General features: G+C 40.2%; 36 protein-coding genes and 2 tRNA genes. 11 read left to right on the plus strand and 27 right to left on the minus strand.

What is annotated here, in order from left to right; translation table 11 throughout:
• Positions 1-195 (plus strand): hypothetical protein (locus VB654_RS20785; protein WP_323215704.1); only part of this gene is annotated, 195 nt, incomplete at its 5' end.
• A gap of 156 nt (positions 196-351) precedes the next feature.
• Here VB654_RS20785 and VB654_RS20790 read toward each other — a convergent pair.
• Positions 352-1,503 carry an MbnH family di-heme enzyme gene (locus tag VB654_RS20790; protein ID WP_323215705.1) on the minus strand — a complete coding sequence of 384 codons (1,152 nt, stop codon included), beginning with the start codon at positions 1,501-1,503 and terminating at the stop codon, positions 352-354.
• Positions 1,500-2,480: an MbnP family copper-binding protein gene (locus tag VB654_RS20795; RefSeq protein WP_323215706.1), complete on the minus strand. Its 981-nt coding sequence runs from the start codon at positions 2,478-2,480 to the stop codon at positions 1,500-1,502. The genes VB654_RS20790 and VB654_RS20795 overlap by 4 nt, the downstream gene beginning before the upstream one ends.
• Before the next feature lie 193 nt (positions 2,481-2,673).
• Between VB654_RS20795 and VB654_RS20800 the strand changes: the two genes are divergently transcribed.
• Positions 2,674-5,265 carry a TonB-dependent receptor domain-containing protein gene (locus tag VB654_RS20800; protein ID WP_323215707.1) on the plus strand — a complete coding sequence of 864 codons (2,592 nt, stop codon included), beginning with the start codon at positions 2,674-2,676 and terminating at the stop codon, positions 5,263-5,265.
• A 122-nt stretch (positions 5,266-5,387) separates the two neighbouring features.
• On the plus strand, positions 5,388-5,693 hold the full coding sequence (locus tag VB654_RS20805) for a hypothetical protein (protein ID WP_323215708.1): 306 nt from the start codon (positions 5,388-5,390) through the stop codon (positions 5,691-5,693).
• A gap of 54 nt (positions 5,694-5,747) precedes the next feature.
• Here VB654_RS20805 and VB654_RS20810 read toward each other — a convergent pair whose 3' ends face one another.
• The 7 genes from VB654_RS20810 to VB654_RS20840 form a co-directional block, all read right to left on the minus strand.
• Entirely contained in the window at positions 5,748-6,197 is a 450-nt protein-coding gene (locus VB654_RS20810; protein ID WP_323215709.1) for an SRPBCC family protein, read from the minus strand.
• A 20-nt stretch (positions 6,198-6,217) separates the two neighbouring features.
• The gene (locus tag VB654_RS20815; protein WP_074163337.1) at positions 6,218-6,406 is read right to left on the minus strand and encodes a CPXCG motif-containing cysteine-rich protein; all 189 of its coding nucleotides are present in this window, start codon (positions 6,404-6,406) and stop codon (positions 6,218-6,220) included.
• Positions 6,390-8,045, minus strand: coding sequence for a radical SAM protein (locus VB654_RS20820; protein ID WP_323215710.1), 1,656 nt, complete (start codon positions 8,043-8,045; stop codon positions 6,390-6,392). Before VB654_RS20820 ends, VB654_RS20815 begins: the two co-directional genes overlap by 17 nt.
• A gap of 21 nt (positions 8,046-8,066) precedes the next feature.
• Positions 8,067-8,321, minus strand: a complete 255-nt coding sequence (locus VB654_RS20825) for a SemiSWEET transporter (RefSeq protein WP_323215711.1) — start codon at positions 8,319-8,321, stop codon at positions 8,067-8,069.
• A gap of 213 nt (positions 8,322-8,534) precedes the next feature.
• Complete coding sequence (locus VB654_RS20830) at positions 8,535-10,322, minus strand: hypothetical protein (protein ID WP_323215712.1); 1,788 nt, start codon at positions 10,320-10,322, stop codon at positions 8,535-8,537.
• Positions 10,323-10,534: 212 nt separating this feature from the next.
• Positions 10,535-11,623 (minus strand): chorismate synthase, encoded by a 1,089-nt coding sequence (aroC, locus tag VB654_RS20835; protein WP_323215713.1) that lies wholly within the window; start codon positions 11,621-11,623, stop codon positions 10,535-10,537.
• A gap of 346 nt (positions 11,624-11,969) precedes the next feature.
• Entirely contained in the window at positions 11,970-13,277 is a 1,308-nt protein-coding gene (locus VB654_RS20840; protein WP_323215714.1) for a glutamate-5-semialdehyde dehydrogenase, read from the minus strand.
• Positions 13,278-13,485: 208 nt separating this feature from the next.
• Between VB654_RS20840 and VB654_RS20845 the strand changes: the two genes are divergently transcribed.
• The 3 genes from VB654_RS20845 (at position 13,486) to VB654_RS20855 (ending at position 16,377) form a co-directional block, all read left to right on the plus strand.
• A complete protein-coding gene (locus VB654_RS20845) occupies positions 13,486-15,468 on the plus strand; it encodes a zinc metalloprotease HtpX (RefSeq protein WP_323215715.1) in 1,983 nt (660 codons plus the stop codon).
• A gap of 206 nt (positions 15,469-15,674) precedes the next feature.
• Complete coding sequence (locus VB654_RS20850) at positions 15,675-16,244, plus strand: Uma2 family endonuclease (protein WP_323215737.1); 570 nt, start codon at positions 15,675-15,677, stop codon at positions 16,242-16,244.
• Between the two features lie 25 nt (positions 16,245-16,269).
• Entirely contained in the window at positions 16,270-16,377 is a 108-nt protein-coding gene (locus tag VB654_RS20855) for an aldehyde dehydrogenase family protein (protein WP_323215738.1), read from the plus strand.
• A 1-nt stretch (position 16,378) separates the two neighbouring features.
• On the opposite strand, the gene mazG is transcribed toward VB654_RS20855, so the two are convergent.
• Together mazG and VB654_RS20865 are read right to left on the minus strand one after the other, a co-directional pair.
• Entirely contained in the window at positions 16,379-17,173 is a 795-nt protein-coding gene (gene mazG / locus VB654_RS20860) for a nucleoside triphosphate pyrophosphohydrolase (RefSeq protein WP_323215716.1), read from the minus strand.
• Positions 17,174-17,198: 25 nt separating this feature from the next.
• The gene (locus VB654_RS20865; RefSeq protein WP_323215717.1) at positions 17,199-17,777 is read right to left on the minus strand and encodes a metal-binding protein; all 579 of its coding nucleotides are present in this window, start codon (positions 17,775-17,777) and stop codon (positions 17,199-17,201) included.
• A 125-nt stretch (positions 17,778-17,902) separates the two neighbouring features.
• On the opposite strand from VB654_RS20865, the gene VB654_RS20870 reads away from it, so the two are divergent.
• The 3 genes from VB654_RS20870 (at position 17,903) to VB654_RS20880 (ending at position 19,681) form a co-directional block, all read left to right on the plus strand.
• Positions 17,903-17,975 (plus strand) — tRNA-Val (locus VB654_RS20870).
• Positions 17,976-18,068: 93 nt separating this feature from the next.
• Positions 18,069-18,530 (plus strand): DUF29 domain-containing protein, encoded by a 462-nt coding sequence (locus VB654_RS20875; RefSeq protein ID WP_323215718.1) that lies wholly within the window; start codon positions 18,069-18,071, stop codon positions 18,528-18,530.
• A 242-nt stretch (positions 18,531-18,772) separates the two neighbouring features.
• Complete coding sequence (locus VB654_RS20880; protein WP_323215719.1) at positions 18,773-19,681, plus strand: AbiJ-NTD4 domain-containing protein; 909 nt, start codon at positions 18,773-18,775, stop codon at positions 19,679-19,681.
• A 241-nt stretch (positions 19,682-19,922) separates the two neighbouring features.
• Here VB654_RS20880 and VB654_RS20885 read toward each other — a convergent pair whose 3' ends face one another.
• A complete protein-coding gene (locus VB654_RS20885) occupies positions 19,923-20,261 on the minus strand; it encodes a type II toxin-antitoxin system PemK/MazF family toxin (protein ID WP_323215720.1) in 339 nt (112 codons plus the stop codon).
• Complete coding sequence (locus VB654_RS20890; RefSeq protein ID WP_323215721.1) at positions 20,248-20,472, minus strand: CopG family transcriptional regulator; 225 nt, start codon at positions 20,470-20,472, stop codon at positions 20,248-20,250. The genes VB654_RS20885 and VB654_RS20890 overlap by 14 nt, the downstream gene beginning before the upstream one ends.
• A gap of 142 nt (positions 20,473-20,614) precedes the next feature.
• Between VB654_RS20890 and leuC the strand changes: the two genes are divergently transcribed.
• Together leuC and leuD are read left to right on the plus strand one after the other, a co-directional pair.
• The gene (leuC, locus tag VB654_RS20895; RefSeq protein ID WP_323215722.1) at positions 20,615-22,018 is read left to right on the plus strand and encodes a 3-isopropylmalate dehydratase large subunit; all 1,404 of its coding nucleotides are present in this window, start codon (positions 20,615-20,617) and stop codon (positions 22,016-22,018) included.
• Between the two features lie 163 nt (positions 22,019-22,181).
• Positions 22,182-22,790, plus strand: coding sequence for a 3-isopropylmalate dehydratase small subunit (gene leuD / locus VB654_RS20900; protein ID WP_323215723.1), 609 nt, complete (start codon positions 22,182-22,184; stop codon positions 22,788-22,790).
• Between the two features lie 130 nt (positions 22,791-22,920).
• Here leuD and VB654_RS20905 read toward each other — a convergent pair whose 3' ends face one another.
• The 14 genes from VB654_RS20905 to VB654_RS20970 form a co-directional block, all read right to left on the minus strand.
• The gene (locus VB654_RS20905) at positions 22,921-24,252 is read right to left on the minus strand and encodes a CHAT domain-containing protein (protein WP_323215724.1); all 1,332 of its coding nucleotides are present in this window, start codon (positions 24,250-24,252) and stop codon (positions 22,921-22,923) included.
• 90 nt (positions 24,253-24,342) lie between these two features.
• Entirely contained in the window at positions 24,343-25,527 is a 1,185-nt protein-coding gene (locus VB654_RS20910; RefSeq protein ID WP_323215725.1) for a CapA family protein, read from the minus strand.
• A gap of 241 nt (positions 25,528-25,768) precedes the next feature.
• A tRNA-Ser gene (locus VB654_RS20915) sits at positions 25,769-25,853 on the minus strand.
• Positions 25,854-25,987: 134 nt separating this feature from the next.
• Positions 25,988-27,097: a glutamate 5-kinase gene (proB, locus tag VB654_RS20920; RefSeq protein WP_323215726.1), complete on the minus strand. Its 1,110-nt coding sequence runs from the start codon at positions 27,095-27,097 to the stop codon at positions 25,988-25,990.
• Positions 27,098-27,411: 314 nt separating this feature from the next.
• Positions 27,412-27,951 (minus strand): YqeG family HAD IIIA-type phosphatase, encoded by a 540-nt coding sequence (locus VB654_RS20925; RefSeq protein WP_323215727.1) that lies wholly within the window; start codon positions 27,949-27,951, stop codon positions 27,412-27,414.
• A 13-nt stretch (positions 27,952-27,964) separates the two neighbouring features.
• The gene (locus tag VB654_RS20930; RefSeq protein WP_323215728.1) at positions 27,965-28,537 is read right to left on the minus strand and encodes a DUF3727 domain-containing protein; all 573 of its coding nucleotides are present in this window, start codon (positions 28,535-28,537) and stop codon (positions 27,965-27,967) included.
• A 149-nt stretch (positions 28,538-28,686) separates the two neighbouring features.
• Complete coding sequence (gene ruvX, locus VB654_RS20935; RefSeq protein ID WP_323215729.1) at positions 28,687-29,163, minus strand: Holliday junction resolvase RuvX; 477 nt, start codon at positions 29,161-29,163, stop codon at positions 28,687-28,689.
• A 72-nt stretch (positions 29,164-29,235) separates the two neighbouring features.
• The gene (locus tag VB654_RS20940) at positions 29,236-30,474 is read right to left on the minus strand and encodes a GNAT family N-acetyltransferase (protein WP_323215730.1); all 1,239 of its coding nucleotides are present in this window, start codon (positions 30,472-30,474) and stop codon (positions 29,236-29,238) included.
• Between the two features lie 239 nt (positions 30,475-30,713).
• Positions 30,714-30,920 (minus strand): hypothetical protein, encoded by a 207-nt coding sequence (locus VB654_RS20945; protein ID WP_323215731.1) that lies wholly within the window; start codon positions 30,918-30,920, stop codon positions 30,714-30,716.
• A 158-nt stretch (positions 30,921-31,078) separates the two neighbouring features.
• Positions 31,079-33,853 carry an isopeptide-forming domain-containing fimbrial protein gene (locus VB654_RS20950; protein ID WP_323215732.1) on the minus strand — a complete coding sequence of 925 codons (2,775 nt, stop codon included), beginning with the start codon at positions 33,851-33,853 and terminating at the stop codon, positions 31,079-31,081.
• Positions 33,850-37,476: an invasin domain 3-containing protein gene (locus VB654_RS20955; RefSeq protein WP_323215733.1), complete on the minus strand. Its 3,627-nt coding sequence runs from the start codon at positions 37,474-37,476 to the stop codon at positions 33,850-33,852. Before VB654_RS20955 ends, VB654_RS20950 begins: the two co-directional genes overlap by 4 nt.
• A complete protein-coding gene (locus VB654_RS20960; RefSeq protein ID WP_323215734.1) occupies positions 37,473-39,005 on the minus strand; it encodes a hypothetical protein in 1,533 nt (510 codons plus the stop codon). Before VB654_RS20960 ends, VB654_RS20955 begins: the two co-directional genes overlap by 4 nt.
• 256 nt (positions 39,006-39,261) lie before the next feature.
• Positions 39,262-39,825: a hypothetical protein gene (locus VB654_RS20965; RefSeq protein WP_323215735.1), complete on the minus strand. Its 564-nt coding sequence runs from the start codon at positions 39,823-39,825 to the stop codon at positions 39,262-39,264.
• 215 nt (positions 39,826-40,040) lie between these two features.
• Positions 40,041-42,247 (minus strand): hypothetical protein (locus VB654_RS20970; RefSeq protein WP_323215736.1); only part of this gene is annotated, 2,207 nt, incomplete at its 5' end.

The following is a 42,247-nucleotide window of genomic DNA, read 5'->3' on the forward strand; positions in this document are numbered from 1 at the left end:
TTAAGGTTCCTCCTTGACCTAACTTTAGTGGAGCAAGAACTTTTATCTGGTGGACAAAAACCAGATGATGTGGATGGTGATTTCGAGAAAGACAAAGAGAAGGAGAAACAGAAGGATAAAAATATTACAAATTTCTTGATTGCTCAACAGGATATAAGTGGGTCGGTGGAAATAAACTTAACTATCAGTATGTAAGCAAAAGTAAGGACTTGTAAATTACCTTACCGTAGTTTTCTAAATACACTGAATTAGGCAAGTTTTTCATTAACGTTTTAATTGCTGTAGGAGTAACAGTAACACTTTTGGCAACTTTCCTCAGTAATTTTGGATAAAAAGTTAGAGGATGTCTAATTAGTTGGGATCACTTAATGCAGGGTTATGAATAAATGTTTCATCAGTCAAACTTTTCAGGAAAGCTATCAGGTCATTTTTTTCAGCTTCCGTTAATTCAAAACCGCTAATAAATTCACTCTTGAAAGGATTTTTGCTTCCTACTCCCGCAAACTCTCCGTCATCAATCTTTCTCCCACCGACTTTGTAGTGGTCGATAACCGCTTCTAGAGTAGCTATAGTACCATCGTGCATATAGGGAGCAGTCAGAGCAATATTTCGCAGGGTTGGAGCTTTGAAACGTCCCATATCAGAGGGTTGGGTAGTAATTTCAAAAACACCAGTATTATTTGGTGGGTAAGCTCCTTTGCCATCAATATTATAAAGCCCAGTGTTGTGAAAAGCGATTTCCACAAAAGCCAGGCGATCGTACATCACAGAATCGCTGAAATTAATTCCACCGTGACAATGAAAACATTCCAAACGTTCGCTGTTGAATAACTTTTCTCCCCGTTGAGCAGCTTTGGAAATAGCATGAGAGTCACCACAGAAGCGATAACGATCATAGGGAGAATTCACGGAAATCAAAGTACGTTCAAAAGCCGCTATAGCTTTAGTTAGATTACTCAAGCTAATTGCATCCTGACTTTCTCCAAAGGCTGTGGCAAACATCTGTCGATATTTGGTGTCATCTCGCAGCATGGTTAAAATTTGTTGTTCCCGTCCTACCATGCCCATTTCTACTGGATGTTCCCCAAAAATTGGCACTAAAGCTTGAGTTTCCAACTTCGTCATCAAAGGGTTCGCCCAAGTTAATACCGGGTTGTAACCAATATTGGCTAGACTCATGGAGTTACGGGGGTGTTTTTCGCCCGTTGCTCCCACCGCTACAGTTTTCCCATCAGTAAAAGCCAAGGACTGAATATGGCAAGATGCACAAGAGAATTCACTGGTGATTGATAAACGCTTTTCATAAAAAAGATGCCGTCCCAACTCCACTTTTTGCGAACTCATTGGGTTATCTGCTGGTACAATTGGCTTCGGCATCCAAGTTGGGATATTCCAGTCATATTCTGAAGTCGGTGATTTGCCAAGTGCTTTACTCAGTCCCATTGACAGACAAAGGGACAATAGACAAATCACAGCTAAGGTAAACAAGCGAGTTAATTTCATTCAACTCTAAAAAATTTCTGTTCAGAAGCGGGTTGATTACCGAAGGGTAAACCAAAATTAGTCATAATGCCGACACAATCGCTGTCATCGGGAGATGACATACAACCTGGAGGGGTATTTGCTTGGTTGATGGTTAAATTTGTGTTTGCTAACAATGCGGCTAAGTCTGCAACCACTATATTTTTGTTGGGATCAAATTTAGTGAAGACTACCTTCGCGGTATTAGGATTTTTACAAGATGAGGGTTTTTGACTACCTGTGGTGGCTTGACAACCGGTGCTACCCAAATGGATGGGGAAACCCTGCGAGTGATGATTTTGTTCACGATGTTTCGCGCCTGGGCTAGTGTGATTATGCTTCTCTAAATCAATGCGAGCAAATTTGTAACCAGCTAGCCAGTTCCACCAGAGGGAAGTTAAATTTAGGGGTGATGGGGCGGTGACGGAATCCTCATGATTGAGATTGAAAGGGATACCCAAGGTAAATTGCAGTCCTTGATAATTGCCTTTGGGGACTTTACCAATTATTTGATTACGTGTTTCTACTGTGCCGTTAACACAAGCACCAGATTTATTTTCAAAGTCTAGAAGGGCGACATTTTGGTATTGCCATTTACCATCCTGGGTTAAAGTTAGGGGTACAGCTTTACCATTGATATCAATTAAAGCTACATCAGAGACATAAAAACGAAAATCAGAGAGAGTAAATTTTTGGGCTGGTTTACCTAAAGTGTAGGTTTTTCCACATTCAAAAGGCTGTTGAGCAACTTTACTATTAAATCTAATTTTTACTTCTTGAGTTTCATTAGTAGAAGCTAAACTGATGGCGTAATTCCCCAGAATGGCGGTGCAGGGAATTGTGACTAATGTGAATACCGCTAATTTCGCAGACAACTGCATCACTTCACCTATGCTTTGATCAAGGTATCTTCCAATTCTCGGTAATTGATGAGCTGCTGTCAAATGACAAGCTGTCAAACTTAGGTAAGAGTATAAAATCAGCAAAGACAGATTAAAAGTTTCTATAAAAATCAGATATAGATATCAAGTTAAGTTTGACACTCTGTCTTTTGACATCAACAGTAGTTTGACTTACTGTCACAAATAATTATTGAAACATCTGGAAAACCAGCAAATTACCTAATTTTTGGCGTGAGTGAGAGGAACTAGGGTGAAAAAAGATAGTTTGTCAGCTTATTTGTGGTTAACTTCTGTTATATCAATTTTTACGGTTTTTCCTGCATATTCAGATGAAATAGTTATCACAGATATTCCTCGATTGAGCGAAATACAGCTGGCTAACACCAGTATTAAAGAATTATTGGTACAACAACCACAACCAAATCCAGTTATTCAAATACTAGGGGTGCGTTTAAAACAATCTACTAATGAGTTGGAAATTTTCTTAGAAACTCCTACATCTGATCAGTTGCAAGTTACTTACAAAAGTGAGGTAAATAAATTCATCGCAGATATTCCTAATGCTCAACTGCGTTTATCTAGTGATAATTCATTTCGTCAAGAGCAACCATTTACAGGTATTGCAGAAGTAGTAGTCATAAATCAGGATGCAAATACTATCCGAGTGATCGTTACAGGTGAAGTAGATATTCCCAAAGTTGAGTTAAATGACAGCAATGAAGGTTTAATTTTTGTCATCACGCCAGCAATATCTTCAACACCACAAACACCGGATACGTCTCAACCTAGTAGTGAAACACCAATCACACAACCATCATCTGAGGCGAATGAGCCGATTGAATTGGTAGTCACCGCGCAAAAACGCCCAGAAGCAGCACAGGATGTACCTCTGAGCCTGAAGGTAATTCCTCAGCAGGAACTCATAGATGGACAAATCAATTCTTTGCAGGCGATCGCCAACAATACACCCAATTTTACTTTTCTCCCCACCACAGCAGGAAGTGCTGATTTTAGTTACTACAGCTTACGGGGGCTGAATAACTTTAACTTTTTAGCCAGTCAAGACACTGTTGGCTTTTATATTGATGATGTTCCCTTTGATTACGGCGCTTTTCTAGACGTTGCGTTAATTGATTTAGAACGGGTGGAGGTGTTACGTGGTCCCCAAAGTACCCTCTATGGTAGAAGCAGTCCGGCTGGGGTAGTGAATATTATTTCTCGTCCCCCTAGCAATCAGCCAGAAATCGGCATTACAGCAGGTTATGGAAGTTATAACAGTCGGGAATTTCAACTATCGCTCAGTGATGCCATTATCCCCGATCAACTTTCGTTTCGACTGGCGGGAGCATACAATGCACGAGATGGTGTATTTGACAATATCTTTGTTGATCAGGCGGTGGGAGAGCGATCGCAAGTCACTGGACGCGCTCAAATTCTCTGGACACCTACCCCAGAATGGAATGTATCATTTAACGTCTACGCCAGTGATAACGACAATGGCAATCCTACCTTTTCACGCCAGAATGCAGAAAACCCTTTCCAAGTTTCCCAAGAAGTCGATGGTTTTAATCGCCTCAGCACTAACACCCAGGCTTTGAAAGTGAGCTATAACGGTAATGGCTTTCAAGCTACATCAATCACCACACGGAGATTTAGCAATCAAAGTACCTTAGTGGGTGATAACTTCCCCGGTGACTTATTGCAGCAAATTATTGGTATCAATTCTACCTTGTGGTCACAGGAGTTTCGCCTCCAATCTCCCGAAACTGCGGAAACCCTTCGTTGGCTGTTGGGTGGATATTACGAATCACGAGATTTTCAAGTTATTGATGATACCTTTAAATATACAGAAGCTGGTGCAGTTGCCTTTGGCGTACCAACACCGGGAAGCGATCGCGTGTCCGCAGAACAATATCGCAATACTTACGCCATCTTCGGACAAGTTGATTACAAGCCAGTTACACCTCTGACTTTGTTTGCTGGTTTGCGCTATGAAACGGCTGATGCTGACCTCGACCGCAGCCGTGTGTTTGAGAATACAAACGGTACTGTAAATCCCCCTACTGGTGAGGTACGCGGTGCGACCCTGAATAATGAGGAATTAATTCCCAGGTTTGGCTTACAGTATCGCTTCAACCAGAATCTCATGGCATACGCCACCATAGCCAAAGGCTATAGACCCAGTGGATTTAACTATCGTGCTGATACAGAAGATACACGGCGATTTCAAGAAGAAACCTCCTGGACTTACGAAGCCGGCTTAAAATCATCTTGGTTAGATGACCGTCTCACGGCTAATCTGTCGGTTTTCCAAACTGACGTAGATAATTATCAAGTGCTGCTTACCGATGATTTTGGCTTTTTTAGAAACGTCACTAATGCCAATGTGAAAGTCACAGGCTTAGAATTTGAACTCACCGCCAAGCCAGCACAAGGATTGAATTTTATCGCTGGTATTGGCTATGTAGACAGCAGATTTAAAAACTACAGAAATCCCTTTACAGACGGAGACTTTAGCGACAATCGCGTTCCTTTTGCACCAGAACTTACCTATAATCTAGCGGCGCAGTATCGCAGTAGAGGCGGATTTTTTGCCCGTGCGGAACTACGTGGTTATGGTGTAACTTATTTCGATGATGCCAACCAAGTCAAGCAAGACCCCTATGCCTTGGTCAATACCCGCATTGGTTACGAAGGCGAACAATACGGTATTTATTTATATGCCAATAACTTGTTTGATACTCGTTATATTACCTCTGGGTTTCTGTTCCCAGCACCCAACGTCACAGCCGGATTTGGCGACCCCGTAACTTATGGTATTCAGGTGCGGGCGAAACTTTAAAACTTTTGTACTTGGTATTGACCTTTTTTTTAATTCAAAATTCAAAATTCAAAATTCGCATTTTTTCAAATTCTTGTGGTTGAGTAGTAAGCTAAAGATTAAGCGATTTATTTGGAATGGTTATGAACAATCAACCAAAATCTCTTGTAAATGAGTTAGAACAAATTTATATTCAGGATATTCAGACAATAACCCGTTTGTTAGCTCAAATAACAAACCGTAATCCAGATGAGATTAAACCACACTTGGATACCATGCTTAAGATGTTAGTACAATTACAGGGTGAGCGTCCTTTCTATGAAACTGCAACCCCTCAAGAGTGGGTAACAGCATTTCAAGAGTGGGTAGAAAGCCATCGAGAACTTAACCTTCCAACACTTTCAGATACAGCCATTAGCCGAGAAAGTATTTATGGAGAGCGAGGTTAAGTGCCGTATCTTGTAGATACTAATGTCTTATTAAGGAGTGTAAACCTTAGACAATTATCGTGATTCACACTCGCGTTTAGTGACATGGTGACGATAGCGAAACATCGCTTCTAATTGCGCTTGTATGAGCCAACCACTGACAAATTCTACTGTACCACCACCGGGCATAGAGAAGGAAACCGCATCGGTTAACTTGGTTTTACCATTTTCTGCACTAAATTCATGTCGATGTATCCAAGACTCAAAAGGCCCAGATATCTGTTTGTCAATAAACAGACGATTTTTTTCACATTCAGTGTGTCGCGCTAACCAAGTTAAAGGTAATGGCCCTAAGAATAAACGAAATTCAGTGATAGCGCCCGCTTCTAGTCCGCCTTCACGACGAATTACTTGCACCGGTTGCCAAGGTGGGTTGAGTAGTTGTAAAATATCTTGTCTTTCGTGGAATTTCCACACTACTTCGACTGGCGCATTAATGACTGAGGAATGTTGAAATTGCAGCATGGAAAGAAAAAACGTAAAATTTAGCTTTCGCAGTCAGTTGAAATCTCTATATCTAGGGTATCTTCATCAACCGAGACATACAAAATATTCGGGTTACAGCAAACTTGACAGTCTTCTACATAAGATTGTTGTGAGCCTGCACTCAAATCGATAAAAGTTAAGTTTGGTTCGCCGCAATAAGCGCAGTAGTACTCAGCAGTATTTTGCATTTAATGGCTGTAGTTCTGGGGGGGTTGAGTTGAAATGACTGGTAGCTTCAGCCAAGTGCTTCAGTAGTGTAGACTGTGGTAGAGGCCCTTGCAAGTGATGCCAAGGTAAGATTTGCTCGGTTGACCAGTTGCTATGAACGTAAAACTCTAAATCGGGTATTTGTCCTTTGAGTTGTTTGAAAGCACGTTTGTAGCTACCTAAAGAATCGCCAAATTCACGGGTTAATTCTAGAAGTTGGGACAATCGGCGATCGCCTCTCGATATCAAAGCCTGTATAATTGACCAATTATAGCTTTCTGGACGAAATTCTATCCCCTGGGGTTTTAGCTGTTTTTGCAGCATCTGTAGCCGCTTTTCCGCCTGGCGATTTACCCCAAACCATTGAAATGGCGTGTGTGCTTTGGGAACAAATGTACTACATCCAAATGTTAACCGCAATCCTGGGGCGGCTTTTTTAATATTCCGCATCATGGCGACGGTTTGCTCTAAATCTTCTGGTTCTTCACCGGGGATACCTGCCATACCGTAAAGCTTCAAGCCTTTCAATCCTCCAGCCTTGGCATTGATAGCAGCTTGGATGATTTCATCATTATGCAGCTTTTTGTTGACGATTTGGCGGAGTTTTTCAGAACCACTTTCTACTGCAATTGTAAGCGATCGCGTGTCTCGTTTCGCCAAAGTTTCGGCAAGCTGCACTGTTACGGTATTGGTTCGCACCGAGGCAATACTCAAACGGACATCATCGTATTTGGGCTGACTAATATAATCTAGCAAAGCCTCAAACTCTGGGTGTTGAGTCACAGAAGCCCCCAATAACCCCAGCCGGTTTGTCACAGCTAACCCTTTTTCAATGGCGGGAATTAACGACTCTTCCAAACTGGCTGTTCTAAAAGGTAAAGTCAGATAACTCGCCATACAGAAGCGGCACATTTCGGGACAACTCCGCACCACTTCCACCATATATATATTTTCCCAGGCGGCTTTTTCTGTCACCACAGTGGATGTAGATAGGGTATTCCCTCGATAAGTTTGCTTCTGCACCACTGCGGGAACTTCTGGGAAAATTGGTTTAATTGACTTTAACTCACCATCTTTGGCGTGATATTCCACCGCATACAAACTAGGAACATAAATTCCTGGTACTTGCGCCAGTGCTTTGAGTTGAGTTTCTCTAGAAGCGTTTCTGACTTCTTTGTATGTCTCAATAAAATTAGGTAGCAGATTTTCTCCATCACCGAGTAAAATGACATCAAAAAAATCGGCAAAAGGTTCGGGGTTAGCAGTGAGAACAGGGCCACCACCAAAAATTATGGGATGGGAATCATGACGGGAAGTAGCCCTGATGGGAATGTCTAAAGATTCCAGTAAATTTAAAATATTTACATAATCGAGTTCCCAGGAGATAGAAAATCCCACAATTTCCGGGTTTCTGGGTAGTTGTTCCTGAATATCGGTAAATAAGCGACTCACCTGCACATCTTCACGCATGGCTAAAGTTGCCCACACTACCTGATAGCCGAGGCTGGTAATACCCACTGTGTACTCGTTGGGAAAGGCGAAAATTAGCGGGATAGCATCGTTGTGGGGGGTGGTGGGGGTAAATAGGAGGCGTTCAGAGGCAAATAGAGATGATGTCACAGGTATTTATTAGGAGCAAGTTTATCTATATTTAATTTTAAGCCATAGAATTATGAAGTTGAAAAATAAGGTGAAGCTGTTAGCCAGAATAATGGGTAAGGATTTTAAATAAATTCCATATATTAACCATAAAGAAAGACCACTCATAAATGTAATCAGCATCAGATAAGACACGTCTTTTGCTGATTTGCTTTGCCATGTTTTCCACATTTGTGGCAAGAAGGCGCTGGTTGTTAATGTGGCTGCACATAATCCTAAAATTGTGATAAATTCCATATATGTTAGGTTGTAATATATATGGAATTATATCTGAGTTTTAATAAGTAATTTTAAACGAACCGCCAAGTCGCCAAGAACGCCAAGGTAATGTTGCTGGACAAACAGTTTCTTTAAATTGCTAAATCATTACAAAATTTTGTGTTTAACCAGTTTAATTGTAAAGACATTCTACATAACATCTTTACAATTTAAAAATTGAAAATATTGGTTTTATTTCTGAGTATTCTGCTTTTTGAGATAATCTTTAGCCCAAGCATAGCGTTTTGCATCTTTTTTCAAAAGATACTGTGCTGCTTCATCTCGTTTGTCATCATTCTTGGCATTCTTGAGTATTCTTTTGATTTCAGCATCAATATCTTCAGTTTTAGCCCCACGCTGAATAGCTTCTTCAAACCAATTACTACCTTTATCATACTCACCTCTGTCATAACAGATAGCTCCCATTAAAGTATAAGGTTGATAAGTATCAGGTTGATAATCAATGGCTTGCATTGCACAGTTTTCTGCATCATCTAATTTATCAATATCTCTAAAGGCTGCACCTCTAGATACTGAAATGGCTGATTTTACCTTATTATCATTAATTTTATTTAAGTCTAAATTTGTAATTTTTAAAGCCTGTTCAGGTTCTTTTGCTTTACGCCAACAACTACTAGCATTTGGGATATTCCATTTATTTCCACTCCGTTTCATTTCACTCTCATAAAATTCTGCTTCCAATCTGTAATATGCACGAGCTATCATTCCATCATGAGATAACAAACCTTTTTCTATAAGCTGAACAACTAATACAGCATCTAAGCGTTCTTTTTTCTCAAGTTTTATCATAATTTCGTACAATGGCTCTATGGGTAATGCAGGAGCTATCAAGCCATATTTTTTCTTGAGAATTGCAAAGTGCTTTTCTTGGGCTAAAATAATGATATCTTCATATTTATGATTTCTTAGCCATTCAATTTCTGCGTCGCTCAGAACTCCTCCCGATTCTATCCTTGACTTCAAAATAGAAGCATATTTTTGATTGGCAAATTCAATTGTTTCAGTTAGATTAATTCCTTTTAAATATTTAATATCACTTTTATTTAGCTGAGGATGTGTTTCAACCTTTTTAAGCAGGTTATATAAATCACTATTCAATGATAAATCTGTGTATTTAGTTGCTTTATACTTAACCTTCAAAGCAGTGAATTCTCGTTTTTTTTCAAGTTCCTCTGCAATGGTAATTGTTCCTGTAAGTCTTTGTTTTTTCAACCAGTGAATTTCTGAAGCAATGAGTTTTGTATCTGTCTCAAGTTTTTGGAGTATTAGATATAGTTGACTGGTTAGTTCTTTATCTGGGTGTTGGCTTGCTTGGTACTTAGCCTTTAATTGGGTAAATTTAGCTTGTCTTGCAGATACTTGTTTTTCAAAAATTTCTATCGTTTCAGACAGTTTATGATTGAGTAGCCACTGGTGTTCAGAGTGAGTTAAACTTGTTTCTGTATCTAGTCTCGTTAGTATTTTATAGAGATGGCTGTTAGGGAATGAATCTGGAAATTTAGTGGCTTTATACTTTTGCTTCAAAGCAGCAAATCGTCTCATATCCTGAACAATTTCGACGGTTTGAGTAAGTCGATTATCTTGCAATAATTTAAATTCTGAATCAGTTAAATTATTTCCTGCTTCAAGTTTCCAAAGTATAGAATATAAAAAACTTGTTACTGATGTATCCCAGTTGTTGGAGACTTTATATTTAGTTTTAAGTTGCGAAAATTCAATTTCTAGCCTTTTGCGTTCTCCCAGCTTAAACTTCTCTAATTCAATAATTGCAATTGTTTCAAAAAGTTTCTGCTTTCGTAACCAATTCAATTCTAACTCACTGAGTTCAATTTCTAAGTCAACTTTTCGCAAAATTAAATACAGCAAATTAGAAGGTGATGAATCTTCATATTGAGTTGCTTGGTATTTACACTTGAGTTCAGCAAAATGTTTGAGCCGAGTTTTATAATCTTTATCCATGTTGACAGTAACTGCTATTACACGCTTTAGAATGTATTATAGACTACTATAACAATGGCAAGTAATAATAGCTAGTCAGAATGTAAATTTAGACATTGATGTTTACCATATTCTATCACGCAATTGCGCGACAGAATAATCTATAATCCTTACAGTATAAGAGTTATAGCCAAAAAATTGATTTCGTTTGTTTACTGATCGTGAATGACGAATTACAATACCTGACACTGGCCATGATTGCGTAATAAATGGTCACATAATACTAATGCTACCATTGCTTCAACCATTGGTACTGCACGAGGTAAGACGCAAGGATCATGTCTTCCTTTGGCTGCTAATACAGTTTCTTCACCTTCTTTAGTAACTGTTTTTTGCTCTTTTCTAATGGTGGCTGTGGGTTTAAATGCAACTCGTAAAACAATATTTTCGCCGTTGGAAATGCCTCCTTGAATGCCTCCAGAACGGTTGGTTACTGTGCGAATTTCTCCGTTTTCATCAATATAAAATTCGTCGTTATGTTCAATTCCTGTTAATAGTGTCCCGGCAAAACCTGAACCAATTTCAAAGCCTTTACTAGCTGGAAGAGACATCACACCTTTGGCAATATCTGCTTCTAATTTATCAAATACTGGTTCGCCTAAACCTTTGGGGACATTTCGGGCGACGCATTCCACTACACCGCCGATGGAATTACCTTGTTTACCTATTTCTTCTATTAATGAAATCATGCGATCGCAACATTCGGCATCGGGACAACGTACAATATTGCTTTCTACTTGTTCTAAGGTGACGGTGTTAGGATCAATGACCCCTTCTAAGTCTTTAATGCGCTTGACGTAACCGATAATTTCAATATTGGCAACTTGACGCAGAATTTTTTTAGCGATCGCACCAGCTGCAACTCTACCTATTGTCTCACGGGCTGACGATCTGCCGCCACCTTGCCAATTACGAATGCCATATTTTGCATCATAGGTAGCATCGGCGTGGGATGGGCGATATGTTTGCGCCATCTCGTCGTAGTCTTGGGGACGGGTGTCTTTATTCCGCACCATAATGGCTATGGGTGTTCCCAAGGTTTTCCCTGCAAATACTCCAGAGAGGATTTCGCAAGTGTCTGCTTCTTTGCGGGGTGTGGTAATTTTACTTTGTCCCGGTCGTCTTCTGTCTAGTTCTACTTGAATTTCTTCGGCTGTAATTTCTAATTGGGGAGGACAGCCATCAATTATTACCCCCACACCGCCGCCGTGGGACTCTCCAAATGTTGTGATGCGAAATAAATGTCCGAATGTGTTGCCCATGTTGTTGAGGAAAATGAGTGAGGCTTTTGTATTGTACCGAAAGTTATCACCTAATCAAATGATAAGTTTTTTGGTTTTGAGGTCGAACCGCCAAGTCGCCAAGTACGCCAAGGGGAGAGAGTTTGAGTAATTATTCCAGGTTTAAGTTTGCGGTCATTAAGTCTTTTAGGTTTGTGACTGTTTGGTGCAAATTTGATCTACTGGTAAGTCGTTAGGTTAGATTCCAAATTTCTCTGCGTCCTCTGTGCCTCTGTGGTTTGTTTTTCCAGAATTTTTCCCAGTAAATCCCTAAATTATAGATTAATCTGTGCTAACACCGTGTAATTATACGGTTTTTTGGATATTTTTATCCTAAGTCTTGATGGGTAAATGATTGGGCGTTTTCTCCGGTGTATGTGGCGACAATATGACCGTCACCAGTCATTTGATATTTGTAGGTAATTAATCCTTCTAAACCAACGGGACCACGGGGAGGCATTTGTTGGGTACTTATTCCTACTTCTGCACCAAAACCGTAGCGGAAACCGTCGGCGAATCGGGTAGAACAATTGTGAAATACTCCGGCTGCATTCACTAGTCCCCAGAAGGTTTCTACTGCTGCTAAGTCTTCTGTGATGATGGCTTCTGTATGACGGGAACCATATTCGTTAATGTGAGCGATCGCCTCTTCTATTGAATCTACTATTTTAATGGCTAAAATGAAATCACTGTATTCTGTCTCCCAGTCTGTATCTGTAGCAGGGGCAATATTTGGTAATATCTCTAAGCTGCGTTGATCACCTCTTAATTCCACATCAACTATTTGCAAAGATTCGGCAATTTTTGGTAAAAATTCTGCGGCTATTGATTGGTGAATTAATAAAGTTTCAATGGCATTACAAGCAGCAGCATATTGAATTTTAGCATCAACTGTCAGTTTAATTGCTTTGGCAATATCAGCCGCTTTGTCTATATATAAATGACAAATTCCTTCGGCGTGTCCTAATACGGGAATGCGGGTATTATCTTGGACAAACTGCACAAAGGAATTGGAACCTCTGGGAATAATTAAGTCTACATATTTATCTAAATTTAACAGTTCTACAGTTTCTTCTCTGGTTGTTAATAACTGCACTGTCTCTGAGTTCACCACAGTTTGAGATAATCCTTGTTTAATGGCTTTAACTATGGCTTCACAAGACCGAATTGCTTCTTTTCCACCTTTGAGAATTACACCATTCCCTGATTTAATCGCCAGGGAAACAATTTGAATCGCTGCTTCTGGACGGGCTTCAAAAATAATTCCTAAAACACCCAAAGGACAAGTTATCCGCTTGAGAACTAAACCTGTATCCAGTTCGCGGTGAATCTGCACTTGACCCACTGGATCTGCTAGTTTAGCCACATCTCGCACCCCAGCGATCGCATCTCTTAATTTATGTTCATCTAACTGCAACCGTTTATACAGTGGTTTGGCAATTCCTTCAGCAGATGCGGCTTGACAATCAGCGATATTTGCCTGTAAAATCTCATCCTTAGCTGATTCTAAAGCTTGCGCGATCGCTTCTAGGGCTTGATTTTTTGCTTCAGTCTCCAAAAGTGCCAGCTTACTTGCTGCTTGTCGGGTTTGTTGCGCGATCGCAATTAACGGAGAAATATCTTTAAGAATAGTCATATCAAAAAACGTGGCTTTTTTCTCATCCTACCAAGCTGAGAATCTGAATTAAATAACATCTTTATTTCCCCTCTTCTTGATAATCAGAGGGACTGGAGTGAGGTTCTCTATATTATACTTGTTAAGTTTCCGTAATTCTGATGACAAGGGCTGAATATATTGAGTATTGATGGATAAATTCCTACTCCTTTACTAAGCAAAAGATACTATGTCATTGCAATCTGGATTAGAAGCCTTTCAACAAGGACGTTATCAGGAAGCGGTGGAGTTACTCGAACAATTCAGCCGTAATTGCGTTGATCACGATTCCTCTGATTATCTTTCCGCCCAGATGTGGCTAATGAAAGCCTATCAAGGTACAGGCGAAATCGAAAAAGCGAAAGTCCTGTGTCAAAAGTTAATGGTAAGTGAAAACCCACAGGCTCGTAAATGGGCAGAAAAAGCCCGCCAATCTTTTACTCAACAGCCTAAAACTACGCCAAAAGCTGGACGTGCTGCTACAACTGGTGTCAAATTAGCAATGGGTGCTGTGGGCGGTAATTTAGTTTTAGCTTCTGCTGTCACCATGACCTTAATGTTTGGGATGGTGTTGGTATTAGGTTTGAGCTTAGTATTTATTTTAGGTAGTGACAATCCATTGCAAGGGTTAATGATTGCGATCGCCATTACCTTAATTTTCAATATCGCTGCCTTTTTCTTCTCTCCCTTCTTAATGGACTTAACCCAACGCTGGCTTTATCAGACTCGCTGGATAGAGTTAGCAGAAGTGGAAAGCCTCAGCCCAGAAACAGCGAAAATTATTCGTCAAATCTGCGATGATAAAAATCTCAAAACTCCCCGATTGGGAATTATTGACGACCAAAACCCCACGGCTTTTACCTACGGTTCCTTACCTAACAGCGCCCGGTTAGTTGTCAGTCAGGGACTTTTCACTTATCTAGATGATGATGAAATTGCTACCGTCTACGCCCATGAATTAGGACACATTGTCCATTGGGACTTTGCCGTGATGACAGTAGCTTCTACCTTAGTGCAGATTTGCTATCTGATTTACAGTACAGCCCGTAGATTGGGTCGTGGTGGTGGCGATAACAAAATCAAAGATGCTTTACAAACTGCTGGTTTTGCTGCCTACGTATTTTATATTATCGGCACTTATTTATTACTGTATCTCTCCCGTACCAGAGAATACTTTGCCGATCATTTTGCCGCCGAAACTACAGGCAACCCTAATGGATTATCCCGTGCTTTGGTGAAGATTGCTTACGGTATTGTAGAAGAAGGAGCGCGATCGCCTGAACCCAGTCGTTTAATTGAAGGCACTCGTGCATTAGGTATTTATGACCACAAAGCCGCAAGTTCCACAGGAAGCGCTTACCGAATTGCATCTGACCCCCAAAAAATTGGGCGTGTTTTTTTGTGGGATATGTTTAACCCTTGGGGCTGGTGGATGGAATTAAATTCTACTCACCCATTGACAGGTAAACGTGTCCGTGCTTTGAGTACCTATGCAGAACAGTTAGGTTTACCAATCGAGTTCGACATGGGAAAAGTCATCGGAGAAGGCAAAACTCTGAATAAGAATAAGCTTTACGGTAACTTTTTCTTAGATATACTGCTGTATGGCGCTGAAACCATTGGTTTGTTCACAGGCTTAGTAGTTAGCTTTATTTTATTCTCAACTTCCGCCAAGTCAGGTTTCATACTGGGTGCGCCATTCATGGGCTTAGGGTTAGGAATACTGGTCAAAGCCTTTATCATGTTTCCCGGCTACCAACAAGCACCAGCTACTGATATTCTCACTTTAATGTCAGACCCCTATGCTAGTCCTTTACGCGGACAACCAGCAAAAATAGCAGGTTCACTGATTGGTCGTGGCGACGCTGGTTATAAATTTGGTTCTGATCTGAAAATCCAAGACCCTAGCGGTATGCTATATCTGCACTACGCCTCCCGCTTTGGCCCCATCGGCAATTTCTTATTTGGGATGAAGCGAGTACAAAGCCTAATTGGGGAACAAGTCGGGGCTGTAGGTTGGTTTCGTCGAGGTATAATGCCTTGGATGGATTTAATCCAACTTCAGAGTGAAAATGGTACAGTTGTTAACAGTTACCATCGTTTTTGGTCATATATCCTTGGTGGTGGGTTGCTCAGTCTCGGAGTAGCTGCAATTATATTTTTGAACTCCTAGACTACCATAGCAAAGTGCTGAGTGCTGAGTATAATCGCCATAAATCCTGAGTTTTTATATTGAAACGCAAAGGAACGCTGAGGAAAGCGCAAAGTATCGCCAATAAATCTCCGCGTACCTCTGCGTTTTTACCTGTCTTTGAATAGCGATAGCGGTGCTAGAATTGGTAGGAGAATTTGAAAGCGTTGATTTCTGATCATGATGCAATGATTGCCACCCCTCAACCTCCAAAAATGAGTCTCGACCAATATCTTGCATGGGAACCATTACAAGATTGTCGCTATGAATATGTGAATGGCGAAATTTTCGCTATGACTGGCGGTACAATTCCCCATAATGATATTGCCTTAAATCTCTACAGAGCATTGTATCCCCATCTACGCACTAGAGCTTGTCGCATCAACGTTGCTGATGTCAAAGTGCAAGTTAATACACAAAGTCCGTACTTTTATCCTGATGTGGTGATTAGTTGTGATCCCAGAGATTTAAATGCACGCAAATTTATTCAGTATCCCAAAATAATTGTCGAAGTGCTTTCTCCTGGAACAGAAGCTAAAGATAGAGGAGGAAAGTTTGCTTTTTATCGCACCATGCCCAGTTTGCAAGAATATATCATAATTGAATCTGAGAAAATCGGAGTAGAGTTTTATCGTCGAGGAGAAGGCCGAATGTGGCTGTATTCCCCTTATACAATTGGTGATAATATCACTATAGAAAGTGTGGATTTTAGTTGTGCGATTGATTCGATTTATGAAGGCGTGAGTTGGGAGATATAAATTTCAATGAATTAAAGCACACGCGATCGCTAACAACGTCCGTGGATTCAAACAATCCGGTATGGGTCGAGAAATCGGTGAATATGCACTGAAACAATACACCGAAGTCAAGACTGTTACAATGAAATTATAAATTATAATTGCTCTTTCGCAATTTGGGCTTTTGCCTGTTGCCAAAGAGTCTCAAACTCATCCAAACTGTAATCAGTAAGGGGGCGATCAACAAGCGCCTCTATTTTTTGCAATCTCTGCACAAAGCGCTGATTTGTCCCCTGTAACGCTGCACTAGGATCAATATTGTGCCAACGCGCCAGTTGCATAATTGCAAATAATAAATCTCCTAATTCCGCTTGTTGACGTTCTGGTGTTTCCTCAGCCAAAGCCTGTTGAAACTCGCCTAATTCTTCATGAAACTTCGCCCAAACCCCATCAACATTATCCCATTCAAAGCCCACAGCCGCAGCCTTTTGGGAAATCTTCATCGCCGCCATCAGAGGGGGAAGAGTCCGATAATAACGAGCCAGTTTAGCACTAAATTGATGCTTCTCTGAAATTTCCCCCTTCTCCTGTGCCTTAATCGCCTCCCAATTTTGGCGAACCTCATCCACACCATCCACAGACACATCACCAAAAACATGAGGATGACGACGAATCAACTTTTGCGAAATCCCCCGTACAACATCCTCCAAATTAAAATCCCCCGATTCCCCAGCGATTTGGGCTTGCAAAACCACCTGTAAAAGTAAATCTCCCAACTCCTCCTTAATCCCCTCCCGATCCCCCTCCCGAATCGCATCAACCACCTCATAAGCCTCCTCAATCACATAAGGAATCAGACTTTGAGGAGTTTGTGCCAAATCCCAAGGACAACCCCCATCAGGCGATCGCAACTTAGCCACCACAGCAATTAACTCTTTTAAAGCATCCATAAAAAACCTCCGCGTACCTTTGCGCTTACCTTAGCGTACCTCTGCGTTTAACTCTTCCCTTCCTCCTCCCCTTCTTCCCAGCAAACAAACTCCGCACCCCCTGCTTTTGCAACCGCTTATAAGCCGAACCCCCCCAATCGCTAAGAGAATGACTCATCGCCCCCAGTTCCAACCCCAAAAACAAAGCCAAATATTCAGTAGTGTAAACCACAAGCGATCGCCCCAAAGCCACAGTCAAATCCTGCCAAGTCACAGCCAAGATTCCCAACATTTCCCCCACCACCAAAAACACCGTAGCCACCAGCGCCAGGAAACAGCCCAGATAAATTACCCGGATGATTGTGCCAATAATCGGCCCATGAGAAAAAACAGAACGATGGCGCAGCTTTTTTTGATAAGGTCGCCAAATACAGCGCAAAAAGCCCCAGCGTTGGAACTGACGCGAGTAAATATCCAAATCGGGGCCGAACATCAAACCGCTAAACATAAACCCACCAGCAACCAACAAAGTTAAATTGCTGCTGCGAGTTTGCCATAAAGTCACACCGGCGATTACAGGCAGAGTATATAAAGTGATGCGATCGTGAGTTCCACCAGAGGGCATAATTGAGTTGATCGCCTGTGGGCAAAGGATTACTGAGTTATTATTGTACGTGAAAAAAAACTTTTCCCAAAGGGGTTGCGCGATTAGAAATACTTTGCTATATTAGTTAACTGTGAGAGTAAAACGGGTGGTTAGCTCAGTTGGTAGAGCGCCTGCCTTACAAGCAGGATGTCATCAGTTCGAGTCTGGTACTACCCATTTTTAATACTAACTTGCCATCTGCATCCGAATAAAATTGGAAGCGGATGGCTTCTAATTTACGAGTTAAATCTTGGGAGGTTGAAAAATTAGATGACAGCACCTCAACCAAAAGTCTTGATAAACTCCCAGCTTTACGATGAAGATTTTTATCTGTGGCTAGAGACAACAGCTAAACAACTCAAAGCAGGTAAATTAGCTGAAGTTGATTTAGTCAATCTCATTGAAGAAATTGAATGCATGGGGAGAAGTGAAAAAAGAGCGTTAAAAAGTAATTTAATAGTTGTTTTAATGCACTTACTGAAATATAAGTATCAGCCAGAGAAACGTACTAATAGTTGGTTATCTACTATATTTGAACATCGCCGCAGACTTCAAGAAGGTTTGCTAGAGAGTCCTAGTTTAAAAAATTACTTTGACGAAAATTTTGGGGTATGTTATCAAGATGCAAGACAACAAGCAGCTTTAGAAACTGGTTTGTTACTTGATACTTTTCCTGTGGAGTCTCCTTTTACTGCGGATGAATGTTTGCGTCAAGATTTTTTACCTGAGTAGCTAAATAGAGTTTTTATATTAGCCTAAATAGTTCGCGTAGCGTGCCGTAGGCTCTAGCATTAAGTGTATTAGGCGCAAAAACGCAAAGAAATCAGAGTTTAAGAGAGATTTTACAGTGACGCGATCGCCTACATTATAATAGTAGTACAACTTGAGTCAGTGCTAAACTTTAGATTTAAGTAGCCTTTTTTTGGTTAATTAAGCTATAACGTATCTAATTGAGCTAATTTTAAAATTAAAGTATGGATACGTTTTCTCAGAGGCATGGCTTTAAACCTAAGAGAGAAATTATGCAGATTGAGTCAATGAATCAGGATCTGCGTAACAGCTTATGGAATGTCTTAGTTCTATTAGTGTGGGAAAAATTGGAAAAATATTATCAAGATTATGGTCCTATAGACTATTCTTCTCTTGGTCAAGATTTTGAAGTAAATGAAATAAAAAGTTTAATTTGGTTATTGTGGTTTTCTCATTTTAAGCAGACATTGGATACTTTGACAGGAGTTTGGACTCTAGACTTTAAGTTTATAAAAACATTATTTTTTAAATACCAATGGCATGAAGTTTATGATTTTTTGGAGTTTATTGCTACAAATTACAAGAGCAATGCTCAATTAGAAAAATTCATAGACTTATGCAATCATGTTTTAGAACGTGAAATGTCTGGCTATCGTTTTATCGGCTCAATAATTACACCAATAACATCAGAGACAGAAATCAAGGCAATAGAAGAAGCTTTAGCAAGTGAAGATAAATTAGCCCTAGTATCGCAACACATAAACACTGCAATAACTCATTTATCGAGAAAAGAAAACCCTGATTATAGAAATTCTATAAAAGAATCTATTAGTGCTGTAGAATCCATTTGTCGCCTAATTGCTAATGATAATAAGACTACATTGGGAAAAGCTTTAAATATCATAGAAAAACAACAAAAAGTTGCTTTAAATGGTTTATTAAAGGAGGCATATTCTAAATTGTATGGTTATACAAGTGGTGCTGAAGGGATACGCCATGCTTTACTAGATGAATCTAACCTTGACTTTGAAGATGCCAAGTTTATGCTTGTGTCTTGCTCTGCTTTCATTAACTATCTTAAAGGCAAAGCTATACAAACAGGAATTGAATTTAAAAATCAGCAGCCAGAATAATATCAGAGGTATCTGTGGCTAAAGACGACAGCTAAGAGGTTGTTTGAAAAGTCTAATTTATTACAGCCCTGGCGACTAGAAGTCGCGGCTATACAAACTAAACCCGCCTGCGCGGGTTAAAAATCCCACTTTTTCATTAGTCCACGGAGGTGGACTTCGCCTGTGTAGTAGCGAATTATATTCGCCCAAAACTTTTCAAACATCCTCTAAAAGCACAAACAAGTTAAAAATATTTCAAATCCTATTCCAAACCTAAATGCAGCTTGAGAGCAGCATCAACTAATTCTATGAAATCTTGACTCAAACACCCTACCATATCTCCCAAAATGCGCTGTTTAGAAATCGTGCGTACCTGTTGCGCTTGTACTTTAGAAGGCTTGGATAAACCAGAATCTTCTGGATTTAACAACACTTCAAAAGGATACACACGATTTAAATTAGATGTAATTGGTACAATTGTCACCGTATTTGAAGCATTATTATTAGCGTCATTGCTGACAATTAGTACAGGACGGCGTTTATCCATTTCGGAACCAACGGCCGGACTGAGATTTGCAAAGTAAATTTCACCACGTTTCATCTGTCAGCCCATCCCCTACGGTGACATCCCATTCTGGGTTAAATTCCGCCGCAGCTTCGCGGTAAGCTTGTTCTAACTCTTGATATCGTAGTAATTCTATTGCTAACTCAATCACTTGAGAACGAGATTTACACCCTTTAGTAACTTTGTAATTCTCCAAAAACTGCACTAAAGACGCTGGTAAGGAAATAGAAAGTTTTTCAGCTTGCATAGTATTACCAAAAGGTAATTTAATTTTTCCTACTTTATCTTAGCCTAAATAGTAGGAAGCAGTACATTTAACGTAAAACAGCTAAAGGATGACACTTTTTTGATACGATAGTAGCTCTAACTCGTGAAATAACGATTTTCGTATGAGCAAAGGCACCCTGTTTGATAAAGTTTGGAACTTACACACCGTTGGAACACTTCCTTCAGGGCTGACGCAACTATTTATCGGGCTTCACCTGATTCATGAAGTCACCAGTCCCCAAGCCTTTGCCATGTTGCGGGAAAGGGATCTAAAGGTGTTGTTTCCAGAACGAACTATAGCCACAGTGGATCACATCGTCCCGACTGAAAACCAAGCCAGGCCATTTGTAGATAGCTTGGCGGAAGATATGATCCAGGCTTTAGAACAAAACTGTCAAGAAAATAATATTACTTTTTATAACATCGGTTCTGGCAATCAAGGGATAGTCCATGTCATCGCCCCAGAACAAGGACTGACTCAACCAGGTATGACCATTGCTTGTGGTGATAGTCACACATCTAGCCATGGCGCATTCGGTGCGATCGCATTTGGGATTGGTACTAGCCAAGTGCGGGACGTTCTCGCCTCTCAAACCCTGGCTTTATCGAAACTCAAAGTTCGCAAAATAGAAGTTAACGGCACTTTAAACCCTGGTGTTTACGCCAAAGATGTGATTCTGCACGTCATTCGGACATTAGGTGTAAAAGGTGGTGTAGGTTATGCGTATGAATATGCAGGAACCACCTTTGAACAAATGAACATGGAAGAACGGATGACCGTTTGCAACATGGCCATTGAAGGTGGCGCGAGATGTGGTTATGTCAACCCCGATCAAGTAACTTATGATTACTTAAAAGGTAGAGACTTCGCCCCTAAAGGTGCAGAATGGGACAAAGCTGTGGCTTGGTGGGAATCCATCAAGAGTGATGCTGATGCTGAATATGATGATGTGGTAGTCTTCGATGCGGCGGATATTTCCCCTACAGTCACTTGGGGAATTACACCCGGTCAAGGTATCGGCGTAAATCAATTTATACCCAAGCCGGAAGAATTGCTAGAAGAAGACCGATTTATTGCCGAAGAAGCTTATCAATATATGGATTTGTTTCCCGGTCAACCGATAAAAGGCACTAAAATTGATGTCTGCTTTATTGGCAGTTGCACCAACGGCAGAATCAGCGATTTGCGCGAAGCGGCAAAAATTGCCCAAGGTCGTCACGTTGCCGAGGGTGTGAAAGCTTTTGTTGTCCCTGGTTCGGAACGGGTGAAGCAAGAAGCCGAAGCCGAAGGACTGCACAAAATCTTTGAAGCAGCTGGCTTTGAGTGGCGTGAACCTGGATGTTCTATGTGTTTAGCGATGAACCCCGATAAACTCCAAGGCAGACAAATCAGCGCTTCTTCTTCTAACCGCAATTTTAAAGGCCGACAAGGTTCCTCTTCTGGGCGCACATTATTAATGAGTCCAGCGATGGTGGCGACTGCGGCTATCCAAGGGGAAGTCTCAGACGTGCGCGAGTTGTTATAAAAATAAAATCAAAGATATATCTTCTTGTGGGGTGTCTTCTTGTGGGGTGGGCATCTTGCCCGCCCTTGTGTAAAGTATAACACCCCTACACCGTCTATATCTCTGTGGTTCAAAATCTTCTCAAATTAGATTGTTGTCAAAAATCGATTCAAAATTGAAAATTATGGTTAGTGAAGTTAAAAAAATCTCAGGGCGCGGTATAATCCTTATTGGGGATGATATAGATACAGATAGAATTATTCCCGCCCGTTATTTGAAAGCCATCACCTTTGATGGATTGGGCGAAGGGGTATTTATCGATGACCGCACAGCATTAAAAGGCGAACATCCCTTTGACCAACCCCAATATCAAGGGGCAAATGTTTTAATCGTTAACCGTAACTTTGGCTGTGGTTCATCACGAGAACACGCACCCCAAGCGATCGCTAAATGGGGAATACAGGCTTTAATTGGTGAAAGTTTTGCTGAAATCTTTTTTGGTAACTGTGTTGCAATGGGTATACCTTGCTTAATAGCTGATGCAGTCACAGTTAAAAAACTGCAAGAACTTGTAGCCGCTAATCCCCAAGGTGCTGTCACAGTCAACCTGGAAAACTTAGAAGTAAATATTGGTGATTACACTGCCAAAGTGACTATGAATGAAGGCACTCGCAGTACTTTTATTGCTGGTACATGGGATGCTTGCGGTCAGTTAGTCGCTAATGCTGAAGAAGTCCGGGCGACTGCTGCTAAATTGCCTTATGTCAGTTGGGGTAAATTAGCCGCAAGTTAATTCACATCTCGCACCATTTGAAATCAGTCGGCTTTAGACTAATTTTGCCATAACCTTTGTTTTGAATTTTGAATTTTGAATTTTGAATTGATATGACACGGGGGTTTCAACCTCCGGCATATTCTTGCGACTACCAAGGGCCACCAATCATGGTAAAAGCTGCCCAATAATATGGATGGGATAAATTGATATCTCCCATCTCCGCTATTTCTGGGGGTAAAGGCGTTTCTGTTTTTAATCTCAGTTGCTGTAGTTGTCCTTCCTGAATCCGAATTCGTCCATTCAGCATTTCTATTTGTGCGCTTCTTAAGGCATCTGCTTTAATAGGTGATGTTTTTAAATGGTTGTAAAATTCTATCATCAGTCCTAAAGTTCCGGCATCACTAACAAACCAGAGACTACCCATCGCTGATTTAACTCCAGCTTCCAAAGCTAAACCAGAAAAGCCTAATTCTGCGTTTTGATCCCCTAAAGCAGTTGTACAAGCACTCAGCACTAACAAATCTACAGGGGGAACATTCAATTTCAAATTTCGTAACTGGTTTAAACGCAACCTCGTATTCCAAAATTGAATATAGGAGTTACTAACTGTTCCTGATGTGAAAGACCCATGAGTTGCCAAGTGAATAATTTTTTTGTAGGGTTTTATCTGCCGTTGCAAGCGCAAGTTGCGTACAGTAAATTTCTCATTGATGATGTTACGACCTCCTTGATTTTTGACAATTGTAGATAACTCAATAGGTACAGCAGGTAAAGGTGCGAGATTTTGGAATTGGGATGCCCCCATCGCTAACACTGAAAAGTCTCGGATATCTGTATAATTAGTGTCTGTCAGACTGAAGGCAGGAATTAAACCTGTGCTATACTTTTCTATCAAAAATTTCTCTCCATCATGCAATGCGGCAAATGGTAGAGAACGTAAGCCTTCTCCTACACAAAACACTAATGTATCTATATTTTGAGCTTTCAAATCTTTTTCAATAGGAACAATCAACCACTGATAAAGCTGTTGTGCAGAAGCTAAATAACTAGTAGTGTCAATTTTTATAGTATCCGTGAGTTCATTTTTTAATTCCCTCGCTACTTTGAGCAAAGTATTTCGATTAGCAGCTGATATACTCTGACGAATTGGTTCACCTGTGGGCGTAACTAAAATAATTTCTAATTGTTTTTCTCTTGGTATCAGATAGATAACCGCAGATTTTTTGCCTGTTTCGCCTTCAATTCTTCGTAAAGTATCACTAATAGATTTAGCATTCATCACCTCCTGGGGAAAATTAGCTCCTAAATAATTTTCATAATCCTGTTTCCAAATTTTTTCTTGTTCGCCTACGACATCAACTGTTACTGGTAACTGAGTGATTGGATTTTGAGCAATATGAATAGTCTGAGATTGAACTGATACCGGAAAAATTATTCCAGTAATTAAAAGAGCTATAGCTAAAAAATTTACTTTTTTCATGAATGTTCACTTAGGTGTAATATTGGTTTACTAATAGCTGTGGTGAGAACAAGTTACAGATTTAATAAGTGATTAAAAAGTCTGAGAATGCTATTGGATATCGGGATTACTCTGATGCAAGATAAATTCCCCTTGCTGATTAAATCTTACTGGCTCGATCAAATGATTATTTTTATTTAAATACCGTAGCAGTCCCACAGAGCGAAAATACTGGTCAATTTCAGGTATTCCTTGTCTATTTAAATGTACAGGAATAATCTTACCTGCAACTAAATCACCTTGAGAATTTAGTTTTACTTCTAATATCATTGAATATGCAGTTTGAGCCTTTGTTGATAAAGTTCGATATCCGATAAAGTTACCTAAAGAATAAGCTATCAATTTACCTTTATACATTTCCATTGCTCTAGGAACATGAGGCCCATGTCCTAGCACTAAATCTGCTCCTGCATCTATAACTTTTCTGGCAAACTGGATAGAATTACCTCGGTTTTCTCCATAGAAAAACTCGGTTTTATTTTTGACATGGAGTGCTGCGGTTCCTTCTGCCCCAGCGTGCATAGATACAACCACAATATCAGCATTTTTTGTTGCTTCAATTACAAGTGCTTGGGCTGCTGCCAGATTTTGAATAGGATTATACATATTATAGGGAGCAAAACCAATCATAGCGATCGCAACATTATTTGCTTCTAAATAAAGAATTTGATTTTTATGTCCTAATGTTGCAATACCAACATTTTTCAGGTTGTTCATTGTATCCCGAAAACCCACCTGTCCAAAGTCGAGTGCATGGTTATTGGCGATATGGAAGACATTAAACCCCACCTGCGAAAATAATTTTGCGTAACTGGGTGGAGAACGAAAAGCAAAAACCTGTCCCCGACTGATATCTTTGGAAGTATAGGGATGGTTGGTGAAAGTGCTTTCAAAGTTACCCAATAAAATATCAGATCCTTGCAAGGAGTCTCTCACAGATTTTGGTAACAATTTATCTGGAGACTTAGGCAATCTATAATCAGGAAAGTTAGTTCCGGGAATAATATCCCCAACTGCTTTGATACTAACGGTATTTAAAACAACTTTTTCTGACTCTGGCGTTGGGGTAGGTTCTGGTTCAGCAACGGGCGATAACTCAGGTTCAGTGAATGAGGCGATCGCACCTGATAATGGAAATTTTCCCCAGCGAATCAAGACTCCCATCCCAATACCTAGACAAAAACAGCCACTAATAAAACCCAGTGACAGTAATTTCACCACTCTTTGATTTGCCATCGTTATACTCCTCACACAATGGCAATAGTTTAGCTTAAATCTCAGTATTTCAGTATATGCAAAGTATTGCTGAAAACAAATATAAATCTCAAACCAGACCAAAAAACCAGAGATTAAATTAGTGAACAATTATCAACTTTCAAGAAACACATTTTAAACCCGTTACCAGGTCAGAAGTTGAGGTTTTCAATCCTCATGTGTTTGTTTCGTTCGTTTCCTGGGGCGCTGATAACTGTAAAAACGGAGAGGGGGGGATTCGAACCCCCGTTGAGTTTCCCCAAAACGCATTTCGAGTGCGTCACCATCAACCACTCGGACACCTCTCCAGATATGTATTCAATTTTGGTGAATGCTATCAGACTTGTCGCACTTATCGGTATTTAATTATTTATTACCGATATTTCGCCCAAAAGTCTAGTGCATACCACAAACTATCATAGCATCCCCAAGGATGTCATAGTTAAGTCAGAACTAAATTATCCCGATGAATCACAGTTTCTGCACCTACGTAACCCAAAATTGTGAAAATCTCCCTAGAATGGCATCCCCGAATTTTTTGCAGTTCGTCGCTGCTATAGTTAACCAGACCTCTGGCAATTTCGTTTCCCTGGTTGTCGCACAACTGCACTGCGTCTTGAGTGTCAAATTCTCCTGACACTGATTTAATCCCAGCAGCTAATAAAGATTTTCCTGCCTGAGCGATCGCTGCGATCGCCCCTGTATCCAAGTATAATTTTCCCGCCGGGACTAAACCATAGGCTATCCAACGTTTACGCGCCGAAGTTGGTTCCGGCTGTGGTTGAAAGTGAGTCCCCAGGGGTTCACCTGCAATAATTCTCTGAATATTCTGCGGGAATCGTCCTTGAGTAATGACTGTCCGAACTCCCGCAGTAATCGCAATTCTGGCTGCGGAAATTTTAGTTGACATCCCACCAGTACCCCATTGAGAACCTGGAGATGTGGTTTGTATTTGTAATTCGGCCAATTCTTTGAGGTTATTTACCAAAGATATGGGCTGTGCATCGGGTACAGAACGGGGGTCAGCCGAATATAGCTTGTCTACATCGGTGAGGATAAATAACCAATCGGCTTCGACTAAACTTGCAACCAACGCCGAAAGGGTGTCATTATCACCAAATTTCAGTTCGTCAATTGCTACCGTATCATTTTCATTGACTACAGGAATTACACCCAGTTCTAGGAGTTCCCGAAAAGTGTTGTAGGCATTGAGGTAGCGGCTACGCTGTACTAAGTCGTTACGAGTCAGTAACACTTGGGCAATGGGCTGATTTAAGGTGGTGAATAAATCATCGTATATCCGTATTAACCGACCTTGCCCCACTGCTGCTACTGCTTGTTTGAGAGCGATCGCTTTAGGGCGTTCAGTTAGTCCCAACCTAGCACAACCTACTCCCACAGCACCAGAGGAAACTAAAATCACCCGATGCCCTTGCTGCCTTAAATGGCATAGTGTTTCTGCTAAGGTGGCAATGGTGGAAAGCGCTAATTGTCCGGTTTCTGGTTGAGTCAGGCTAGAAGTGCCGATTTTGACAACTATTGTCTTGGTCACGTCGCTTCGCTCCGAATTCAAAATTCAAAATTCAAAATTAAATACCCCACGGATTTATCCAGGGGCTTTAATTAATGTTGTTCCACTCAACACTTAGCACTTTCTTCACTCAGCACTTTGCACTTTGCACTTTGCAGTAAAGCGCCGAGTCTTCTATAGGTGAAGGCCGACGCTTTACGGGTTTATTTTTATCTATTATGAACTAGGGTCTTTATTTGGCTTGACCCCATATTATCAATAATAATAATTACCGATTTTTGGATTTTCTATACATTCCTTAACCATTTCTTTAGATTTAGTTTAATGACAATTCGTCAAGTTTTGCGAATTTTCGTTTCTTTAGGAGTAATAGTAGCGCCTAAGATTTCCGATACCCAAACTTCAAAATTGCGGATAGGATGCGATCGCAGGGCTGCACCAGGATGGATAATCGGTTCTACTAAAATGGTGAACATACCTAAACGATTACCCGCTATCACATCAGTAAATAAGCGATCGCCTACCATTCCCACTTGGTTTGCAGGTAGATTCATCACTGTGAGTGCGGCTCTAATTTTCCGGCGTGATGGCTTGGCTGCACCTAGATAATAGGGCAACCTGAGCGATCGCCCTATACCACCAATTCGGGCTTCACTGATATTATTACTTACCAAACATAATTTTGTAGAAATACGGATTTGCTCTACCCACTGTTGCAGTTCTGGAGAAGCTACTCCCACTGTAAAAGGTACTAAGGTTTCGTCCACATCCAACACCAGGCCTTTCAGCCCGTAATGTTGAATCATTTCAGGTGTCAGGTTTAATACAGAACCTTCTAAAATCAAGTCAGGCTGTAATAGCTTATTCCAGGTCATGTGAATTTTGAATTTATTCGACTTCGTTAAAAAGTTGTTCTTCTAACATTGGTTGTACTTTCTTAAATTCCTCTGGAGAAAGTAATTCTGGTTTGCCTGTGGTGGAAATCCGGGCAAAAAACAACAAAGGATCGAGCGGTGTATAAACTGCGTATTCTTGATCTGTATCATAGAAGCTTGCCAGAAGCTGCAATTGTTCAGGTTCTAAATCAGCCTCTTCATCTTCAATTTCTAAGGTGAAAAGTTCTGACTCTTCCACTGCTGGTAAATCACCAGCCACAGTTAGAGCGTAAGCAGTATTTTTGACAATCAAATTTTGTTCAGCTAAGACAGCTTGAGCAGTGGCAAAAATTTGATTAATAATATCATCATCATCAACCAAAACAGCCTCTTCTTCCTCCTCATCACCTTGCCAAGCAAAGATTTCTATGGGTGAGTCTACAGGAAGCAATAAAACATATTCTTGTCCATCTACCGACAGCGAATGTTCAACGTAACATTCGAGAGTTCGGCCTGTGTCATCAGTCAGAGTGATGGAACCTGCATGAGCATGATCATTTTCTTCAGGAAATGGAGAGGGTAACATAGCCGAAATGTAAAATTTTATAAATATAGCCATAGCCGTATTGATTAGGACAATGCGAATTGCTTAATGTCCTGGAATCAACTGAGGTTACACTCAGCACTCAATACTCAGCAGTCTACTAAGCTTTCAGAATATCATGTAAAAAGGTATCAATACTCTAAGGCTAACACCGATTTATGGAAGTTGGCTCGCCTGGTGTCTAGCCATTGTTGCAAAATTATCGCTGCTGCCTTCCGGTCAATTAAACCTTTATGGCGTGATGGGGAGCGATTTTCAGCTATTAACAGTTGCTCTGCTTGAAAAGAAGTTAATCGCTCATCTACATATTCCACAGGTAAATTCAGTGCTTTCGCCAATTTTTTGCCAAATTTCAGCACGTGACGCGCCTGGAATCCTAGAGTCCCATCCATGGAGTAAGGTAAACCAATCACCAGGACTTGCACCTGACGCTCGTTTACTAAGTTGCGAATTTGCTGGACATCTCGCTCAAAAGATGTGCGTTCAATAGTGGTTAGTCCTGTAGCAATTAAACCTGTACCATCGCACCCCGCTACACCCATCCGCTTGCGACCAAAATCTAGACCCAATGCTGAAATAAACGGTTGTGGTTGTTCTTGGGGTGTCATAGGATTTGGGATTTTAGATTGATTTCACAGATAAATCTGGGGACTTGTACTATTGACAAAGAATTGCTCAAATTAGTTCTGTTGTGTTGGATCTGTAGTCTCAGGAATGGGTAAAGGTTCCATACTCAAACTTTCGCACTTAAAAGTGATCGGTTCTGATTTGGTTGGCGTTGTTCTATCTGAAGCTGGTTGCTGCTTTTGTTGTATCCATGACATTCCGCCTGGAATTGGTTTACGAGCGGGTTGTAAACCTTGTAGCACCCCAGTCCACTGAATTCCTTCTAAGGAAACAAATTTAGACTCCCTGAGCTTATGCCAAACTGAACGAGACATCACCAGGGTATGTTCTATACGTTCTGCCCCTATGCGCTCTAAGTACTCTTCTCGCTCTGCTTGGTAGTCTGAGGATGCTAATTGTAAACCTTGTCGGGGGAAATCTTGGACAATGCGAGCTAGTTGGGAAAGCAATTCTGGGTACAGCCAGGTATAAGCCGGGTGAACTGTCAGCGTGGCAACATGAGGCGTTTTACCTTTGCGGTCAAGTTGGACTTGAAAATAACCAATTGCGGCTTTACGTTGGGGTTCAAATACGTAACCACTAACTACTTCGGTTTTTGTCACCCACTGCTTAACAGCATCAGTTAAAGCCCCAAACAAGCTGGTTTTAAAGTCGCGCGTGTTGCGGTCAAAAACCTGACGCACCAAAGGCGGCATTGATGCTGTATCTAACTGATAGAGTAACTGAGCATCGGCATTGCTGACAGGTAGAAGATTCGGTAAATCAGGCTCTGCTTGCGCTAATTGGGCGAGTAATTCGGGTTTAATTTGCCAATAGGTCATTTCTGCTAGACGCTGAAACCCATTTTGGCGATATAGTGCCAGTGCGTCTTTATCATTGACATTAACTTCTAATAGCCAAGTCCGAGCTTCTAAAATCGACTCAAAGCAGTGGCGCAAAAGCTGCGAACCTACACCTTGCTTTTCTATAGATGGAGCTAACATTACCCGATCAATCCGCCATGTACTGCGTGTGCGGTTGAATGGTGATACTTGAATCATCCCTAGAAGCGATCGCCCTTGCTCTGCTACGTAGGCACAGAAGCGATATTTTAGGGGGTTCGGAAACCAACTCAAAAATTTCAGGCATCCATACCAACGTCGTAACCATTGCATCTGGTTGATGGCTAGTTGCGCCTCTTTGGGAGTGAGAGTTGCGAAGGAGTCTTGCGTTATTTGTTCAATTCCATCCAGATCCCGGTATTGGGCTGGCCGGATGACAACGCTGAGGTTTCGAGGAAGTAATGAAGTCATTTTAATTCAAGCTGCCATTTAGCCTTAACTTAACTGGGTCTGAAGAAATGTTGCTATAATCAATTTTAACGGCTTTCCGCCCTAATTTTCTTGCTTCCAAAGGGTGATTTTTGTGACTAGATCGTAAAATATGATAATTAAACCAACCAAAATAAAGCAGACCTGATGATCACAACCTTGGTGTTGAGGCAACAGTATCTGCTTCTATTTTATGAGAAATTTATAAAAATTTTTATCTCTTACAGCCCTTGTCGGGAAATTAGCTTTTCAAAGTTGGCTTGAGTTTGGTGAAGCAGTTGCTCTCGGCTATCTGCAACTGAGAATGTCTGCTTCAGGGTGGGAACCAGATTACGGGCTTGTAGAGTCATGTGAAGTTGCAAGTGGGCAACATATTCGCTGAAGTCTTCATTTGTTACAGATGCGCCCGTTGAAATATTTGATTTCATTGCCACTGGGTTCTCCTTTCTTAGTTCTCGGCTGTGTCTTCACATCATCAGAACTTATCACATAGTTTCGCTTAACTTCTCCATTTGCAATGAAGTTTAATGTTTTGTTGCATTGCTGATGTAATTTTAACTACTGCACCAAGATTCATTAATGCTGATTATCGCACTTTAGCTTGAAAACGGACAAAACCATAGGCTTCTGAAGGGTTATCTTTAGCACTAGGCAACGTGCCTAAATTAACCACAACTGCCCCTTCCTGATTGGGTTCTGCACCACAGACTAAAGGTAGTGTTTCTCCAGCAGCATAGAATCTAGCGTTATCACCATCAGCGACATTGGTATAAGACTGTGTTGTATTATTTCTATGTACTAAGATACCTTTATCTGCTCCGGGTAAACCGCCTGTAACCGGATTGACACTATTGAATTTAGTGGGTAAGAAAATTTGATTTAATGGAATGCGATCGCACAAACTCACATTATCAACTTGCTGTTCACCAGTAGATAAAAAGTAGATTGTATATTCAATTTCATCCCCAGGTTTCACCATACCCCCGTTAACCTCGCCGAGTAGAGATGTACTCAGGGGTATTGGCCATTGATCTGTATCTGATTGCAAATTAGGGTCAGTCACTGTCATCTCATTATCATCATAGGGGCTGGTAGTATCAATATAAGCATTAAGATTCCTACCATTATTAGTTGTTGAACCATTAACCCCAGTAATACGCTTAACTAATAGTAGTGTCCCTTGGGGAGTAGCAGTAACTGTGAACAAGGTCGGGTCATCGTCCGCAGTATTAGCAGGATTATTACCTGTATCTATACCATCGTCAGTGATTTGGAGGAAATAATTACCAACAGTGGGCAGATTAGTAGTAGCAGTAACAGAGTTTGCATCTGTCAACACAATACCAACTGCTGCTGAGGGATTATCAGGTGTATTAAAATCAGCACTTGCCTGGTTGCTAATGGGATCACCACCATTAGAACTATTAATTGTAGCAGTAATTCTAATAGTGATTGTATCATCTACACGTAAAGTGCCAGAATTAGTAACAGCACCAGAACCATTGTAATTAGAATTGATTGTAATGTTATTTCCTGAAGTCAGAGCAGTAATTGTTGCATCTACAAACGTTAATTGCGGGGGTAGCGTGTCTTTAATAACAAAATTAATAGCATCGCTATTACCTGGACCTAAGTTGGAATAAGTAATAATGTATTCGACGTTATCGCCCACAGTCACAGTGCCACTATTATCATTATCTGCTAAAAACCGTACAGATTTAGTACCTTGAACATTAGCTTGTTGGTTTGTAGTCACTACTAAAGGAGTAAATGTTGCCCCACTGGAGAAATATGTCCAAGTTCCAATGCCCTTAAAGTCTCCATATCCGCCAGTAAATTCATGCTCTCCATTTGCGCTATCAATTCCTAAACTAGCATTACGGGGACTAGTAGCTACTCCTCCTGGCTGGGGATCTAAGCTAATAAACGTTCCATTGGAAGTAGTATAATTGCTGTCATTATAGTAAATAGTAGTCGGGCCAATTTGCTGTCCATTCACATCTAGAAAGTTGCTAAATGGTCCAGGAGGGTTTTCCATAGTAATTTTAAAACCCAATGGATTGTTCTCAGCATCCAACATAGGAAAGTGATATTCCCCAGCTCTAGCTGTGATTCTGCTACTATATGGTGCATTGCCTGGGAGGGGCGGTAGGTTAACTCCATTGGCATCTTTTCCATCCCATAACACTACATTAGAACCCATAGATGATGGGTTTTGTAAAACACGATCCACACTAGGATCAAAAACGCCATCGTTGTTAGTATCAATAATAATTTGATAACTTCCAGGTGTAGCAGAATTGAAACTAAAATATCCCCCTACCCCAACTGGTGTCTGGTTGCCACTTCCTCCAGTTCCTCCAGTGAATTTAAAAGAAGTCGGTTCTACGGGTAGAACTGCTGTTGTAGGAAGCCCTAATCCTATCAGTGTTAAAGGGTCTGGTCGATTAAAAAAAACTAAGTGGGTAATATCTGTAAGTGTATCTGGGAGAGTTGGGTTTTGAACTGACACATTACCAGGGAAGTTCAAACTATTATTACTAGCGCCACCAGCAGAGCGGTAAAGAGTGGAGTTATTAGTTCTGTCAATATATCCGCGACTATTGGCAAAAAAAACGAAACCAAAGGGATCTACTCCATTCATATCAGTTTCATATCTATACCCATCTTTAGTCTGAATATAAAGCTTAGAATTGAGTGCAATAGGATTACTAGAATTAGCATTTCCTCCCATATTCATGGAGATATAGTTGGTAAAAACCCGCCCTATTTGATCATTTCCACCAGTATCTCTGACTGTAATATCCCAAGCTGCTACTCCTCCTTGTTGCGTATTACCTGTAGGAAATTGCGCCGTTACACTGACAGGAGTAGGATTACCGCCAGGGTTTGAAAACGGAGAATAAAATACAACTTCGTAAACACCAGTTTCTGTAGCCACGAAACTACAAGGAGTGTAACCACCTACATTGGGTAAAGGCCCTGCTGTTTCTTTAGCAACAGTGTCAATGAAACCAAAACCAGAAGATAGAACATCGCAAGCACCATTTTGACCCCCAAAGGGGCTTGTATAAACAATATCTTGAGTGCCGTTACTACTTGTAGGCACACTAGAGCCAAGATTAACTGTTTCCCCTGCTTGTACGTAAACTTTGAGAGTCGTTCTCCTCAGAATACCCGCAATCAATAAGTTTGTCGATTCTAGGTAAGGTCTGTAGCCACCATCAGCAACTAAATCTTTACTTCCCTCAGCCCAACTAGGTTGTATCCCTTGTCCCCAAATAGATAAAATCAAGGCCAGGCTACCAATTAATTTCCCTGAATAACTGCTGAGTAATGGCAGTTTCATTCGAGTTGTCATATTTTCAACTTACCTCCTGCTGGAGATGGTGTAGGCTTTTGCAGACCAAAACCATCAAATAATTCATTGAGTTTGAGAGTTAAACCCAAATAAGGCCCTCCGGCAGAACGACTACCAGAAAAATCAGGATCATCAACTTTGCCAAAAACATAGCCAGCAGAAAGGCGCAAATTAGAAGTTAAATAATAACCAGCTTCGACGACAAAACCCATTTCCGAATGATTAGATTGACCTATCCAGCGAGTTTCTCCTACCAAATCCATGCTATATCCTAAACGATATGTAGCCCGGAATTGCGCTAAATTCACAGTACTTGTACCTACCAAATCACTAGCTAAATAAGATGTGCTATTTCTGATTGCATATTTACCATAAAATTCCCATTGCCAATTAGGAGCATAAATAGTTTCTATCGCAAAAGTATGATCTTGAGAACCCGTACCACTACCTAATAAAATCGTATCAGGAATTGTCGCTGGATTTTGGCGATATTCATACCTTAATAAAGCGTTAAATTTATCATTTTTGGGATCACGGTAAGCTAAACCCATTTTAAAATTTACAGTATCACCTAAACCCGATATTCTTTGATTGGCAGCATTAGCTTGTTGATAGCGTGCCAAAGCAGTTAAAGAAGGAGAAATTTTTCCGGTAGCGGCCGCAGAAATAACGGTATTTCTACCACCAGAAGAACTGCGATGTTCATAACGGGCGCTGGCTTTAAATTGAGGATTATTGGTATATTCCAAACCCACACTATAGCTATCACCACTATTAAAACCAACAGCAGCAGCAGATTGACCTACAGCATAAGGTTGAGCAAATTTTTGACCCGCTCCGGTATTACCTAAAAAATTACCAAATACGTGTTCATAAGCTAAATTTAAACGTAGACCAGGGGCAATAGTCCAACGATTATTTAAACCAATTGCACCTTGAGTAGTTATTTCATTTGCACCACCAATAATACTATAACGACCTGTTAAAGTAGTATCTGAACCTAATTTATGTTCCCCGTTTACACTTAAACTAGTAATAGATTTACCGCCATCTTGACCACTGCTAAGAAACTGTTGAGCGAAATTGACATTGACACCAGGAATAGCCCGCCAATTTAGCCCTAAAATAGTCCGGTCAGGATAAACAGTATCAGCACTAGCAGAAAGAGTCAGTTCATTTTGTGCCTGGAAGGTGAGAGTATTAGTAATAGGTACAAGTAACCGAGAACGTAATTGATTTGAATTAGTTATTCCACCACCTTCAGCCATGCGGTCTTGACGGTTACGATGAATCAAATCTACATCTAAAGTGGATTTCCCTAAACGTTGTTGTATTCCTGCGGAAATTGTAGTTAAGGAGTTATCAACTTGACTTCCTGGAATAGCTTGAGAACCGGGAGAAAATAGTTGTTCAAAAGAATCTAATGGTTGGGGAGCAATGCCAAAATTATCTTCATGATCATATTGAAATCTGAGGTTGGTTGTATTTGTTAATTTACCTGTTAATTGCACTCCATAACGAGTTTGTCCAGGTACAAAACTAATGGTGGCATTATTGGCAAAACCTGTATCAGCAAAACGATAATAAGCGCGACCTTGAAAACCATTAAAAATTTTACCTTCAGCTTCTACTCTATAAGCTTGGCTGCTAACATTACCCATCAAATCAGAACTATTACTAGAATGGGCATATTCAGCAATTATTTTGCCACTATTACCAAAAGAAATCTGGGTATCTGCTCCATAAAGTTCAAAGTTACGTAAACCTTGATTTTCTTGTAAATAAGTTGCCCCTATCCAGCTTTCTTGATTAAGAGTGCGGTTAAAATTATATTGTAAACGACCTGCATAGATGCTACTATTCAAGTCTGGAGAATCATATTGATATGTAGTGACAATTCGCCGGACTAACACCTGTCCAAATTCATCAATATCAGTACGCAGTATGGGTTCACGAAATAATAAAGTTCCACGATCATAATCAATTTCATAATCTGCGCCTCGGTTCAACTGCTGACGTTTGAGAACAGTACCGGGGCGGTTTAATTCTTCCAGTTCAATAAAAACATTTTCACTACCAGGAACTAATATTCTTCGAGAAAGAAAATAATAACCACTTGTACCATCAGGGGCTAAAGTATCCCTTTGAAAACCTTCAACATTATTGCCATAAAAACCTGTGATTTGTAAATTTCCCCAGTTATAATTAGCTTTAAAACCATGAAGTTGACGGTTTGTTGCGGTATATTGTTGTGAGGGACGAGCAAATTCTTCTGTATTGTAGTCACCCCACATAAAATAGTCAGGACTAACACCGGGAAGACCTTGGGAACGTTCTAGACGTACATATAAACTATCAGTAGAAGGGGCGGTAACATCAACTTTGGAACTATCACCATAAACAGGATAGTTTTGGTCATTAGCTTGATAAGTTTTAAAGAGACGATTTTCACAGTTACAATCTTCGTTTAAAGGACGTGAACTGTTATATGCTCCTGTAAATAACCATTCGCCAATTTTACCTGTAGCAAATATTTGGGCATTAAAATCTAATTCGGTATTATTATTTTTATCAGGAGGAATAAAATCACGAAATCTACTATAATAATCAGTACCTCTAGCACCTAAACGAACATCTATTACTCCTGTGACTAAACTGGAACGTAAAGCTGTAGAAAATTCAAGTTGATTAAAGGCTTCTAAGTTATTAATTGCCGCCCTAATTCTGACAGTTTGAGCTTTTAAATCTGAGCGCAATTGGGCTGTAAATTCTCCGTTTTTTGCTTCTACTTGAAAACCTGGTTGATCTGGTTTGAAATCTGTACCAATAAATTTTCCAGCAGTAGTTTCTAGAGTGACAACTGCTGTTTGGTTTGAGCGATTACCATTTTCATCAAGCAATTGACCTTTGATGGTTGCGGTAGAACGTCCATCAGCAGGAATATGGGCTTCTAAGGTTTCTACTGTTAATTTTTTTACTTCTCCTCTGACTGATATTTGTACTGTTGCTGGTGTTGTTGTTGCACCTACTATTTGTGCAGATATGCTATTAATTCCCGGTTGTAAGGAAACACCATACCATGTTTGTGTGATTAGGTTGACTTCTGCATCTGTTGCTGTTCTTCCTATTAAGGAATTATCTACTAATGTACCATTTACCCGTAATTCAACTTGACTATCTACAGGAAATTGTAAAGTTATTGTAGTAGCAGGAATATCAATAATGGTATTTTCTGCGGGGGTAATAATTTTAATTGCTGTTGATACTTGGGCTATTTTTTGGGTTGCTTGATTTTCATTGTTTGCAGAAAATTTAGGAGTAGTATTTGATTCGACATTTTCAAATAATTCTTTTACTAAATGAGTTTGATTTGTTGCAGAAAATTCAGGAGTTGATTTGATTTCTGCAAGTACATCTTGTGATAATTTATATTCAGTTACTGTAGGTGGTAATGCAATTGTTTGCTCGGTTATTTGTTCATTAATATTTGCAGTATTCTCTGGAAGTAATAAGTTATTTGCCGTTTCTCCTTTAACTGCTGCTGGATAAAAAATATAGCTGCAAGCACTAGCTATTACCCCTATAGATTTCAGGTTTTTAAAATGCTGTTTTTGTGGTTTCATGGCTTGTCTAGCGTCTGAATAATGGGAGTAACAGCAAAATTCATTCTCACTAAACCACCTGGTTGTAAGCGTACTAAACGAGATTGACTATTGCGTTCACGAAACTTATGATTAGGAGCAAACGTATAACCAGGAACACTGCTTAAATCTAGAACTCCTGTGTGAGTGCCAGGTAACATATTCGCTACAGAAAATAAACCATTGGGATCTGTGGTGATGCGATTACCGTCTTGCAGATAAATTACTGCATTGGCTATTCCTAATTCGTCATTTTGTTGTTCACCATCAAAGTTTTTGTCTATGAATACGCGACCAATTAAAGTACCGCAATCATTAACTATTCCGTTTCTAATTTTTAGTTGGTGAGTGGCGGGACCATCTTTGGTATTAAAGCCGTTATCAATTCTTGTGGCATTAACAATGGCACTATTGCGACCTGTACCTCTTTGAGCATCATTGGTGAGTTGCACAGCGTAAGCAATATTAATAACTTTTTCAGTTGCAAGAGTGATATCTGTACGGAATGTGAGGTTATTACCGTTAATTTCGCTAATAATATTTACTGGATTTCCTTCTAAATCTCCGCGTACAGATTCGGGTAAAAATTTAAATCCTAAAGGTAAGTTATCGGTGACGACAACATTATTTAAATCTACATCTGATTGATTTCTTATTGATAAACGATAGATAGCTGTGTCTCCTGGTGCAGCCGTGGCGCGATCGCCTGCTTTGATAATTTTAACTTGACTAAATTGACACATATTAATAGTCAGTTCAAATGTTAATAAATCTAGTCCTTGATTTTCCGCATCTTCAACTAAAACAATGCTATCTTCTATTGTTGTTTTACCTGTTAAACTGATAGGTTGACCATCTAAAGAAGTGGCAAGATAACGAATAATATTGTTATTTGTTCCCATGTTCTCTAGAATCTGAATTTTAATCCGTCTTTGTTGGTAAATAGAATTAGCAGGGGGATTAACAACCAAAATATAAGTTTTTCCTGGTTGTGTTTGACCTTTGTTGGGATCTAGCAGAAAATTATAGACACCAGCAGGATTATTAGTAATAAAATAAGGATTTCTATTTTCAATATTAGGAGCTTTACCTTTAGGGATTCCATTATTAGTAATATCTGGTAATTCTGTCTGTGTTAGAGGAGCTAAATTTCCTAATTCTGTTCCTGTAGGATCATTAGGGTTAGCTTCATAAACACCAACAGAAAAACCTGTATAATCAGATAAATATGTGCCGGCACATCCTAAAATTCTTCCTAAAGGATCAACTAATGGGTCTGAACCAAAACCCAAGTGAATTTTATTAGAAACTCCTTGGTATTCATGATTATTGACTGGATCTTGATAGGTATAATCAGCTTTATTTGTAATTACTGTTTTGCTTTCAGCTACTACTCGATTTATTGTGTTTATAGGAGTTTGCAGAATACATCCTAAAAAAATTATTGTCGTCAATTTCAAGGATAGATTACCAAGAAAATTTAAGTTTTTAAATTTAAATTTATTATTCATGTCTAATCACATCCTATAGTATAGGAATCCGGTTTGATTACTCAATATATTTGTGCAGGCAGGCAAGCAGCGCAAGGATTTCAAAAAAATCAGGTGTATAGCATTTGTTTAAAATTTAAATATGTTCCTATATTTCTTATTTGTTAATTAAGGAAGTTAAATTAAGCCAAGCCTATTTTTGATTTTCTAAGACCAAAAATTCATGAATTTGGTGATGGGTAAATTCATATATTATATTTACCCATTCCGAACTTGTTTAGCGTATTTGGGTTTTATAACTAGCTTGAAATGTGGATTTAGCAGCAATGGAAGGGACTTTTAAACGAATATGAGTATAAAGATTTGCTGGTGCTGCTTTAGTCTCCACTCTTCCATCAGAAAGGGTAACTTTAATAGTGGGATTGGCTACAAAACTTCTGCCATTATCTATGCTGTAAGTAATAGTAGTATTTTGGGGAGCATCAACGCTTTTCAAGACATAAATCATTTGTTTAGGAATAGGTTGATTTAATGTGAGGTTTTTAAGTTGGCGATCGCTCTTATTTTCACCCCTCAACGTATATCGCAATATATCTCCTGGTTGTACCACTTGTTGATTTTTTAAGGCTTCCCATTTCTTGATTTTTTTACCTTCTTGATCCTGGGTTTCTATTTGTTTTTCTGCTACTAACTGCAACTGCATTTGCGATTGCTTGTTAACATTTTGAGCAATTGCACTTTCTAATTGAAAGAGAGAATTTACACCAAGAATTTGACCCATGAATGGCGCTGTTATCATCAAAGAAATTGCGCCGATAGTTGCAATATAAACTCGTTTCATTGTTTGTCTCCTGTTGTGATAATTTTGTTTGTTCAATACGTTGCTGAAATTTGGATTCGATGAAGAAATTTTTCCTAATAATTGCAATATTAAATTTGAGCAATTATGGCAAAGTGAGAGGAGAAAATGACTTCATATATATTACACACCCTGATGAACTTTGTTTTTTATATTGGAGGCGTTGCTGATTGATATTCAGCAACGCTTGACGTAGATTAGTTAACTCTCCGTTGGAAAGTGAAGGTTCTTTGTACACCTGGCACCACTATTCCAGTAACTCTATTGATATATCTAGTAATATCAGTGTTCACTGTAGTACCGGTTTGGTCAATGCTACTATTAGTAGCTGGATTACCATTAAAGAATTCGATGGTAGAAGCATCTGAATCTGTAGCAGAACCCACAATATTGCTAGTATCAATTTGACCAGAAATATCGTTATCTAAAGCCCAATTATTGCCACCTTGTGTACCATCTTCAGTAATCACAATCCTATCAGCATTCAAAATCACATTACCTGAACCAGCTAGGGGATCAGAGATATTGGTGTAGCGAATTTGGAACTCAATAATATTGCCTGGTGCGGGATTTCTGGGGACATCAGCAACATTGGCATTAGGATCTATACCATTAACTGCTGGTGTAGATTCAAAATCACCTTGACCTGTACCAACTGCTGGACCAGTTCCTTGTAAAATGCGAGAGAATTTTACTAGTTTCAAGAAACCTGTGTATACTCGGTCAATAGTAGTATTAGTTGCTATATTGCCACCTACATCAATAGTTGCAGTGATGGGGACTGGGAAGCCAAATTCTGTATCACCTGCGTATTGGGCAATAGTATCCGTTGATAAGGGAGTATTAGCTGGTAAATCAACTTCTACACCATAATTAATAATTGCATCAGGAGCAACACCAGAAACAGTAATTGGTGTACCCGTAGTGCTGAATGTTCCTGTGGCTTGATCGTAGGTATAGATAATAGATTGAGCATTATAGGTCAGAGTTACATTTGTTCCATTAGGTAAATCTAGCGGATTTGCTGGTGTTGTTGGTGCTAGTGTGATGTCACCAGGGCTAGTACCATTATTCTGAATAGTATTAGTGAAACCAACTGACTGAGGATCAAGTGTTGTACCCGGTAAAGTCCCAGCAGGAACAAGGGAAGATTTGTTGGTGAAGTCATCATTATTATCAGTTGGACCAACAGCATTGGGTACACCTTGAGGACCATTTAACACTGATGCGGCTACAGGTGTTTGCACAGTAAAGACGTTGGCTTCACCACCTGTACCTGCACCAGTGTTGTTGTTACCTGTATCAATTCCCGTGGTGCTGGTGTCAGTTACTAAACCATCAATTACACCCGTATCTGGGAAAGTATCAGGAATACCATCACTATTGGTATCTGTGCCTAAAGTATTCAGATTTGCCGGAGGTGTAGAACCATCAAAGTTACTGGGGTTTTGATCACCTGATTCATCATAAACTAGGAAGCCATTACCAGCAGTTTGACCAAATAATTGGGCAATGTTGGCAACTGTCAACGGTGAAGTGGCATCAGATTTGACATTTAACTGAATTGCAAAACCATTAACTGTAGTACCAGGTGCAATGGAACTAATGGTAGCAGGTTCGTTGATGAAACCGACACGGGTAACACCAGCTAAGGTATCAGCACCTTGTAGGGGGAAGCGTTTCCAGTTCTCGTTAGCGGCATTAGTACCAATAGGATCTGTAGTATAAACTGCGTCCCAACCAGGAGGGGGAGTTGGTACTGCACCTAGTTCTGTACCTGTGGGGATGGCATCAGCAACCAAGATATGATTACTATCAACACCATCAACGTTAATAGATGTACCGACTAATGGCGCTGGAGTGATACCAGTTCCGGTGACATCATTGCTTTCTACCCGCAAACCGAAACTGTAGGTTAAGTTGTCATCTGTAATTTCTGGTGTATTTGCATTATTGTAACCACTCCGCACTTTGAGAATAGTGGCTAAAGCGTAAGCTTGCGCGGTTGCAGCCACTGAAATTTGCTGAGTGGCACTGGCTTCCCTTGTACCGTTGATGGGTGCGCCAGCTACTTCACCAGGTGTACCATCTGGGTTATCTACGGTGTAAACGTCACCACCATCGGGGCTGCGTAGTTGGTTTTGAGCATCTCCAGGGGTATTACCTAAACGAACTGTAATAATGTCGTCTGGTTGAGCGCCCACTTGTACAGTGATGGGGACACGTACCAATACAGTACCGCCAGGAGCAATTGAGGACGTAATCGCCTCAGTGTTAGTAATATTTTGCCAAGTTGCACCACCGTCCGTACTGTATTGGAGATTATTAGCTGTACCACCGGGGAGTGTTCCTGATACTGTTCCTGGCCCAGTGGTGGTTGCTAAGTTGGGAATACGGAATTGAG

It is taken from the genome of Nodularia sp. UHCC 0506, from assembly GCF_034931045.1.
GTDB lineage: Bacteria > Cyanobacteriota > Cyanobacteriia > Cyanobacteriales > Nostocaceae > Nodularia.

What these genes read in the sequence shown, in the direction of transcription:
- VB654_RS20845 (WP_323215715.1), top strand. Translation starts at nt 13,486, where the DNA reads ATGTCATTGCAATCTGGATTAGAAGCCTTTCAACAAGGACGTTATCAG.
- VB654_RS20825 (WP_323215711.1), bottom strand. Translation starts at nt 8,321, where the DNA reads ATGGAATTTATCACAATTTTAGGATTATGTGCAGCCACATTAACAACC.
- VB654_RS20930 (WP_323215728.1), bottom strand. Translation starts at nt 28,537, where the DNA reads ATGTTACCCTCTCCATTTCCTGAAGAAAATGATCATGCTCATGCAGGT.
- VB654_RS20940 (WP_323215730.1), bottom strand. Translation starts at nt 30,474, where the DNA reads ATGACTTCATTACTTCCTCGAAACCTCAGCGTTGTCATCCGGCCAGCC.
- VB654_RS20905 (WP_323215724.1), bottom strand. Translation starts at nt 24,252, where the DNA reads ATGAAAAAAGTAAATTTTTTAGCTATAGCTCTTTTAATTACTGGAATA.
- VB654_RS20880 (WP_323215719.1), top strand. Translation starts at nt 18,773, where the DNA reads ATGGATACGTTTTCTCAGAGGCATGGCTTTAAACCTAAGAGAGAAATT.
- aroC (WP_323215713.1), bottom strand. Translation starts at nt 11,623, where the DNA reads ATGGGCAACACATTCGGACATTTATTTCGCATCACAACATTTGGAGAG.
- VB654_RS20950 (WP_323215732.1), bottom strand. Translation starts at nt 33,853, where the DNA reads ATGACAACTCGAATGAAACTGCCATTACTCAGCAGTTATTCAGGGAAA.
- VB654_RS20805 (WP_323215708.1), top strand. Translation starts at nt 5,388, where the DNA reads ATGAACAATCAACCAAAATCTCTTGTAAATGAGTTAGAACAAATTTAT.
- VB654_RS20865 (WP_323215717.1), bottom strand. Translation starts at nt 17,777, where the DNA reads ATGCCCTCTGGTGGAACTCACGATCGCATCACTTTATATACTCTGCCT.
- VB654_RS20910 (WP_323215725.1), bottom strand. Translation starts at nt 25,527, where the DNA reads ATGGCAAATCAAAGAGTGGTGAAATTACTGTCACTGGGTTTTATTAGT.
- VB654_RS20840 (WP_323215714.1), bottom strand. Translation starts at nt 13,277, where the DNA reads ATGACTATTCTTAAAGATATTTCTCCGTTAATTGCGATCGCGCAACAA.
- VB654_RS20955 (WP_323215733.1), bottom strand. Translation starts at nt 37,476, where the DNA reads ATGAAACCACAAAAACAGCATTTTAAAAACCTGAAATCTATAGGGGTA.
- VB654_RS20875 (WP_323215718.1), top strand. Translation starts at nt 18,069, where the DNA reads ATGACAGCACCTCAACCAAAAGTCTTGATAAACTCCCAGCTTTACGAT.
- VB654_RS20925 (WP_323215727.1), bottom strand. Translation starts at nt 27,951, where the DNA reads ATGACCTGGAATAAGCTATTACAGCCTGACTTGATTTTAGAAGGTTCT.
- VB654_RS20790 (WP_323215705.1), bottom strand. Translation starts at nt 1,503, where the DNA reads ATGAAATTAACTCGCTTGTTTACCTTAGCTGTGATTTGTCTATTGTCC.
- VB654_RS20810 (WP_323215709.1), bottom strand. Translation starts at nt 6,197, where the DNA reads ATGCTGCAATTTCAACATTCCTCAGTCATTAATGCGCCAGTCGAAGTA.
- VB654_RS20850 (WP_323215737.1), top strand. Translation starts at nt 15,675, where the DNA reads ATGATTGCCACCCCTCAACCTCCAAAAATGAGTCTCGACCAATATCTT.
- mazG (WP_323215716.1), bottom strand. Translation starts at nt 17,173, where the DNA reads ATGGATGCTTTAAAAGAGTTAATTGCTGTGGTGGCTAAGTTGCGATCG.
- VB654_RS20830 (WP_323215712.1), bottom strand. Translation starts at nt 10,322, where the DNA reads ATGGATAAAGATTATAAAACTCGGCTCAAACATTTTGCTGAACTCAAG.
- VB654_RS20815 (WP_074163337.1), bottom strand. Translation starts at nt 6,406, where the DNA reads ATGCAAAATACTGCTGAGTACTACTGCGCTTATTGCGGCGAACCAAAC.
- VB654_RS20885 (WP_323215720.1), bottom strand. Translation starts at nt 20,261, where the DNA reads ATGAAACGTGGTGAAATTTACTTTGCAAATCTCAGTCCGGCCGTTGGT.
- VB654_RS20965 (WP_323215735.1), bottom strand. Translation starts at nt 39,825, where the DNA reads ATGAAACGAGTTTATATTGCAACTATCGGCGCAATTTCTTTGATGATA.
- VB654_RS20945 (WP_323215731.1), bottom strand. Translation starts at nt 30,920, where the DNA reads ATGAAATCAAATATTTCAACGGGCGCATCTGTAACAAATGAAGACTTC.
- VB654_RS20890 (WP_323215721.1), bottom strand. Translation starts at nt 20,472, where the DNA reads ATGCAAGCTGAAAAACTTTCTATTTCCTTACCAGCGTCTTTAGTGCAG.
- VB654_RS20960 (WP_323215734.1), bottom strand. Translation starts at nt 39,005, where the DNA reads ATGAATAATAAATTTAAATTTAAAAACTTAAATTTTCTTGGTAATCTA.
- ruvX (WP_323215729.1), bottom strand. Translation starts at nt 29,163, where the DNA reads ATGACACCCCAAGAACAACCACAACCGTTTATTTCAGCATTGGGTCTA.
- leuC (WP_323215722.1), top strand. Translation starts at nt 20,615, where the DNA reads ATGAGCAAAGGCACCCTGTTTGATAAAGTTTGGAACTTACACACCGTT.
- leuD (WP_323215723.1), top strand. Translation starts at nt 22,182, where the DNA reads ATGGTTAGTGAAGTTAAAAAAATCTCAGGGCGCGGTATAATCCTTATT.